Genomic DNA, 55658 nt, shown 5'->3' with positions numbered 1-55658 from the left:
CGCCACGGTGCAGCTCAGCGCCCCCGGCCAGCCCGTGCAGTTTGTGGCACGCCGCAACGCCAGCACCGCCGCGCTCACCATCTTCTGGGCCAACTGGGCCTACGAACCCGCCACCAACCAGCCCAGCAGCCTGTGGGTGCGCCAGGGCGATTTCCTGTGCCAGTCGTTCTATGCCCCTTCGCCCCGGCCGCCCGCAGCCCCCACGCTGCCCCAGCCTGCAGTGGCCAGCACCAGCGCTTTGGGCCCGAACGACGAGTACAACGTGGAGCGCATCGTGCAGCAGACGGACACGTCCCTGCAGGGGCGGTTCTGCCACGCCCGCACGCCTGGGTGAGCACGGGCCGTACCGCTGGGCGCTGGGACCACCGGGCCCATGCGGCAAGCCTGCCCCGCCCGGCAAGGCGCCTACTGGACCTTCTCGTACACCGCTGTATTGCCCGTGCGCGACGAGCGCAGCTTGAGTTGCCGCCGGTCCGCAGTCGGCACCAGCAGCAGCGGCAGCGTCTTGCCGCTCGGAAGCACGAAGGACGCTCGCACCCCCTCGTCCTGCACGCCGTACATGCCCTGCGTGTGCCGGCCCTGGGAGGAGATGTTCACCACCTCGCCGCCCTTGTGAAACTCCAGGAAGTCCTTGGTGCTGCCGTCGGGGTCGAAGGCCAACTCCCAGCGCCCCAGCAGCCATCCCGGGGACTGCTGCGCAAAAGCGCCCGCACCCGACAAGGCCATGCAGGCCAACGCGGCAGCCGCAACGCGGCGAGGAATCCGTTGAAGAAGGTTCATTGCCCTGGCCCGACTCTGTAAAAGCAGCGAATGTACCGGTACATTCACACCGTGCCATCACACCAATGGGGGGCCACAGATGTCCAACAGCCAGTTCGCCTTTCTCCCACGCAGCTCCGTTCCCGACCGCGCGGCGCTGCAGGCTTCGCTGGACCGGCTCGGCTTCGATGTGAAGCTGCACCCGGACTTCACGCGCTTCGACGACTCGGGTTTCCTGCCCTTCACGCTCAGCGGCGACGAAGGCCCGGGCTTCGAGATCCACTACAGCGCAGCGCAGGACGTGGTGGGCGACGACGACGACTTCGCCGCCATGGCCGATGGCCGCGACTACTGCATCACCATGACCTGGGGCGGCCGCATGAAAGACCTGGCCTGCGTGATGATGGTCAGCTGCGCACTGGCCCGGGATTTCGATGCGGTGGTGTCGTATGAGGGCGAAGAGCCCCAGCCGCTGGAGGACATGCTGCACACGGTGCAGGTGGCGCTCAAGGAAGGGGCGAAAGAGAAATAGCCAGGCGGTCCGCCCATCGCAGTTGCAGGTGCGGGCCCGCACCTGCTGCACCTAACCGAACGTCCTCTTGGGCACCTGCCGTGCCAGTTCCGTGAAATGGCCCACGCTGCCCCATGCGGTGCGCGAGCCCACCACGTACAGCCGCGACTTGGCGCGCGAGGCCATGACGTTGAGGATGTTGGGCACGCCGCCCGCCCACTGGCGGGCGCCCTTCTCGCCCGCCATGGGGGCGCCCAGCACGGCGATCACGGCTTCGGCTTCCTTGCCCTGGAAGGTGTGGATGGTGCCCACGCGCTCGTCGAGCCACTTGCGCGCATCGACCCCGAAGAGCTCGAACAGCTGGGGCTCGGCGCGCAGCAGCAGGCGCATCTCCTGCGCCACCACACGGAAGGGGCAGATCACGTAGATGTCGGGGTTCTGCACGCCCGCGCGGGCCAGCTTGCGCAGCATGCGCATGACCACCTGGCCCTCTTCGGCGCTCCACTTGGGGGCGCTGGCCGTGGAGCTGGTGTCGGGGTCGAACCAGGCCGAGGGGCCCAGGATGTCGGCGACATCGCCCACGCTGTCGGGTCCCATGGCCGGCACCATGCGGTTGTCGTAGGCAATGGCGTTGGAGACACCGAACATGGGCTCCTGGAAGCGGCGGCGCACCAGCAGCGGCAGGCCCACGGTGCGCGTGCCCTCAGGCGTGCGGAAACGGGCCTGGAGGGTGCTGGCGCTGTCGGCCAGGGTCTGCACGGAGGCCTGCGGTGCGCACCAGAGGCTGCGGTCCACGCGCTGCTGCAGCGAGATCTGGTTGACCAGGTTCTCGGGAATGGTCACCACGGGCGGAATCTGCAGCGTATCGCCCACGATGACCGCGCGCCGCGCCCGCAGGATCGCGCCCACGGCCGCCTGGGGCGTGGCCTGCCCGGCCTCGTCGACCAGCAGCCAGCCGAACGATGCCGCCGGCAGATCCCCCAGCATGCGGTGGACGGAGGCAAAGGTGGTGGACACCACGGGCACCACCAGGAACAGGCTGGACCACAGGTCCGGCAGCAAATTGCGCCGGGCCGCATCGGGGAAGGTGCCCGACTGCAGGGCCGCCATGAGCACCCCCAGGTTGTGCTCCATTTTGTGCGCGGCCACGGTGACGAAGGCCTTGTGCACGTCGAGCGCGGCGACGAACAGTTTTTCACGCTGCTGGTGGATCTGGTCGTCGAGCCAGGGCACGGCCAGGTTCCAGGCCTCGTGGCCACGGTCGAAGAAGGATTCGTCGACGAAGCGGTCGCCGATGCGGGCATAGGCCTCCCGGAGCTGGGCGCCCAGATTCTCGACCTCCCGCTGCGCTGTCTCGAGCTGGGCATTGGTGAGCCCCAGGTCCTCGGCAAAGCTCTTTTGCCGCTGCGCGGCGGCCTCCAGCTCGGACTGGGCCTGCGCCTCGGCGCGCACGGCCTCGCGGTGCACGCCCTCGCGCACGGAGGCCTCCGACATCCAGCGCCGGAACGCCTCCGAGACAAACACCCGCGCCGAGACACCGGGGCGGGCTGCCTGCAGGGCCTGCAGTTCGCGCTCGGCCGCCACGACGGCCGCGCGGGCCTTGCTCGAACCCTCGATGGCCAGGGCATAAGCCGCCGCCGCCGTGCTCAGGGAGCGGGCGACGGTCTTGTGCCGGGTGTACAGCTGGTTGACTTCATCGCGCAGCCGGGTCAGGCGGGGCGCCAGGGTGCGCGCTTCTTCCAGCCGGGCCAGGATGCCCTCGACCGAGTGCTTGAGGTCGATGAAGGACTTGCGGGCGCGCCTCCATTGCTGCATCGCAGCATCGCCGCTCAGCGGCCGCTCGGCAGCGACGATGCGGGGGGCCACCATGCGCGGCGGCTGGCCTTCGGCCGCGGGCTCCGGCCGCGACACGTCCAGCCCGCGCGCCGCCTTGAGGTAGGTGGAAAAGCCGAAATCCTCGTGCAGCCAGAAGCGCTGGCGAAAATCCCGGCGGTTGCGGCTGTTGCCCAGGGCGGCCGCCATCAGCCCCCAGGGATGGTCGGCCGGGTCGGCGGGGAAGTTCCGCTCCTCGCCGTACAGAAGGGCCCGCGCGGTGGCGGCAAAGTAACGCGGGCCGGGCTCGATGCTGCGGCCGGAAGGCAGTTCGCGGCTGACGTTTTCCACCGCCTTGTTGTTGCTCGATGCGACCAGCACCTCGAAGCCCTTGATCCGCGGATCCAGCCCATGCAGGTGGAGAAATTCGCCATCGCCCACCTGGAACCTCTGGCCCGTGGGGATGAAGGCCTTGTTCGGATCGTCGAACTCCGCCAGCCGGGCCGCGCGGCTCTCCACGCAGTGGGCCACCAGGTCGCGCAGCAAGGTCATCTTGCCAGTGCCGGGCGGGCCATTCACCGCCAGGATGCCCTGCCTGTCGCCCGCAAACTCCGCGCGCGCCGCGTTCACGGCCGCCTGCTGCAGCGTCACCACCGGGTGGCTGCCCCGGCTGGGCCAGCGTGCGGGCGGAAAGCGCGCGGGGGCGATCAGCTCGGCAATGCCGGCCGTGTCCTTGAGCAGGTCGCCTACGGCCGCGGGCTTCAGCACGGACAGGTAACGCAGCAGGGCTTCGGGCGCGGCCCCGCTGTCCACCATGGCACGCGCCCTGGCCAGATCGTCGAGGTAGAACGAGTTGATGGGCGGCGAGTCCGGCGCGCCCTCCAACTTGGGGTGGCGGTACAGCCGCGCCACGAAGCTGGGCGGCAGCACATGGTCGGGGCGCAGGCCCAGGGTGGCGCACAACCAGCCATGGCTGTCGTTGATGGTCTTCAGGTCGAGCGGCAGGGGCCGGCCCTCGCCGTCCACGCGGGCCAGGCGCCGGTGCAGTTGCTCGCGCAGCAGCTTTTCGGCGTCGGGCCAGCGCGCCAGCGCGCCGGCCTTGCCGCGCAACACCGCCGGCACACCCCACGCAAAGCTGGAGATGGACACCGTATCCGGCCCCGCGAGCTGGCCGTCCTGGTCCACGATGGCCATGGCGATCGGCGCCCGGTGCCGCTGGTAGGTGCGCGTCTCTTCGTCCTTGCCGAACGAGGACAGCAGATCGGTCATGCACATTTCCATGCTGACCTCGCCCAACACCACCAGGTAGAACAACCTGAAGGGAGGCTTGTAGGACTGCTCACCGCGCTGCCACGGCAGGGGTTCGCCATCGACCCGGGCGATGGCGGCACGGTCGCCGCCGACCAGGGTTGCCGGATCGGTATAGGCCAGCGGGGCCAGCACCTCGAGCGACAACCAGGCGGACAGGATGGCATGGGCCGAGTCCGGCGCCGCATGCAGGCTCGCGGAAGACGCCGACTCCAGCGCGGCCAGGGCGTCCCGGGCCTCGCCATCACCCGCCTGTGCCTGTGCCTGCACCGCGGCCGGCACGGGCACCGACACCGGCCCGGCGGGTGCTGCGGGCACCGGCTGGCCCGCACGTGCGCCCACCGGCCGGGGCGCCACGGCGGGGAGAGAGAGGGAAAACGGTGCGCGGTCCACGGAAGTCGGCAGCCCGTTCAGCGCAGGCGGCGGGTGTGGACCGGCATGGGCCGGCGGGCGATGTTCCTGATCTGCGGCAATGGCATGGGCGACCTCCCTCGTACCCTGTGTGGCTTCGTGCGGCATGGACAGATCGGCGGTGCCCTCCCCGGCGTCAGGGCGGTTGTCTGGGGGGGAGGGCATGGCTATCCAAAAATGCGCGCAGCCGAGCATGTTACATGCGACTGGGCGCCGCTCCCAGCCCCCCTGCCGAAGCAGGGGTCTGCACCTGGTGCCGCCACACCACAAGAAGGGCCGGCCAGCAGCGCCGCGCAGACGGGTGGCAGGCCCGCATGGTCCATGCCCAACGCCAATTCTTGGTGCTACCGCCGGCCCGGGTGCCTGCCTACAGTCCACCCCATGGACCTTCACACACCCCCTCCCCCGAGCCGCCTGGCACCGCCTGAGGCCGGCGAGACATCCCTCGGCCCGGCGCTGCACCATGCCGACAGCGACGCCGACCTGCTGGCCTGCTGGCCCGTGGTGCAGCAGTTGCGACCCCGGCTGCCGAATGCCGAGGATTTCATCGCACGCGTGCACCGCATGCGCGCCGACCGCTACCGCATCCTGGCCGCATGGCAGGACCGCCACACCGCCGTGGCGCTGGGCGGCTACCGCCTGGCAGAGAACCTGGTCTACGGACGCTATCTGTACGTGGACGACCTGGTCACGCTGGACACGGCGCGCGGCGCACGCTGGGGCCAGGCGCTGATGGACGCCATGGCGCGCATTGGCGAGCAGGAGGGCTGCACCTGCCTGGTGCTGGACACCGGCCTGTCCAATGCGCTGGCCCAGCGCTTTTACTTCCGCCAGGGGCTGCTGACACAGGCCCTGCGCTTCGGCCGCCCGCTGGGAAAGGCTGCCGCATGAGCGCAGGCGCACGCATCCTGCACCTCACCTGCAGCGCACGGGCCGAGGCATCGCAGAGCACGCGCTTCTCCGGCCGCATCGTGGAGCGCCTGCAACCGGCCGAGGTCACCCTGCGCGACCTGGCCCGGGCCCCGCTGCCGCATGTGGACAGCGCCTACGCCCATGCGCTGGCGGGCCGGCCACCGGGGGATCGCGATGCCAGCGCCCTGGACACTCTGGCCCGGTCAGAGCAGTTGATCACTGAACTGAACGCTGCCGATGCCGTCGTGATCGGCCTGCCCATGCACAACTACACGATTCCCTCGTGCCTGAAGGCCTGGATCGACCATGTGTTGCGCATCCACCAGACCTTTGCGCCGTCGCCCGAGGGCAAGCGCGGCCTGCTGCGCGACCGCCCGGTGTACATCGCCGTGGCCTCCGGTGGCTTCTACACCGGCGCACGCACCAACCAGCCCGACTTCGTGACGCCCTACCTGCAGGCGGCGTTCAACACCATGGGCCTGCACACGCTGCACTTCTTTCCCCTGCAGGGCCTGGTCTTCGACCCCGAGCGCGTGGCGCAGGCCTGGAGCGAGGCCACGGCAGCGCTGGATGCCGTGCTGGCCCCCCAGGGCGCCAACGCGTTGCCTGCCTGACCCGCCTTTTTTCTTCCTCTTCTTCCTTCAGGAATCTCCATGACCCAACGCCTTGACCATTCCAAGATCGCCCCCAACGCCGCCAAAGGCTTCTATGCCGCCAGCGCCTATGTATCGCAGTGCGGGCTGCCCACCGTGTTGATCGACCTGGTCTACCTGCGCGTGTCGCAGATCAACGGCTGTGCCTACTGCATCGACATGCATTCGCGCGACCTGCTCAAGCACGGCGTCAGCATCGACAAGCTCGTGCTGGTGCCGGTATGGCGCGAAGCCAGCGCGCTGTTCGACGCCCGCGAGAGCGCCGCGCTGGCCTGGGCCGAGGTGCTGGTGCGCGTGGACCAGACGGGCGCGCCCGACGAAGACTTCGCCGCCGTCTCCCGCGTCTTCAACGAGCGCGAAGTGGTGGACCTGAGCATGGCCATCTGCCTCATGAGCGCCTTCAACCGCCTGGGCGTGGGCATGCGCCTGGTGCCGCAGGCGGCGGCTGCAGTGGCCGCCTGAGCCATCAGGGCCGGCGGTCCCCAACCAAGCCCAACAGCTGCCGGCAGTGCGCTGCGGCCTCGCCCTCGGGCACATTGGCCACGCCCAGCACCAGGCCGGCGTGGTGGGGCTGCGGGTCGGCATACCAGGGCGACAGCGGCACCGGCGCCAGGCCGTGCTGGCGCGCCTGCAGGGCCAGCGCCACATCGTCCAGGCCCGGCGGCAGGCGCAGCAGCACCGCGAGCCCCGCCGCGCGGCAGGTCGCCCCCTCGGCCCGCAGGCTGCCGAGGATGGCATCGCGCCGCCCGGCATAGAGCTGCTTCATGCGGCGCAGGTGGCGCAACAGGTGGCCGCCCTGCAGGAACTGCGCCACCGCGTTCTGCAGCAGCGGCCCGGGCGCCGAGCCGAACAGCGCCGCTGCTTCATCGAAGCGCGCCACCTGGGCGGCCGGCACCACCAGAAAGCCCAGGCGCAGCGACGGGTTGATGGTCTTGCTGAAGGTGCCCATGTGCAGCACACGCCCACCAGCATCTTGCGCAGCCAGCGCCGGCAGGGCCCGGCCGGGCGGCAGCTGCAGCTCGCCCAGGTAATCGTCCTCCAGCACCCAGGCGCCGGCCTGCACAGCCCAGCCGAGCAGGGCCTGCCGGCGCTCCACCGACAGCGCAGCCCCGAGCGGCGCCTGCTGCCCCGGCGTCACCACGGCCAGCGCCGCCCGGGGCGCAACGGCCATGCCGGCCGCCACATCCAGGCCCTGTGCATCCACCGGCACCGGCACGCAGGCCAGGCCCAGGGCCGCCAGCGTGCGGCGCGTGAGCGGGTAGCCAGGGTCTTCGCTCCAGGCCTGGCCGCGCAGGCCCAGGGCCTGCACCGCCAGGGCAATGGCCGCCGTATGCCCGCTGGTGATGTACACCTGCGCCGCGCTGCAGGCCATGCCGCGTGCCACCGCCAGGTAGGCGGCGATGGCCGCGCGCAACAGCGCCTCGCCGCGCGGGTCGGGGTAGCGCAGCGGGGCATGGGCCGATTCCCGGGCGGCGCGGGCCACGGTGCGCTCCCAGACCTTGGCCGGAAAGGCGTCCTGCGCGGGCACGCCCATCTGGAACACGCCGCTCACGCTGCGCGGGTAGTTGGCCACCGGGTCGCGCAGCACGGTGGCCGCAGGGGCCACCGCCCCAGGTGGCGGGGCAGCCACCCCATGGCGCCCCACGAAGGTGCCCGCCGCGCCCAGGGCCACGATGAGCTGTGCATCGATCAATGCCTCGTAGGCCGCACGCACCGTGCCGCGCGCCACGCCCAGCTGCGAGGCCAGGTCGCGCCAGGACGGCAGGCGCGCGCCCGGCGCCAGCCGCCCCTGGGCAATGGCGGCCTGCAAGGCCTTGCGGATCTGCTCGGTGACCGGCTCACGCGCGCTGCGGTCCACCGCCAGGTGCAGGGCAGACGCGGGTGGGGCAGAAACGGGGCGGGACAGGGTCATGGAGCGGGGGCGCGCACGCCAGGCAAGGGCACTGTGGCAACGGCTGGCCGTTGATCATGCCAGCGACCGGGCTTCACCCCAGCCAGTGTGCGCCCTGGGCCCAGCCCAGAAAGACTCGCCCATCCTCGCGCACGGGGCCCGACGCAGCTTGCGCCAGCCCCACCAGGGCGGGACGCAGCCGCACCGCAAAAGCCTGGGGCTGGGCCGCCAGTTGCTCGTGGGCCCAGCGCAAGAAGTCCTCGACCGCTTCACCCTTGCGTCCCAATGGCTCCAACATGGCCAGAAAGAACACCATCTGCCGCCAGGCATAGGCCGCGTTCTTGGTGTGCACCAGGCGGCTGTGCCAGTCCGATGCATGCACCCGCACCTGCAGCCGCTGCAAGGCCCAGGCAAAGCACTCCTGCGCCATGGGCATGAGGTGCGCGGCCATCGGCTGCTGCAGACCCAGCTGCCCCACCAGCACCGCCAGGTTGTGGGTGGTGAGCACCTGCTGCTGCTCGATGATGGTGCCGTTGCGGGCCACGCTGAACCCCTTGCCAGGCGCCGCGCCCGCACGCCGGGTGCAAAGGTCCGAAAACTGCTCCTCCAGGGAAGGCCGCTGCACCTTGCCCGTTTTCAAACGGCCAAGCCAGCTGGAGGTGACCAGCTCGGCATCGAGCTCGATACCGTAGTAGCGCGCATAGATGGTGCCTTGCACCACGCGCCAGGCTTGCAACGCGGCGCTGGCGTACTTGGCAGAAAAGCGGCCCATGAAGATCTCGGCAGCCACCTCCTCGGTCAAGGGCATGTCCCCCAAGCCGGCGGTGCGGGCCAGGGCATCCAGCTCTCGCACCAGCTTGTTGGGCAGGATGGCAAAGGGAAACGCCGTCAGCGACAGCACCACCACCTCGCGCAGTACCTGGAGCGCAGCAGGGTCCGTTGCGCCAGGGGCATCTGCCTTGCGGCGGGAATGCCGGTCAAGTGCCGCCAGCCAGGGCAACTCCTCCAGTTGCACCTGCCGCGCGAGGTTGAGCAGCAGCAGGGAGCGCCGCTGGCGAAACGCCGCATAGATCGCCGCGTAGAGCCGGCCGCAGGCTTCGTCGACCATGCCCTCTGAACGCAGGCGCGCCGTGATCTGCGGCAGCAAGGTGGCCAACACTTCGGCCGAAGTGACGACGCCAAGGCGCACCAGCTCCTGCAGCGTCGCCGCCAGGCAGCGTTGCACCTTCCTGCGCACCGACGCAGACACGAGGGTACCCTCCGGCAGGCCACTGGCCCAGGTCTCTTCCGGCTGCACCGGCAAGAGCACACCGTCCGTGTCTTCCAGGCCCTCATCCGCGGGGTGGGCACGCAGGCGCGCAGCCACCTGCCGGGCGATCTGGCGATGGCTGGGCGCATTGGCGTGGCCCCACTGCAATGCACGCTGGCGCTGGCAGGATTCCGAGGCCGGCACGCCATGGGTGGCCACGTAGCGCGCCAGCACCAGGCGCACACGCCCGGCCTCGCGGCGCGAAAAGCGCTCGGGGGTGCGCAGGCGCTGGGCCAGCAGCACCAGCAGCAAGCCCAGGCTGGTCTTGCTGCGGTGCGGGCGGCTGCACAGCGTGTGCTGCTGCTGCAACTGCTCGAAGCGCTGCAGCAGCGCGTGGGCTCGCACCTCCCACCCCTCGGGGTAGTGCTCTGCGGGCCAGCCGCCATCGATGACAAAGCCACCGGCAGGTGTGCGCTGCCAGCCCCCATCGGCCTGGCGCCGCGCGCGGGGCGGATCGCCCACCACGGTGTCCAGAAAGAGCGCCACCACTTCGTCGTACAGCGGTGTCCAGACGGTGACGGATTCCTTTTGCCGATCCACCCGCGGATTGGCAGGCGTGTCCTGCAGCTGCCTCACCGTCGTGCCCGCGTCCTGCAGATGCACACGCCGGCCTTGGGCAGGCGGCACCGTGGCCACCGGGCGGGGAAAAAAGCGCAGGCGGCTGAAGTACGGCGCCAGCGCATCCACCACCTGGCGCGCCGCATCCCCGTGCCCTTGCCGCAGCAACTGCGCCACGGCGAGCAACGCGCCCTCCTCGGGCACGTCGACGGCATAGCAGCCCGATTGCAGCCATTGTCCAAGGCGTGCCTGGCCCGGCTCGGTGAGGAACCACGCGTTCAGGGCCTCACGCGCACCGGCGTCGGTGGCGGGTTGCATGCCCAACGCCTTCAGCAAGCCATGCTCATGGGGCTGCAACGGTCCGCCGGAAAGCACGGCGCCGGTAACGAAGCCGCCGCGCACCACCTCGGGCGTGGCCCAGGCAGGCATGTCCTTGACAGGGGTGCGCTCGCCTGGCTGCAGGGTGCCCGCGACCTGGCCCAGCAGCGCGGCTGTCCAGCGCTCCACATGCCCCTGGGCCTGCAGCTGGGCTGACGGGTCGGTTTCGCGCTGGGCGCGCGACAAGGCGCGGGCCAGTTGCGCCGTGGCGTAACCGGTACCGACGGCAGGTGGTTCGGCGCCGGGCGGCCCCTGGTGCTCTGGTGTCATTCCGGTGGAGGGTGGTGTGGCGGGATCCGGGGGCTGGAGTCGAACCAGCTCCCTCTCGGTCCGGAGCCAAGCGTTCTGCCGATGAACTACCCCGGAACCATCGGCGGTATGCAATCGCTTGCCTTTTTATCACAGGGCCATGGGCGATCCGGCCCCCCCCAATGTGGCGGAATGCCGACGCTCCCAGGGCGAGAAAGTGGCAAAGCGGCCACAGCCGCCTCACAATCCGCCCACCGCCTGCCGGCCCACAAGGTTCCCTGGCGCTTTTTCATCGGGTATCCGCCTGGTTCCTTTTCTTCTCTTCTTTCCATGAAATCTGTTTCGATGCTGCGCCATGGGGCGCTGATGGCGGCGCTGTTGCTGGCCAATGCGCCCGTCTGGGCCGAAGACACGCTGGCGCGCATTGCCAGCGCCGGCGAGCTGCGCCTGGGGCACCGTGAGAAATCGCTGCCCTTCTCGTACAAGGACGCCACCAGCGGCAAGGTGCAGGGCTACACGGTGGACATCTGCCTGCAGATTTATGAAGAGATCAAGAAGGAGCTCAAGCGCCCGGACCTCAAGCTCAAGTACCTGCTGGTGGACGGCAAGAACCGCATCAGCGACGTGAAGGACAACGTGGTGGACCTGGAGTGCGGCGGCACGGCCAACACGGCGGCGCGGCAAAAGGAGATTTCCTTCAGCCACCACATCTTCGTGGCGTCCTCGGCCTTCCTGGTACGCAAGAACTCGGGCATCAAGACGCTGGACGACCTGCAGAACAAGAAGATCGCCGTGCAGGGCAAGACCACCAACGAAAACCTGCTCAAGGCCAACGAGCGCACCTTCAACCGCAAGTTCGAGTATGTGCCGGTGGAGAGCACCCTGGACGCCGTGAACGCCCTGGCCAAGGGCCAGGCCGATGCGGCCTTTGCCGACGACGCCGGCATCTGGATCCCGCTCACGCGCCTGGGCAAGTCCATGGACGACTACGTCTTCCTGGAAAAGCGCCTTTCGGTGGAGCCCTACAGTATCGGACTGCGCCGCGACGACCCCAAGTTCAAGGAACTGGTGGACCGCGTCACGCGCCGCATGATCCAGGGCGGAGAGATGACGACGCTGTACAAGAAGTGGTTCAGCGCCGAGCAGGGCACGCTGCCGATGAGCATCTTCATGAAGGAAGCCCTGCGCCGGCCCAGCGACATCGGGGTGGAACAGATCGCTTTCTGAGCGGCCTCACGGCTTGATGCAGGTCAAGCCTCCTTTCACTTCCTGACAACCGGCCAAAATTCAGGGCGCGGCGGGCCTGGGTCGCTTTATAGTCGATAGCAATAATTTGTAACTATCGAATGACGAGCACGACAGACGCATCTTTGCCGGACGGTGTGGACGCGGGCGACAGCCCCCACTACCTGCGCGCGCTGACGGACATGGCCGATGAGCGCACGGTGGTGGCTGGCGCGGCCATCTACACCGACAACGGCATCAAGCTGGTGGAAAAGGGCGCACGCATCGACAGCCGCCTGTACGACCGGCTGGTGCAGCACAAGCTGCGAGAACCCATCGACAGCCACCTGTCGGTGGAAAACCCTGTGAACGCGGAAGCCCTGGTGGCCACCGGGCAGGACCTGGCCGAGCAGGATGTCCTGTGCAGCCTGCTCTCCGAGGCCATCGGCTCGGGGGCCCGGCTGCTGGCACCGCTGCGCGCCGTCGCCCTGCCCATGCCGATTGCCTGCAAGCTCACGGTGATGCGCGACAAGCGCCCCGCGCTCTACCTGCACAGCGTGCGCATGATGATGGTGTCGGTGTTCCTGGGCCTCAAGACCGCCGAGCGCGACCTGGGCGCACTGGCGGCCGCGGCCCTGCTGCACGACCTGGGCGTGCTGCACATGGACCCGGCCTGGAACGACCCCGACTTCAAGGTGGTGGGCGTGCAGCGCAAGCACCTGGTGGCCCACCCCATCACCTCCATGCTGATGGTGCGCGACAGCAAGGCCTACCCCCCGGCCGTGGCCGACGCGGTGCTGGAGCACCACGAGCGCATGGACGGCACGGGCTACCCGCGCGGCCTCGCGGGCGCGGGCATCTCGTCCATGGGCCGCATCCTGATGCTGGCCGAGGTGGTGGCCGCCTTCTTCGAAAAGTACAGCGACATGCCGGCACAGCGCCTGTCGCTGGTGCTGCGCCTGAACCACCGCAAGTTCCCCGCCACCCTGGTGGCCCATGTGCTTCCACTGCTGCAGGAAGAGGTGGCGCGCGAGTCGGCCCTGATGCCGCTGGGCAACGACGCCCCGCGCCAGGCCGAGCTGCTGGCCGATGCCTTCATGAAATGGGACGAGCTCAAGGCCTCGCTGCCCCCAGCCATGCTCAAGGCCATGCCCCCCGGCAGCGCCTTCGCGTTCACCGAAGCCCGGCTGATGGCGCTGCAGAAGGCCCTGGTCGAAGCCGGCTCGCACCCGCAGCACCAGGCCGACCTGATGGCCCAGCTGCAGGGCGATGCCGTGGGCCTGGCCGAAGTGGCCCTGGTGGGGCGCGAGGCGATCTTCCAGCTGCAAAGCGTGCTCAACGCCTGCCACCGCCGCTGGCCCGAACTGGGCAAGCGCGCCACGCCGGGCGATGCGGCCGTGGCCAACTGGTGCGACTGGGCGAACGAGCGGCTGTAGGCGGTATCAAAAGCATAGCTGCCCGTCCTTTGTGACAGGCTGCTGACTGCCCGGCGGCCAAATCCCGCCCGCCACCGGGCGGAGCCCCAGGCATGGGACAATCGCCCCCCATGACACCGCAGCAGTACGTACAACAAAAAGCCGTCGCCTCCGGAAGCAGCTTCTATTACGCCTTCCTGTTCCTGCCGGCGCCACGGCGCGCGGCCATCACGGCCTTCTATGCGTTCTGCCGGGAGGTGGACGACGTGGTTGACGAGGTGAGCGACCCGGGCGTGGCGCGCACCAAGCTGGCCTGGTGGCAGGCCGAGGTGGCCAAGGCCTATGCCGGCCAGCCCACCCACCCCGTGATGCAGGCGCTGATGCCGCTCGCGGCCGACTACGGCATCGAGCAGCGCCACCTGCAGGCTGTGATCGATGGCTGCCAGATGGACCTGGAGCAGACGCGCTACCTGGATTTTGCCGGCCTTACCCAGTACTGCCACCTGGTGGCGGGCATCGTGGGCGAGGTCACGGCGCGCATCTTCGGCCAGACGGACGAGCGCACCACGCAGTACGCCCACACCCTGGGCCGCGCCTTCCAGCTGACCAACATCATCCGCGACGTGGGCGAGGACGCCATGATGGGCCGCATCTACCTGCCCGTGGCCGAACTGCAGCAGTTCGACGTGAAGGCGCACGAGATCTTGAAGCGCCAGTATTCGGACCGCTTCACCGCGCTGATGAAGTTCCAGGCCGAACGCGCCCACCGCACCTACGACGAGGCCCTGGCCCTGCTGCCCGACGCCGACCGCCGCGCGCAAAAGCCCGGGCTGATGATGGCCAGCATCTACCGCACCCTGCTGCGCGAGATCGAGCGCGACAACTTCCAGGTGCTGCACCAGCGCATCCGCCTGACGCCGCTGCGCAAGTTCTGGCTGGCCTGGAAGGTGCAGGCACTGGGCCGCATGTAGTCCCCCCACGGAAAGCCGCCATGAACCGCCACGCCCCCACCCGCACCCACCTGGCCGGCGCCGCCCTGCTGGCATTCGCCCTGGGCGCCTGCGCGCTGCCCCTCCCCGCGCAGGCCTTCTGGGGCCTGCTCGGCAAGGCCGCCAGCGGTGCTGGCAAGGCGGCGGGCGGTACCGCGGGCAAGGCGGCAGGGGCTGCGGGTGCGGCCGGGGCCGCTGGTGCTGCCGGCGAAGCGGCCACCGCTGCGGGCACGGCCGGAAAAGCCGCCGCCGCAGGTGCCGGGGCCGCCACGCTGGCCGATGACGCGGCCCGTGCCGGCGGCAAGGCGGCCGGCACAGCCGACGCCGCTGGCGGCGCAGCGCACGGGTTCAGCGCCGTCAATGCCGCGCTGCCGCCCGAGGTGGCCGTGTACCTGGCCAAGCCCGCTGCCAGCCTCACGGGCAGCGACACGGCCGCCATGATGGGCCTGTACCAGCGCATGGTGGCGCAAGCGGGCAAGACCGGCGATTTCAGCGTGATCGAGCGCATGCCCCAGGTGCACGGCGCCAGGACGCTGCCGCAGCCTGCCCCGCCCGTGCCCGTGCCCGTGCCGGTCAAGGCCGGTGCCACGGCGCAGCCAGCGCCTGCCGCAACCCCGCTCTCCCCATCGGCCGCCGCCGAGATGAGCCTGGCCGGGCTGCGCCTGCTGGCGCATGCCGCATCGGCCGGCCACCGCGCGGCGCAGAAGGAATTGCGCGAGCGCTGCGCCGACCCCGCCGTGCTGCGCACCGCGCCCGCCGACGTGCAGGCCGCCTGCAAGGCCGCGGCGACCAGCTCCACGGCCGCCCCCGCCAAGCCCCGGCCCGCGGCCACATGAAGGTCGCGGTCATCGGCGCCGGCTGGGCCGGCATGGCCGCAGCCATCGCCCACGCACAGGCGGGCCATGCCGTCACCGTGCTGGAGTCCGCGCGCACCGTGGGCGGCCGTGCCCGCGCCGTACAGGCCAGCTTGCCCGACGGCACGGCGGCCACGCTGGACAACGGCCAGCACATCCTCATCGGTGCCTACACCGAAAGCCTGCGCCTGATGCGCCTGGTGGGTGTGGACGCCGAGACAGCACTGCTGCGCCTGCCCCTGACGCTGCAGTTCCCCGACGGCACGGGCCTGGCCCTGCCCGACCTGGCTCCGCCCTTCGACGCCGTGCTGGGCATTGCGCGCGCACGCGGCTGGGGCTGGCGCGACAAGCTGGCCCTGCTGCGTGCGGCCAGCGGCTGGCAGTTGGGCGGCTTCCGCTGCGCGCCCACGACCTCGGTCGCGCAGCTGTGCACCGGTCTGCCGCAGCGGCTGGTGGCCGAGTTCATCGACCCGCTGTGCGTATCGGCCCTGAACACCCCGGCCCACGAAGCCAGCGGCCAGGTCTTCCTGCGCGTGCTGCAGGACAGCCTGTTCAGCGGCCGGGGCGGATCGAACCTGCTGCTGCCGCGCGTGAACCTGGGCGCCTTGTTCCCCGAGGCGGCGGCACGCTGGCTGGCCGCGCAACACCAGGGCACTGTGCACACCGGCCAGCGCGTGCAAGGCATCGCGCAGCAGGCCGACGGGCGCTGGGAATTGCAGGGCACAGACTTCCCCGGCCTCTATGACCACATCACCCTGGCCTGCCCGCCCTGGGAGGCCAGCCGCCTCGTCGCAGCAGCCACGGGGGTGCCGGCTGCGCACGATGCCGCGCGCCAGCAGTGGTGCAGCGCGGCTGACAATCTGCGCTTTGAAGCCATCACCACGGTATACGCCCACGGCCCTGGCGTACGCCTGCCGCAGCCCATGGTGGCACTGCGCAACAGCGCCGAACTCCCTGCCCAGTTCGTGTTCGACCGCGGGCAGCTCGACGGCCTGCACGGCGTGCTGGCCTTCGTGGTGAGTGCCAGCACCGGCGAGCGCTCCGTGGTCACGGACCAGGTGCTGCGCCAGGCCGGCGAGCAACTGGGCCTGCCCGGCCTGCAGGCGCTGCAGACCGTGGTGGAAAAGCGCGCCACCTTTGCCTGCACACCCGCCCTCGTGCGCCCCGGCATGCAGGTGGCCCCCGGCCTGGTGGCCTGTGGCGACTATGTGGACGGCCCCTACCCCGCCACGCTGGAAGGCGCCGTGCTCTGCGGCACGGCCGCAGCGGCACTGGCCGCCAACCCAGGGTAAACCCCGAGCATTCAAGCACCCCAAACGCTGAGGATGGGGGCCGACTGACAGCATTCCGAAAGCAGGCCCGCGCCACCATTGGCGCAGGCCATTATTTCCTTTCGAGCCGCTTCTGACGGAGACAACCCATGCATGCATTCCTTCCCCCCCACGACCCCGCTTTTTCTTCGCTGAACGCACGCCGCCGCCAGTTGCTGTCCGCCGGCGGCGCCGCCGCCCTCGCGGGCCTGATGCCCGGCATGGCCCAGGCGCAGGCCGCCTGGCCCTCCAAGTCCGTGCGTTTCGTCGTGCCCTTTGCCCCCGGCGGCAGCTCGGAGATCGTGGCGCGTTCCACCGCGGCCGAGCTGACCAAGACCCTGGGCCAGAGCGTGTTCGTGGACAACAAGCCCGGCGCGGCCGGCAACATCGCCATGTCGGAAGTGGCGCGTGCGGAAGACCAGCACACCCTGATCCTGGGCCACATCGGCACGCTGGCGGTGAACCCCTTCATCTTCGACAAGCTGCCCTACGACCCGAACAAGGACTTCAAGCCCGTGAGCCTGCTGGCCAAGGTGCCCAGCCTGTACGTGGTGCACCCCGATGTGCCGGCCAAGAACCTGCGCGAGTTCATCGCCTACGTGAAGAGCAAGCCCGGCAAGTTGAGCTACGGCTCGGCCGGCAACGGCAGTGCAGGGCATCTGGCCTTCGAATACCTGAAGATGACGGCCGACGTGTTCATGCTGCACGTGCCCTACCGCGGCACCGGCCCGATGCTGACCGACCTGCTCTCAGGCCGCGTGGATGCCTCGGCCGTGGGCGCGGCGGCCATCCTGCCCTTCATCAAGTCGGGCAAGGTGCGCTGCATCGCCACCGGCTCGGCCAAGCGCCTGCCCCAGTTGCCCGACGTGGGCACCGTGGCCGAGCAGGGCTTCCCGGGCTTCGAGATGACGCAGTGGTACGGCATGCTGGCCCCGGCCAACCTGGCGCCCGCCCACCTGGACAAGCTGGCCGCCGAGACCGCCAAGGCCGTCAAGTCGCAAGGCTCGCTGGAGCGCCTGAACGCCGACGCGGCCGAGGCCATCGGCGACACGCCCGCGCAGTTCGCGCAGTTCATCGCGGCCGAGCAGGCGCGCTGGAAAAAGGTGCTGCTGCGCGCGAAAGTGAAGCCGGATTGACCCTTTCGGGCACGGGGGCGGGATAGCATCCAGCCCACCACCATGCGCATCCTCCTGGCCGAAGACGAACACACTCTGGGCACCTGGCTGAGCCGCGCGCTGGAGCACGCCGGCATCCAGGTCGAATGGGTGACCGACGGCCGCCTGGCCGACCGCGCGCTGCAGCAGCGCGACCACGACGCCCTGGTGCTCGACCTGGGCCTGCCCGGCCTGGACGGCCACGCCGTGCTGCAGCGCTTGCGCGAGCGCGACCAGCGCCTGCCGGCACTGATCCTGACCGCGCGCGACTCGCTCGACGAGCGCGTGCGCTCACTCAACGCCGGGGCCGACGACTTCCTGGCCAAGCCCTTCGAGCTGGCCGAGCTGGAGGCCCGCCTGCACGCCCTGGTGCGCCGCGCGCGCGGCACCGAGCACCCGCGCCTGGCCTGCGGGCCGCTGGTGTACGACGGGGCGCGCAAGCAGTTCGTGCTGCACGGCGAGCCGCTGGCCCTGTCGCCGCGGGAGCAGGCAGTGCTCAGGGTGCTGGTGCAGCGCAGCGGGGAGCCGTTTTCCAAGCAGCAGATTCTGGACCGGGTGTTTTCGGATGAGGAGGATGTGCATCCTGAGGCGGTTGAGGTGTTTGTGCATCGGCTTCGCAAGAGGTTGGATGGGAGTGGGGTGAGGATCACTACCTTGCGGGGGTTGGGGTATGCGCTGGAGCAGGAGTGATGGCTTCTGCTCGTTGGCTATGGTTGCTGCATGCTTTGCTTGAGGGCGGAGGCCGGGTCTCGGCCCGGCGGCCGAGGTACTTGTTCTTTGCTTCGCCAAAGAAAAGTACCCAAAAGAAAGGCGACCCCGCTGCCCGTGTCCCCCTCGCCTGCGGCGAGGGGGCAGCCTGCGATGCTCGGTCCTGGGGTGTGCCGCAGAACTCGCTGCGTTCTTCGAACTCCGCTCAAACAGCTGCGGCAAGCATGACAACGAGGCGCGTGTCCTTCGGCACGCGCTCACCCCAGGCCCTGCGCTTCTCGGCACGGTCAGAAGGGGGTGGATACCGACACGGGCCATTGCTTCGCTCGGCCTGTGGTCCTTCGCTGCGCTCGGCTCGCCAGGGCGATTGCGCCAGTTGCGTCGGCAGCGCGCAGCGCGTAACCGACACCCGGCGCAGCTGCGAAAGCAGCAGCCGGGTGGTACCCGCTCCCCCCCCCTTCTGGCTGCGCCGAGAAGCGCAGGAGCTGGGGTGGGTGCGTGTGCCGAAGGACACACGCACTTCGTCGTCTAGCTTGCCGCAGCTGTTTGAGCGGAGTTCGCAGAACGCAGCGAGTTCTGCGGCACCACCCCAGATCCGAGCATCGCAGGTTGCCCCCATCGCCCTCCGGGCGATGGGGGACGCTGACAGCGGGGTCGCCTTTTCTTTGGTGACTTTCTTTTGGCGAAGCAAAAGAAAGTTACTGCGCCGCCGGGCGCACATCCCGGCTCCCGCCCACCGCAAAGGTACAGAGCAACCACTCGCAGAGCCATCCTCCAAACCATCCAGGGGCAACTGAGATGGCGCCCACAACACCGCCCCGCACAGGCCCCGGCAGCCCCTGGACCAGACTGCGCCGCACCAGCCTCTGGCGCCTCCTGGCCCTCCTCCTCCTCCCCACCCTCACCCTGGTCACCAGCGTAGAACTGTGGATGACAAGGCACGACGCCCTCGAAGCCGCCAACGCCGCCTACGACCGCTCCCTCCTGGGAGCCCTCAAATCCATAGACGCCAACATCTCCACCGCCTCCGGCGGCCTGTCCGCCGAACTCCCCTACACCATGCTCGAATTCTTCGAGCTCACCGCCAGCGGCCACGTGTACTTCCGCGTCGCGTCTTCCGATGGCCTGGTGGAGCTGGGCAACGCCGACCTGCCCCTGCCCCCAGGCCCCCTGGAGCCGGGCGTGCCGCGCTTCTACGATGCGGAGTATTTCGGTGAATCGGTGCGGCTGGCCGCCTACCGGCGCACCGTCGATATCGCCGACCGCGCCATACCGGCCACCACCGAGGGACAGCCCGGCAGCGTGCTCGTGCAGGTGGCCGAGAGCACCCAGTCGCGCCAGGAGTTCACGCGCCGCTTCGTGCAGCGTGCGGCCCTGCGCGATGGCCTGGTGCTGGCCCTCATGGTGCTGGGCGCTGCGGCCACGCTGGCCATTGCGTTGCGCCCGCTGTCGCGCCTGGCGCGCGGCGTGCAGGAGCGCAGCCCCGACGACATGACGCCCATTGCCGACACCGACCTGCCCGCCGACATCCGCCCGCTGGTGGCCGCCGTCAACGAACAGATGGCGCGCACCCAGGCCCTGGTGGCGCAGCAGCGGCAGTTTCTGGACGATGCCTCGCACCAGCTGCGCACGCACCTGACCACGCTGCAGATGCAGATCGACTACGCACGCCGCGAACCCGACCCCATGCAGGTGCAGGACGCCCTGGCCGCCATCGGCGGCGAGATCGCGCGCGCCACGCGCAGCACGCAGCAGCTGCTGGCCCTGGGGCGCAGCGACACCGCCGCCGTGGAGTACGCCCCTTTCGATCTGGCCGCCCTGCTGCGCAGCGTGGCGCTGGAGCTGCTGCCCCAGGCGCGCGCCAAGCAGATCGACTTCGGCATCCACACCCCCAACGCCGCCACCGCACCCGAGTTCATGGCCGTGGCCGACAGCGGCCTGCTGCGCGAGGCCGTCACCAACCTTGCGGCCAACGCCATTGCCTACACGCCCGCGCACGGCACCATCACCCTGTCGGCCGCGGGCGATGCCCTGGGCTGGAGCGTGAACGTGGAGGACAACGGCCCCGGCATGGCGCCCGAGGAGCGGGCCGCGCTGGGCCAGCGCTACCGGCGTGGCTCGCAGGCGGCGGCCGGGGGCTCGGGCCTGGGGCTGGCGATTGCGCGCTCCATCGCCGAGCGGCACCGGGGCGCACTGCGGCTGGAGGCGCGGCCCGGCGGCCCAGGTCTGCTGGCGATATTCTGGTGGCCCAAGCCATGACGATCCCCATGCACGTCCTCAGCGACCCGCTCTCGCGCCGCCATGCCCTGGCGGCCCTGCTCGGCAGCCTGGCCACCGGTGCGCGGGCCACATTACAGGCCGATGCCAGCACCGCCCCCGGTGAGTGCATCGCCCCCTCCAAACCCGGCGGCGGCTTCGGGCTGACCTGCGGGCTTGCGGCCGACGCCATACAGGCCGTGCGCCCGGGCCGCACACCCTTGCCCACGCGCTTTCTGCCGGGCGGCATCGGCGCCGTGGCCTTCGACCAGGTGGCCACAGGGCGGCTGGGCGGGCCGGGCACGCTGGTGGCATTCTCCAGCGGCTCGCTGCTCAACATTGCGCAGGGCCGCTTCGGCCCCCACCCGGTGACTGCCGTGCGCTTCATCGCCACGCTGGGCACGGACTACGGCGTGATCGCCGTGCACCGCGATGCCCGCTGGCAGAACCTGGCGCAGGTGACTGCGGCACTGCAGCGCGACTCGGCGCGCGTGGTCTTCGGCGCGGGCGGCACCATCGGCAGCCAGGACTGGATCAAGGCCGCGCAGCTGGTGCGCGCGGCCGGGCAGGACCACCGCAAGATGCGCTTTGTCGCCTTCGAGGGCGGGGGCGAGGCACTCAAGGCCCTGAAGGGCGGGCACCTGGACATCTTCACCGGTGATGCCGCCGAGGCCCTGCAGGCGGCAGCCCAGGGCCTGCCCCTGCGCATCCTGGCCGTGCTCGCACCCGAGCGCCTGCAGGGCCAGCTCGCCGGCCTGCCCACGGCACGCGAGCAGGGCATCGCCCTCACCTGGCCCACGGTGCGCGGCCTGTACATGGCGGCCAACACCCCCGAAGCCGCCGTGCGCGCCTGGACCAGCGCCTTCGAGCAGGCCCTGGCCGCACCGGGCTATGCGGCCCTGTGCAGCCGCTACGGCCTGTACCCCTTTGCCCGCACGGGCGCGGCGCTCGACGACTTCGTGCAGCGCAGCCTGCAGGACTACCGGCGCATGGCGCAGGACCTGGGGTTGCGCACCTGGCCGCGTTGATCCCTGGTCGCACTGGCAACCCGTTCCTATTCATCCTCCGCCTGGCCATCGTCGCGCAGCCGGCGATCCAGCTTGCCGCGCAGCGACTCGGTGTCTTTCAGGAACTGGTCGACGGGCACGGCGGGGGCCACGCGCAGGCCTGGCGGGAACAGGCTGCTCATGTACAGCTTGTTCGACAGGCGCATGTTGTTGAGCCACTGCGCACCCAGCCACGACGGCAGTCCCAATGCAACCAGCGCAGCCAGCGTCCAGGCCAGACCCACGCGGCGGCGCGGCAGCACCGTGGACAGGTGGGCATACAAGGCCACCGCCAGCAGCAGCGCCACCAGCACATTGGCAAACCGCGAAAAGGATTCCAGCGAGAAACTGAACGCCGCGAAGTTCGCCACCAAGTGCACCGCATCCACCGCCAAGGCGGCTGTGCAGGCGATGCGCACATGGCGCCAGAACCGAAGCTGGCCGCCGAACACTTTGCTGGCCACCGCCCATGCGCCCGACCAGACGCCCAGGCTGGCCAGCAGGCCAAGCAACAGGCCAGGAACCGACTTCAGGTACTGCGACGCGTCCCGGGCCTCCAGCCACGCCGATCCCAAGGCCGCCGCCAGCACCAGCACCATGAGCGCTGCCGTGGTGGCCACCATGCTCCACGGAAACTGGGGCAGCGCCTGTTCTTCGGCGATGGGGGCATCGGCCAGGCGCAGCGCGATGTGGGTGTGGCCCAGGTCAATGGGCGTGCCGCCTGGCCAGTCGAAGCGCTCGCCCTGGGCGTAGTGCTTGCGCTGCAGGCGCGCGCCATTGCGGGTGTGCAGGACCTCCACCTGGACCGTGCGCGGTGCGTCTTCCAGGCGGCCGATGCGCAGGTGCGCGGGCGCGACGAACGGATCGTCCAGCACCAGGTCACAGTCCAGGCCCCGGCCCACCGTCACGGGCCAGCGGGTGATGGGGGCACGTGCCAGCAGCGCGCCGTGGCGGTCAAAGGCTTCGATAAGGCCGAGGGTGGGCATCATGGCGCGGCCTCCCAGCGAAACGCCTTGAGGTAGTGGCTGGCCAGCTTCATGCCGTTGTCAAAAGCGATGCCCTGCACATCCAGGCGGCCCAGGATGCCTTGCGTGGGCTGGTTGACCGAGGCCGTCAGCACGGTCATGTTGTACAGGCCGGGCAGTTTGCGGTAGGCCGACATGCAGACCACCGCCCGCAGCGGCAGGCTGCCGGCGTCGACAAAACGCTCGCTGCATTCAACGGCCGTCTGGTGGCGGTTGCCACGCGTCTGGAAGCGCTCGTTGGCAAAGCTTTGCGAGAACACCCGGGCAAACCGCGCCGCGCCCAAGGTGGGGGCGTTGTAGGCCTCATAGCCCAGGCGCACGGTGCCGGTGCTGTAGTCGCCGGCCACGACATCGCTGTCGGCCTGGCACTGCGTGCGTTCCAGGTTCAAACCCGGGAAGTTCGGGTCGCGCCCCGATCCCCAGCACCGCGCCAGCGCGTCATCGGGTACCGGCACCCGGTAGTTGCCGTGGCGTTGCTCACGAAACGGATCTTTCAGAAACCGCTCGGTCAGCACCTGCTGGTGCCCTGTCAATTGCCTCGTCAACTCCGCGTACGCGGGCTGCGTGATGGGCTCAGCGCTGGCCGCGCGCTGCACCAGCGCCTCTGCAAACTCGGCGGGGATCAGGAAGCTGACCTGCTCGCCATCGAGCCGCTTGGCCACGTTGACGCCCAGCACCCGCCCCGAATCGTCCACCGAGGGGCCACCGCTCATGCCGGGGTTGAGCGTGCCGCCAAAGAAGATCCGCGGGTAGAAGCTGCGCCGCACCAGGCCGTTGTAGGTGCCCTCCGTGACGGCAAAGCCGATGTCCAGCGGGTTGCCCAGCGAGTAGATGCGCTCGCCCTGTGCCAGGGGCTCTGCGGCGGGCCGAAAGCCCAGCACCGGCGCCGCTGCGGTGCGGGCCTTGGCGCGCAGCACCGCCAGGTCGCGCTGCACATCGAACGCCAGCAGCTCGACCTCGCCCTCCTGCCCCTCCATCGTGACGTACACGCCGCGGTAACGCTCGGGCTCCAGCGCCAGCTGGCTGGCCACATGGAAGTTGGTGACGATCAGGCCATCCGCAGAGACAAAAAACCCCGAGCCGATCGACGCCTGGGTGTCGGCATTGCGCAGCAGCGTGCGGATCTGCACCAGCTTGTCGCGCGACAGCTCATAGATGCGCCGGGCATCGCGGGACAGGGGTGCCGCGGGCGCAGCACCCGCACCGGTTACCGCCGCTGTCGCCGATGCAGCCGCACGGCTGTCCACCGGTTCGCCCCCCGCTGCAGCGGGCGGCATCGCTTGGGATGCCGGTGCCGCAGGCAATGCCGCGCCGGTGGCACGAATGGCGGGCGTACTGGCGGTGGCAGCCACGGCCTTGGGAGCCGTCGCAGGTTGGGGGGCATTCTGGGCGTAGGCCACCGCACAGGCCAGCACCAGAAGGGGCGCTGCGGCAAGCCGCAGCGGACGGGTCAGAAGGAAAGGCATCGCGGTATTCTATGAACGGTCTGCACCGCACCCACGCCATAGGGGCAGCTCACCCGCACCACGCACCCCATCACGCAAATCAGCCATGCCAGACACCCAGGCCTGGCCTGGGGCACGGCAGAGCGCGAGCAGTGGCGCCCGCCCCAGGTAGGCCGCTTATTGACTATCCTTACAAGGTACTCCCCAACGCGCCCAGCAACCTGGCGCTCACCTCGGCGGCATCGGGCGCGTCGAACTGCATGTTGTGCTGGTCCGTCAGCGGGCCGTGGCCCGGCTCCATGCCTCCCGCAGCGTCGTAGCCCATGGCCTTGAACTTCCAGGTCCCACCCACCTTTTTGAGCGAGCCCACATGTGCGCCATTGGCCGTGTGCACGGCCACCACGGTGGCGTTGACGGGCGACAACTGCAAGGGGCCCGCCACAGGGCCGGGAGGCACGTGGAGGAAGGTGGGTTTAAAGGTAGGCGGCTGGGGTGGACTCAGGGACATGGGGGTGTTTGTATCGCAAAACGCATGCATCCCACCTGCCACCCGGAATACCGCCCATCTGGGGCCGCGCACCTGGCCACGCTGATCAACGACCTGTTGGTTGACACTGAGGGCTCCTGCAATCCCCCATTTGTGTGAACTACTGCGCACTTACCAAAGCGTAAAAATCTGCAACCACCCACCAAAACGCCGATGCATGTGGATACTGGCGTCTCCACAAAAAACCGGTGCAACGAGGAGGGAGGCCAGGGGCCTACAGGCCATTGGCTTGAATGCTCGTGATGCACCAGACCGCCATGAAAAACTGGATCGCCACCCTGTGCCTGGCTGCCGGTGCTGCAGCCACAGCACCCATGGCCTGGGCCGCCACCTTCGAGATTCCCGACGCAGGTGTCTCGTTCAAGGCGCCCGAAGGATTCACCGAACTGACGAGCGAAGAAATCGGCGCCAAGTACGCCTCGGGGCGCGCACCGACCTTTGTGGCCGGCAATGCCCAGCGCACCACCACCATTGCCCTGGAACTCAAGCCCCAGGCCCTGACCAAGGACAAGCTGCCCCAGGTCAAGGCCTCCTTCGAAACCCTGTTCGACCGCGTCATCCCGCGCATCGACTGGAAGCAGAAGAAGCTCATCGACATGCAGGGCCAGCAGTGGATCTACCTGGAGATGACCTCGCGCGCCAGCGAGGCCGACATCTACAACATCATGCTGGTCACCCCCCACCGGGGCCGGATGCTGGTGCTCAACCTCAACTCCACCAAGGGCGACTTTCCGGCGGTGGAGAAAGAGCTGAGAAAGAGCCTGGAGACGATTGCGGTCGCGGGGGAATAGGGCCTGAGCGCATGTAGCAACCAGCACAGGCGGGCATTTCTCCTACCCGCAAGCACCCCGCCTGCCTGCACAGTCGAGCGTCTACCCATCCGCACCCGCCGGCCAACGCCGGGCACAGGCAGGAGACCGACATGAGCACGAGCGCAGGATCCGCGTTGAAACCCGCGGCCCAACTGGCCGAGAAGGCCAGGACCCCCTTCCCCGGCGCATCCGCCGAGTACGAAGCCGCGCGCAAGGCCCTGCTGGCCGAGGAGATCGAGTTCCGCCGCCACATGACGCGCCTGGTCGCGCAGCGCCAGGCCCTGCCGCCCGGCCCGGTCATCGCCAAGAACTACCGCTTCAAGGACGAACAGGGCTTCGAGGTGGGCCTGGCCGACCTGTTCGGCGACAAGCACACCCTGGTGACGTACTTCTGGATGTACGGCCCGCAGCGCGAACGCCCCTGCCCCATGTGCACCAACTGGCTCGGCGCGGTCGAAGGCAATGCCGCCGACATCCAGCAGCGCGTGGCCCTCAAGATCCTGGGCCGCTCGCCCGTGGAGCGCCAGTACGCCTTCGCGCAGGAACGCGGCTGGCGCGACCTCAACTTCGTGCAGACCATCGGCGACGACTATGCCAAGGACCTGGGCATCCTCATGGACGATGGCAGCGAGTACCCGGCGCTGGTGGTGTTCCAGCGCGATGGCGACGGCCAGGTACGGCTGTTCTGGGCCAGCGAGATGACCAAGGACATGGCCGACCCGGGGCAGGATCCTCGCGATGCGCCGGACATTGCGTCGCTGTGGTCCATCCTTGATCTGACGCCGGGAGGGCGGCCTGCGGATTGGTACCCGAAGCTGAAGTACTGAATTGCCACAGCATGGCAGAACCCACCTCTATCGGCCGCCAAGCCGCCTGGGCCAATGTTTAGCGCAATGCCAAAGCCCAGGCGATTTCTCCGTCACGCAAGCAAAATAGATCCATGACAAACGCTTGCGCAGCCTTTACGTCGCACAGAGCATCCACATAGAAGGTCGTCAGTCCATCGGGATTCCCGTCATGTCTCATCAAGAGCAAGGGCCCCAAGGAAGGCGCATCTAGCAGGGCGCCAGTGAACCAGTCCAGATCGTCTTGAGCGCGAAACAATTGCAAGGGCTGCCGCCGATGCAATTCGTCCATTGTCAGCTTGCTTGCGAGCACCGCACAGCAATCGCCGCTGGGCCAACGAGGCGGCTTTACGGTGTTCATGTCCTGTTCTTGGCAGACTGCGAGCAGGTCATTGTTGGCTTCCGTGACCCGGTGCGTCGACGACCTTGCGGATGGCGTCAAGCCGCGTCCCATCGTCTTCGATCAACTTGATGACCTCCCCGGCAGCGTCACGCTCACCACACACCCATTCCCGGTACAGAATCCACAAGCCTTCCCTGGCCCTGTCCCGGCAGACTTCTTCTACGCACCTGTTGCCCAGCGCAATTTCACTGTCGTGCGCTGAACCCGACACAATCTGGAAGAGCAATTCGAGCACACCAAGCCTCACGTGCCGAGGGCTCTCTTCAGCGAGCAACGCCGCCATCAAAACAGACACCACCGGCTCTGCGGCCTGGTAAAGCTGTCCCTGGACCACCACCTGGTTCTCCAGCCTCCAATAAGCTTGGGTCGCCAGTTCCGGGGTGGGTGCATGCAGCAGGTCCATCAAGGCATGGGGCACCTGTTCTGCTGTACCGCCTGCCTGCCGCAGCGTGCTCCATGGGATTCTGAGGATTTCCATCTCAGCCAAGCGGAGCCCGTGGAATGCCTCCCAGGCTGCCGCGCGTTCAAGCGCATCATGCAAGGGTTCCGCAGCCCTTACGACGTCGACCCAGGCGGGATGGTTCGACACCTGGATCTTGGCTTCTCCCAGCGACAGGCTGAATTGCTTTCGCACCGCCTTGATGGTTTCCACGATGGTGTGACCTTCCGCATGCATCCTGGCGATCAGGTCTGCTTGTCTCATGGACATCCTGGGCTCTCGTTTCTTCGGCCCTCAGCCCTGCCCAGCATCAATGGATTTGGGCACTGGCCCCGCCAGCGCCTTGCGCTCCCGCCACGCCTGCTGCACAAACGGATCCGTCACCGCATAGGTGCCATGCCCCTTGCGCACGATGAGGTTGGCATCGCGCAGTTCTTCCGACACGCGCTGCACCTGGTCGGCCGTGACCTCGCGGCCCACGGTGGCGGTGTACTCGGCCAGGGCCTCGGTGGTGAACAGGCCGCTGGCGTCGCCCTCCACGCGTGCCACGCGGTCGAAGATGGCGCCGGCCAGCACACCCAGGTCTTCGAGCTTGCGCAGCTCCACATCGGCCGCCGCGCCCTTGAGCGTCGCGGCGATCACGGGGAGCAGGCGGTCGGCCTCGGCCGGGTCTTCGCGCTGCAGCTGGCGCAGCGCGCGTATCAGTTCTTCGGGCCGGCGGCCCAGCAGGTTGAAGGCGGCAGTCGCCACGGGCAGGCTGGGCAGCACGGGGGCGCCCTCCTCGGCAATGCCCTGCAGCACGTAGGCCACGTAGTCGCCATCGAGCGTGGGGTATTCGACCGAGGTGGCACCGGCAAAGGCATGCTTGCCCTGCAGTGTCATGCCCACCACCTGCGCGCGGTGCGAGCCTGTGCCGATGAAAAGAAAATGCCCCGGCGTGTCCGGCCGCGGATTGATGGCATCGCGCGCGGCCTTGATGGCCAGCAGCATCTGCGCGCCATCGTCGCCCGCCAGGGCCTGCTGCACCTCGTCGACGATCAGGACCAGGTCGGTGCGGGCCAGCTCGATCACCTCGGTCAGCGCCTCGGCCAGCGTGACCCCGCCCTTGGCGCCCACGTCGTTCAGCTGAAAACCGAACTTGAAGCCCGCCGCCCCCACGTCAATCCCCTTGAGCCGCGCCAGGCGGCCCAGCACGCCCGAGCCCGGCGACTGCAGGTCGGCCAGCGCGCGGCGGATGGCCGCGTGCACCAGGGTGGCCGGGTCGGCCTTGGTGTCGGCCCACAGGTCGACATAGATGACGATGGCGCCCTTGGCCTCCAGCGCGGGGATCAGGTCCTGGCGCAAAAAGGTGGTCTTGCCCGTGCGGCGCAGGCCCGACAGGAAGAGCCCCGAGCGCAGCCCCTGATCAAGCAGGCCGGGCTCCAGCAGCTGTTTGGCCATCTGTTCGGCCAGTGCGGGGCGGTGGAAGAGGTCCATTTGGGCAATTTTAGTCAAAATCAATAATTAGTACAAATGACTAAATCACCCTAAAAACCAATCCGAGGACCTACACCGGGGCAACAACCCGCCACACCGGCAACTCCGCCCCCACCACCGGCTCGGCCACGATGCCATTGGCAATCACGCCATCGTCGCTCTCGGCCTCGCAGGCCACCACGGCGATGGCGCCGTAGCGCTGGCTGGTGGTCACCACACACCAGCCCTCGGGCAGGGCCCGCTGGGTGCGCTGGTGGCTGGCCATCCAGTGGGTGCTGGCCTGGGCTTCGAGGATGGCGGGGCCGGGCTCGGCCACGGGCTGCTGCATCACGGGCACTTCCACCTCCAGCTGCGTACCGGCTGCCACGGGCGTGGCCTGCAGGCCATGGCCCTGCAGCCAGTCGGCCACGGCCTGGGGCATGGCGTAGGCCCAGGGGCGCTGCACCGTGGCCGTGGGCACGAAGTGGGCGTAGTGCGGCACCTGCACGCTCACAGGGTCGCCGGTCAGGGTGTAGGGCTCGCGCGTGAGCACTTCCACCGTGGTGCCGGGGACCGCCTCCAGTGCGTAGCGGATGGCGATTTGCTGTGGCGGCTCGGCACAGGCGGCAAGCAGGTCGACGATCTCCTGGCCGTTGGCGGCGGCATAGACCAGGGCCTCGCGCAGCACGGCGTAGGTGACCTCCACGCGCTCCTGGTAGCTGATGTACGAATACGCCTCCAGCAGCACGTCGAGCCGGTTGGTCAGCCCGCGGTAGTTGCAGCCGAAGCGCGGGTGGTGGGTGTAGGTGATCCAGCCCTGGCCCTGGCCACCCTCGTCGCGCACGAAGTTGCCGTACCAGAAGGTGTCCAGGCCCTCGGTGCGCTTCACCGCGGCCTGCACGGCCGGCATCATGCGCTCGCGCATGTAGGCCACGGGTTCGGCACGGCCCGTGTGCTCGGTGTGGGGGATGTCGTAGGTCAGCGCAAAGCGGTGGATGGAGCCATTGGTGGCATGGCAGTCCAGCGTGAGGTGCGGGTTCCAGGGCTGGCACACGCGCTGCTGCAAGAGGCGCATCTCGGGCGCCTGCTGGCGCATGTAGTCGCGGTTGAGGTTCACGCCTGCGGCATTGGTGCGCGTGCCCACCAGGGTGGGGCCGTCCTGCCCGCGCAGGTGGGCGATGTCCAGCGGGCGGTTGTCGGCGCTCATGCGGTCGTTGCCGTCGGGGTTGAACAGCGGTACCACGAGCAGGATGCAGCGCGCCAGCAGCTCGTCGCCATGCTCGCCGCACAGCAGGTTGCGCACCAGCATGAGCACGCCCTCCTTGCCTTCGACCTCGCCGGCATGGATGCCGCACAGCATCAGCACCACGGGCAGGCCGCTGGCCTGCGCGGCCTCGGGCGTGTGGTGGCCTTGGGCCGACAGCACCAGCAGTGGCAAGGCACGCCCCTCGGGCGAGCTGCCGAAGTCGGTGATGTGCAGGCGCGGGTCGCCCAGCGCCGCCAGGCCCTGGACATAGGCCATCACATCGGCGTGGGTGGAGGTCTCGGTGTAGCCGCTGGTTTCGGCACGGGTGAGCAATGGGGTGGTCGTGGGTAAGGACATGGGGCGGATCTTAGAACCTGTTCGCCCCACCGCACCATCACCACTTTGTCGCAAACGGTCTCACCGCTCCAGCCACCATTGGATCAGCACCTTGGCGATGAAGCCGATGAAGCCCACCCCCAGCCCCAGGAACAGCACAAAAGTGCCGAAGCGCCCGGCCTTGGACTCCCAGGCCAACTGGCCAATGATGAACAGCATGTAGACGATGAAGGCGCCCACGCCCCAGGTGAGGAAAAAGCCCGAGAGCTGCGCCTCGGTAAAGCCGAAGATCATGGCCGCCGCCCCACCCCACCCGCACCACCACCGCGCTCCGGCAGGCCCGAGGCATCGACCAGGTCGCGGTAGGCATGCCAGCTCGCATGGCCCAGCATGGGCAGCACGGCGATCAGCCCGAGCAGCAGCGAAGCCAGGCCCAGCAAGGTGAAGCCCAGGATCAGCGCCGCCCACAGCGCCATCGGCAAGGGGTTGGCCAGCACCGCCTGCCAGCTCGTGAGCACCGCCTGGCGCAGCGTGGCGCGGCGGTCCAGCAGCAGCGGCATGGCCACCACGCTGGAGGCGAAGATGGGCGCGGCCAGCAGGCTGCCCAGCGCCAGCCACAGCGCGAACAACCGGCCATCGGGCGCAAGCACCACATGGTGCATGAAGTCGAGCGGAGTGCGCACGGGCAGCGGCGCCAGCAAGGTGATGAGCGCCGCCGAAGTGAGCACCCAGCCCGTGGCCGCCAGCGCCAGCAGCGCGCCGAACTGCACCAGGCACCAGTAATCGTGGTCGCCCCACTTGGCGGGGTGGCTGTGCTGCCAGTCGAGCCAGGTGCGGCGCACCAGGGCCGCATTGGCGGGCTCGCCACGCTCCAGCGCACGGCTCAGCGCATACAGGCTGGTGGCCAGCATCGGCGCCACCACCAGAAAGCCTGACAGGGCTCCCACCAGCAGTCCGAAATGGTGGTGCGCCACGGCCAGCAGCAGGCCGCCGAACAGCGCCACCGCCAGGCCGTGCGCAAAGCTCAGCCCGCCGGTGCGCACCATGTCGCGCCAGGCCAGGGCCAGCCAGGCCAGGGGCTGCATCGGCCCGATGGTGCGCACGGGCGGCAGGGTGGGAGGGGGCTTGGGGCGCATGGTGGCCCAAGTCTCGCGCGCCGCTGTGCTGCGCGCCTTGATCTACGGCAAGAAAATGCCGCAGCAGCCAATGCTCAGCGGCGGGGCTGTACCAACGCCTCGGGGATGGCCTGGAGCAGCTCACGGATGGCCGTGAGGTTGGCCACCGTGGCGTGCGGCGGCGTTCCATGCTTGTCGTGGGCCCAAGGGTGCTCGGGCGTGTTGAGCCAAATGGCCTGCATGCCGGCGGCCAGCGCCCCCTGCACGTCCAGCGCGGCATCGTCGCCCACATGCAGCACCTCGTGCGGCTGCACCTGCGCGGCACTGGCCGCAGCGTGAAAGATGCGCACATCGGGCTTGGCAATGCCCAGCACCGTGGCGCTGAGGCTGGCCTTGAAATAGTGGCCGATGCCGATGCGGTGCACGTCGGCATTGCCGTTGGACAGGGCCACCACCGGGTAGCGCGCGGCCAGAAAGGCCAGCGTGTCGTGCGCATCGGCAAACAGCTCCACGCGCTGGCGCTCGGCAAAGAACAGGTCAAACGCGGGCTCGGCCAGGTCGGGCTCATCACCGGCCTGCGTGAGCGCCAGGCGGATGGACTCGCGGCGCAGCGCGCTCAGGTCGTGCATCAGGTCGGGCCTGAGCTCCACCATCTGGTTGCGGATGGCGCGCAGCGACTCGGTGCTCGAGAACAGCGCGGCCGTGGCGGGCGCATGGTCGGTCAGCCACTGCAGCAGCACGGCCTCGGCCCGGGCGATGGTGGGCCAGATCGGCCACAGCGTGTCGTCCAGGTCGATGGTGATGGCGCGGATGCGCGAGGTGTCCAGAGAAAGGGGGGCAGGAGCAGACATGGCAGGGCACACAGGGAATTGGTGGCCGGGGAGCCCGGCCTGCAGCCAGTCGGCCGGCTGCCGCCAAGGATACCGCAGCAGCCCGGCCGCAGCGTCAGGCGGGTTTCTTGGCGGCGACTAGCGCCACGGACGAGCCCCGCACCACCAGCCGGCCCGGCAGCAGCCGCTCGCGCGCAGGGGCCTGCAGCCCCTGCATGCGCTCGATGAGGCACTGCGCCGCGCAGCGGCCGATGTCGCCCGTGGGCTGGGCCACCGTGGTGAGGCCCGGGCCGATCAGGGGGGCCCATTCGGGGTCGTCGAAACCCACAAAGCCGATGTCGGCGCCAAAGGACCAGCCAAGCCGCGCCATGGCCGCCGCCACCCGCAAGGTGACCACGGAATTGCCGGAGACCACGGCACCGCGTGCCCCCTTCGCCCGCTTCTTTCCCAGCGCGCGCAGCGCGGCATCCAGCACCTCGTCCGACGCATCCCGCAATTCCACCACCCGGCCTTGCACGCCCGGCCCGTGCGACGCCACACACTGCGAGAACGCGGCCGCCCGCTCCAGGCGCGAGCTCACGCCGGCCAGCGGCTGGGTGAGGTAGAGCAGCTCGCTCCAGCCCCCGTCGATCAGGTGCGTGCAGGCCGTATGCATGGCCGCGCGGTTGTCCAGCGACACGAAGTCGGCCTCCAGGCCCGCATGCCGGCGGTCCACCAGCACCGCCGGCCGGCCATGCAGCGAGCCCAGATCGGACTGGCCGTCTTCCGGCCCCTGGGTGTTGAGGATGAAGCCGTCCACCTGGTAGCTCGCCAGGGCATCGATGGCGCTGCGCTCGCGCTCGCGGTCATTGCCCAGGTTGAACAGCATCACCAGGTAGCCGGCCTCCTGGCAGGCCTCCTCGGCCCCGCGCAGCACGGCCACCGAGAACGGGTTGGTGATGTCGGCCACCACCAGGCCGATCAGGCGCGAGCGCCCATGGCTGAGCGCCTGCGCCATGGGGCTAGGCACATAGCCGAGCTGGGCAATGGCGGCTTCCACCCGGGACGCGATGTCGGGGCTGAGCAGGCGCTCGCGGTGGTTGAAAAAGCGCGAGACCGTCGCCTTGGACACACCGGCCGCGGCCGCCACGTCGGCAATGGTGGGCCGATCACGGCTGGCCGTATCGGCAGGGACGGCGGCGGGCGCCTTGGCGGTGGGTGCGCGCGGCTTGCTGCGACTGCTGCTCATGCGCCGATTGTCCGGTACACCGCAGGGGGCGTTTCGCCGGCCAGCGCCTGCAGCAGGTTGGTCACCGCCAGCCGGGCCATGGCGTGGCGCGTTCCATGCGTGGCCGAGCCGATGTGCGGCAGCGGCGTCACACGCGGGTGCGTGCGCAGGGGCGAGGCCAACGGCAGCGGCTCGGTGGCAAACACGTCGAGCCCCGCGGCACGCAGCGTGCCGTGGTCGAGTGCGGCGAGCAGGTGGTCCTCGACCACCGTGGCGCCGCGCCCGGCATTGACGAAGATGGCGCCCGGCTTCATGGCCGAAAAGGCCCGCGCATCCACCAGGCCGCGCGTGCTGTCCGACAGCGGCAGCAGTGCCACCACGATGTCCGCACGCGCCAGCAGGTTACCGAACGGCACATGCTCGGCCCGGCCCAGCAGCGTGGGTGCCTGCACCGCCAGGTCCACTGCGCGGCGCGCGTGGTACAGCACGGGCATGCCAAAGCCCAACGCCGCGCGGCGTGCCACGGCCTGGCCGATGCGGCCAAAGCCCAGCAGGCCCAGGGTCTTGCCATGCACATCGTGGCCGAACAGCTCTTCGCCGATGTTGCCGCTCCACCGGCCCTCGCGCACCATCTGCGACAGCTCCACCACCCGGCGGCAGGTGGCCAGGATCAACGCGAACACGGTGTCTGCCACGGTCTCGTCGAGCACGCCCGGCGTGTGGCACAGCACGATGCCGCGGGCCTGCAGGACCTGCAGGTCGTAGTTGTCCACCCCCACCGAGATGCTGGAGATGGCCTGCAGCTGCGGCGCATGCGCCAGCAGCTCGGCGGTGATGGGAAAGCTCGCGCCGATCAGTCCATGGGCTCCGGCCAGCGCGGCATCGAAGGCCGCGCGCTGCGCTGGCTTGCGCGGGTCGGCCACGGTCACTTCATGCACTGCCTGCAGGCGGGCCAACTGGTCCGGCGGCAGGTCGCGGAACACCAGCACCTGCTTGCGGGTCGTCATAGGCCGGCCTGCTCCAGCTCTGCGCGCGTGGGCAATCCTTCCGTGTCACCCAGCACCTGCACTGCGCGCGCGCCGATCCAGGCGCCGCGGCGCACTGCTTCGGGCACGCTGCGGCCGGCCAGCAGGGCGCTGACCACACCCACGGCAAAGCCATCGCCCGCGCCCACGGTGTCCACCACCTCGGCCACGGGAAATCCGGCCACATGGCCGGTGCCTGCCACGTCGCTGTCGAAGTACGCGCCCTGCGCACCGAGCTTCACGACCACCAGTTTGGCGCCCCGCTCCCGGTAAAACCTGGCCACGCCCTCCGGCGTGGTCTCGCCCGTGAGGAACACGCCCTCTTCCATGCCCGGCAGCACCCAGTCGGCAGAGCGCGAAAGTTCGTTGATCCAGTGCCGCATCACCTCGGGCGAGGACCACAGCGTGGGCCGCAGGTTGGGGTCGAACGAGATCGTGCGGCCCGCGGCGCGCATCACCTCCAGCGTGCGCAGTGCCGCCTGCAGGCTGGTCTCGGAAATGGCCGCGAACACGCCTGTGGCATGCAGGTGGCGCGCACTGCGCAGCCAGGGCTCGTCCACATCGGCCGGGCCCATCTGGGACGCGGCCGAGCCCTTGCGGTGGTATTCCACCTTGGGGTCGCGCCCATCGGTCACGCGCTCCTTGAACTGGAAACCCGTGCGCTGCGTGGCATCGCAGGTCACGTGCGAGCAGTCGATGCCCTCGGCCTGCATGGTGGCCAGCAGCGATCGGCCCATGGAATCGGTGCCGAGGCGGCTGGCCCAGCCCACCTTCAGGCCCAGGCGCGCCAGGCCGATGGCGACATTGGTCTCGGCCCCGGCCGTGCGCTTGTGGAAACCCGTGGCATGCTCCAGCGGCCCGGGCTCGTTGGCCACCAGCAGCAGCATGGCCTCGCCGAACAGCGCCACGTCAAAGGCGGTTTCTGGTGCTGCGCTGCTCATGCCTGCCTCCGTGCATCTCGGATCACGGCCAGTTGCGCGCGCGTCACCGCCACCAGATCGTCACCAATCAGCGGGTACTCGATGGCATGCGGCACATCGGCAGGCAAGGCCCGCAGAATGGCGCGCCAGGGCGCCACCGAATCGGCGAGCGGCACCGCCACCCACTTGCCTGGCAGGCGCTGCACGCCCTTGCAATGCACATAGCGCACACGGTGCGCCAGGGCCTGCGCGGCCTGCAGCGGGCATTCTCCCTGCCAGTGCCAGTTGCCCATGTCGAAGGTCATGCCCAGGTCCAGCCCGGCACGCTCCTGTGCGTCAAAAAAGGCCTGCATCGCCGCCAGCGTGCCGGCCGTGGCGGTCTGGTCGTTCTCGATCACCAGCTCGACCGGCCCGCCCACCAGCAGCTCCCTGAGCCGCGCCAGCGAGCCCTGCGATGCCGTGCCAAAGCCGCCGATGGCCATCTTCAGCCGTGGCGCACCCAGCACGCGGGCCGCCGACATGCCGCGCGCCAGGGCAGCTTCGTCGAGCGCGCCGTCCGCCGTCCACAGCCCCTCGGGGCTGGAGAACACCGCCGCCCGGCCCGCCAGTGCGGCCAGCTCGTTCACGGGGTCACGCAGCATCTCGCCGCGCACCTCGACGCCATCGGCGCCGGCCTCGCGACTCAGTTCGGTGCACCACAGCTGACCATGGCGCCCCACTTCGGCCGCGCCGAAGGAAGACAAGGAAATCAGGAGCTTCATGCGTTGTGGGATGTGAGGATCTGGCCCAGGAACTGGCGCGTTTTCTCGTGCTGCGGGTTGCCGAAGAACTCGGCCGGCGGCGCCTGCTCCAGGATCTTCCCGTCGGCCATGAAGATCACGCGGTCTGCCACGCTGCGGGCAAAGCCCATCTCGTGGGTCACGCACAGCATGGTCATGCCGTCCTCGGCCAGGGCTATCATGGTGTCCAGCACCTCCTTGACCATTTCGGGGTCCAGGGCCGAGGTGGGTTCGTCGAACAGCATCACCTTGGGGGCCATGCACAGGGCGCGCGCAATCGCCACGCGCTGCTGCTGCCCGCCCGACAGCTGGCTCGGGTGCTTGTGCGCCTGCTCGGGAATGCGCACGCGCGTGAGGTACTTCATCGCCACCTCTTCGGCCTCGGCCCGGCCCATGCCGCGCGAGCGCATGGGCGCCAGCGTGCAGTTCTCCAGAATGGTCAGGTGCGGGAACAGGTTGAACTGCTGGAACACCATGCCCACCTCGGCGCGCACGGCGTCCACGTTCTTGCCGCCGGCCGTGAGGTCGATGCCATCCACCTCGATGCGGCCCTTTTGCACCGCCTCCAGCCGGTTGATGCAGCGGATCAGGGTGGACTTGCCCGAGCCCGAGGGGCCGCAGATCACGATGCGCTCGCCGGCGCGCACCGACAGGTCGATGTCGGTCAGCACCTGAAAACTGTCATACCACTTGTTGACCCCCTCCATGCGGATGATCGGCGGTGTGCCGGGGGTGCTCGTGACTGCGTCCGTCATGGGAATGAATCTCCGGGGTCCTAGTAGGTAGAGCGGATAACAAAGCTCAGCGAAGCGGTTCTGGCTAGGCGCTGCGTCGCAGGCAGTACGGTTAGTACGACAAGACGCAGCAACGACGCCAGAAGAGTTTTGTTAGCCGCTCTCACTGCAGCTTGGGCAGGTCGGTTTCCAGCCACTTGCGGTACAGCTTGTTCAGCTCGCCATTGGCCGTGTTGCGCGCGACGAACTCGTCCATGGACTTGTGCAGCTCTTCCTGGCCCGGGCGCATGGCGATGCCCATGGCCTGCTGCAGCAGGTTGAACTTGTTCTCGAAGGTGTTGGCCGGCACGCGCTTGGCGATCTGGGCCGCCACGGTGACCGAGCAGCCGATGGCATCGACCTGGCCCGAGATCAGTGCCTGCATGGCCGAGGCATCGTCGTCGAAGCGGCGGATCTCCGTGCCCTCGGGTGCGGCCTTGGTCACAGCCACATCCTGCGTGCTGGCGCGGGCCACGCCCACGCGCACGCCCTTGAGGTCGGCCGCGCTCTTGATGGTGCTGCCCGTCTTGCCGTACAGCACGATGGTGGCGGCCGCGTAGGGCTGCGAGAACTGCACCTGTTTGGCGCGCTCGGGCGTGATGGCCAGCGACGCCACCAGCACGTCCACCTTGTTGGTCAGCAGAAAGGGAATGCGGTTGGGGCCGGTGACGGGCACGAGGTTGACCTTGACGCCCAGGTCCTTGGCCAGCAGCTTGGCCACGTCGGCGTCGTAGCCGTCGGGCTGGTTCTGCGCGTTGGTCGTGCCGTAGGGCGGAAAGTCCACCAGCATGCCGATGGTGATCTCGCCCTTTTTCTTGAGGTCGGCCACGCTCTGCGCGGACGCCAGCGGCGCAAAGGCGGTGAGCAGGGCGCCCAGGCCCAGGGCCGCCAGGGCAGCGGTGGTGGTGCGGCGATAGAGCGAGAAAGTCATGGCATGTCTCCTGTGGGTTGGTGTGGGATGCGCGCTCGACGAAGAAAGGGAGGCCATCACCGCGCCAGCGCCCGGGCGCGCTTGCGCTCCATGCGCGCGGCCAGCAGCGACAGCGGCCAGCAGATGATGAAATACAGCGCCGCCACGGTGCTGAACACCTGCAGGGGCTGGAAGGTGGCGTTGTTGATGATCTGGCCGGCGCGCGTGATCTCGGTGAAGCCGATGATGGCGGCCAGCGAGGTGCCCTTGATGATCTGCACCACATAGCCCACGGTGGGCGGCAGCGCGATCTTGAAGGCCTGGGGCAGCACCACGAAGCGCATGCGCGATACGTAGTTGAGGTTGAGCGCCTGCGCCGCCTCCCACTGCCCGCGCGGGATGGCCTCGATGCAGCCGCGCCAGATCTCGCCCAGAAAAGCAGCGCTGTTGAGCACCAGCGCAATGCCTGCGGCCAGCCAGGGGTTGATATCCAGGCCCAGCACCGGCGCGCCAAAGAAGATCAGGAACAGCTGCAACAACAGCGGCGTTCCCTGGAACACCTGGATGAACAGGCTGGAACACCAGCGCGCGGCGGCGTTCTCCGACGTGCGCGCCAGCGCCACCAGCAGGCCCAGCAGCGAGCCGCCCACGAAGGCCATGGCCGACAGCGCCAGCGTCCACTGCGCGGCCTGCACGATGAACCAGAACTCGGAAACTCCAAAGGTGCGCATGGTGGACTGTCCTCAGCGGCGGTCGGGGTAGTGCAGCGTGCGCCGGTAGATCAGCTTGAACAGCGCAGAGAACGACACGGCCAGCGCCAGGTAGATGGCGGCCACCACGATGTAGATCTCGAAGCTGCGGAAGGTCTGCGACTGCAGGTTGGCCGCCACCGAGGTCAGATCGTCGGCCGAGATCACCGACACCACGGCGGAGCTGAGCATCAGCAAGATGAACTGGCTGGTGAGCGCCGGGTAGATGGCCTTGAGCGCGGGCTTGAGCACGATGAAGCGAAAGATGTCCCAGGGCTTGAGGTTAAGCGCCCTGCCCGCCTCGATCTGCCCCTTGGGTATGGACTCGATGCCCGCGCGCACGATCTCGGCCGCATAGGCGCCCAGGTTCACCACCATGGCTGTCAGCGCCGCCGTGTAGGGCGACCAGCGCAGGCCGATGGCCGGCAAAGCAAAGAAAAAGAAGAACAGCTGGACGATGAACGGCGTGTTGCGGATCAGCTCGATGTAGGCATTGATGCAAAAGCGCAGCCAGGCTGGCCCCGAGGTCTTGCCCCAGGCGCAGGCAATGGCCACCACCAGTCCCAGCACCGTGGCGGTGAGCGAGAGCTGCACGGTGATCCAGGTGCCCTTGAGCAGCAGGGGCCAGGCGGCAAAAACGGATTCGAACTGGAATTGGTAGTTCACGGCGCCAGTCTATGAAACCGGTTTCAGACGCACACGAGGGGTTTCCCGGAGATCGCCCAAAGCCTTTCGGAGCTAGGCGGGAGTGCCTGGGCCACAATGCCGCATGCGTTTCCAAACCGAACCCCCTTTCAACCACGGCCAGCCCGAACGCACCGCCATCCTGCTGTGCAACCTGGGCACGCCTGACGAGGCCACGGCCCCGGCCGTGCGCCGTTACCTGGGGCAGTTCCTGTCGGACCACCGCGTGGTGGAGATCCCCAAGCCCGTGTGGCTGCCCATCCTGCACGGCATCATCCTGCGCACGCGCCCCAGGCAATCGGCCGCCAAGTACGCCAGCATCTGGACCCAAGACGGTTCGCCCCTGGCACTGTGGACAGCCAAACAGGCCACGCTGCTGCGCGGCTGGCTCGGCGAGGCCGGCCACCAGGTGGCGGTGCGCCATGCCATGCGCTACGGCAACCCGTCCATCGCCAGCCAGCTCGATGCCTTGAAGGCCGATGGCGCCACGCGCATCCTCATCCTGCCGCTGTACCCGCAGTACTCGGGCACCACCACGGCCAGCGTGTTCGACGCGGTCTACGCCTGGGCCGCGCGCACGCGCCATGTGCCCGAGCTGCGCTTCGTGAACCGCTACCACGACCACCCGGGCTACATCGACGCCCTGGCACGCAGCATCGAAGCGCACTGGAAGGCCAACGGCCAGCCCGACAAGCTGGTGATGAGCTTCCACGGCGTACCCGAACGCACGCGCACCCTGGGCGACCCCTACTTCTGCGAAAGCATGAAGACCGGCCGCCTGCTGGCCGAGCGCCTGGGCCTGCGCGACGAGCGCTATGTGCTCACCTTCCAGTCGCGCTTTGGCAAGGCCAAGTGGCTCGAGCCCTACACCCAGCCCACGGTCGAGGCCCTGGGCAAGGCCGGCACGCGCCGGGTGGACGTGGTCTGCCCCGGCTTCACCAGCGACTGCCTCGAAACGCTCGAAGAGATCAACATGGAGGTGCGCGAGGCCTTTTTGCATGCAGGCGGCCAGGAGTTCCACTACATCCCCTGCCTGAACGACAGCAGCCACTGGATCACCGCGCTGAGCCGCATCGCCCAGCAGCACCTGGCAGGCTGGCCCACCGAGCTGGACGGCACGGCCGCCCAGGCCGATGCGCGCGCGCGCGCGCTGGCCGGTGGTGCGCCCAAGGGCCCCGTGCCGCCAGGCCGCTGACGCGCGCCCACACCACCTTACGTCCCTCACGACTCCCCTGCCCCGTTTGTCCGAATTGCCGTCCCCTATGCCCGCCTCCGCCCGCGCCCTGCCTGCCCACCAACTGCGGCTCACCATCGACCCCGCCACGCTGGGTTTTGCCAGCACGGCCGAACTCACGGGCCAGCCCCTGCCCTGGATCGGCCAGGAGCGCGCCGAAGCCGCCGCACGCTTTGGCCTGGCCATGCAGCAGCCCGACTACCACCTCTTCGTGCTGGGCGACGTGGGCAGCGGCCGCGCCTCGCTGCTGCACCAGGCCATGCAGGCCGAGGCCGCACGCCGCCCCGTGCCGCCGGACCTGTGCTACCTGCACGACTTCGATGCACCCGAGCGCCCACGCGTCCTGCGCCTGCCCGCCGGCCAGGGCCGGCTGCTGCGCCAGGCCCTGCTGGACATGGGCACGCGGCTGGAGGCCGAAGTGCCCCAGCACCTGGCCAACCCCGCCTTTTTGGCCGATGCGGCGCGCGTGGAGCAGCGCTGGCAGGCGCAGGAGAACGACGCCCTGGCCGCACTCGACGCCTTTGCGCTGGCGCGCCAGCTGCGCCTGGTGCGCACCAACGGGCAGATGGCCGTCACCCCGCTGGGCCCGCGCGGCCAGCCGCTCAATGAGGCCGAAGCGCGCGTGCTACCGCCCGAGCGCCGCGCCGCCATCGCCCGTGACGAGGACGCCCTGCGCGCCGAGATCGACCGCTTCGCCCAGGCCATGCGCCCGCTGGAGCGCGAGCGCGATCACGCCCTGGCCGCGCTGCGCCGCGCAGTCGTGCAGCCCCTGGTGCAACAGACGCTGCAGGGCGCGCGCCAGATCGCGCCACAGGCCACGCGCCTGACCCAATGGCTGGACCAGGTGGAACGCACCCTGCTGGACAGCATCGACCTGCTGGAGCCCTACTACGGCGAGAACGAGGCCGATGCCGAGGCCGACCGCAAGGACGACCTGGACGACCTGCTCGCGCGCTGCCGTGTGAACCTGGCCGTGGACAACGGCGGGCGCAGCGGCGCCCCCGTGATCGTGGAAGACAACCCGCAGCAGCGCACGCTGATGGGCAGCATCGACCATGGCGCCAATGCCGACGATGCCGACCCGGGGCAGGCCGACGTCTCGGCCATCCACGCGGGCAGCCTGCTGCGCGCGCATGGCGGCTTCATCCTGCTGCACCTGCAGGACCTGGCCGCCGAAGAGGGCCTGTGGCCGCGCGTGCGCCGCTTCCTGCGCAGCCGCCGGCTGCAGATCAGCGACGACGCCGGCAACGGCGGCCCTGGCGGCGGGGGCGGCGCCCCGGCCGGCCTGCAGCCCGAGCCGGTGGACGTGGACGTGAAGATCGTGCTCGTCGGCTCGGTGGAAGAGTACTACGCCCTGCAGGACAACGACCCTGAGGCCGCGCGGCGCTTCCGCGTGAAGGTGGACTTTGCCGACCGCTTTCTCGCCACGCCTGCCACGCACCGCGCCACCGCGCTCTTCGTGGCCCAGTGCTGCGCACAGCGCGGCCTGCCGCACTTCGGCCCCGAGGCCGTGGCCTTGCTCATTGAGCAGAGCCACCGCGAGGCCGACGACCAGGGCCGCCAGAGTGCCCGCTTCGCGCAGGCCGAGGCCCTGGTGATCGAAGCTGCAGCCCAATGCAGCATGCGCAGCCCTGCCGGTGCCTTGGTGCAGGCTGCCGACGTGCAGGCCGCCCTGGCCGCGCAGCGCCTGCGCCACAACCAGACCGAAGAAGAGCTGCACCAGACCTTGGCCGAGGGTGAATGCCTCATCACCCTGCACGGCGAAGTGGTGGGCCAGGTCAACGCCCTGTCGCAGATCGACCTCACGGACTACCGCTTCGGTTTTCCGGTGCGCATCACGGCGCGCAGCTTCGCGGGGCAGGAAGGGCTGCTCAACATTGACCGCGAGGTCCACATGTCCGGCCCCATCCACGACAAGGGCGTGCTCATCCTGCACGGCTACCTCACGGCGCTGTTCAGCCATGTGGCGCCGCTGGCGCTCAATGCCTCCATCGTGTTCGAGCAGGAGTACAGCGGCGTGGAAGGCGACTCCGCCTCGTGCGCCGAACTCTATGCCCTGCTGTCCAGCCTGTCGGGCCTGCCATTGCGCCAAGGCATCGCGGTGACCGGCGCGCTCAACCAGCATGGCGAGGTGCTGCCCGTGGGCGGCATCAACGAAAAGATCGAGGGCTGGTTCCAGGCCTGCTCCACCGCAGGCCTGGACGGCACGCAGGGCGTGCTCATCCCCGCGCGCAACCGGCGCCACCTGATGCTGGCGCGCCCCATCCTCGATGCGGTGGAGCGCGGCCTGTTCCATGTCTACACGGCAGAGCATGTGGCCGAGGGCATCGCCCTGCTCACAGGACAGGCGTCGGGCATGGCTGGCGCCACGGACGACGTGGCCGACACGGTCCTTGGCCGCGCGGAGCAGACCCTGCGCGCCTACCGGCGTGCCTGCCAGAGCGCGGGGCATACGCGCGCGGGGCGCTCGGGCAGAGGCCGCAGGCGCGGCTGAAGGCAGCGCCCGCAAAGGCGCCTGCTTCCCAGAGACCTGTCGCCGGACAGTCTCCAATGTGACGATTTGTGACCGCCTGCCCGTGTTTTCCCGCAAACCCCGGGCCGGCCTGCGCTGGATACTGGCCCTGCCGTTGATGGAGCCGTGCGCGCGCATGCATGCTGTCTGGTTGGTTGCTTGCCTGCTTGTTCGTTGGCTGGTCGTTTGCTGCACAGCAGGCCCGTCGAGGCACATACCGACAAGACCGACAGGAGACAACGCCGCATGCCCATCCACCACAGCGCGCCGCTGGCGCGCCCCCCCTCCCCTGCGCCCACGCGCCGCCATGTGCTGTGCTGCGCGGCAGCCGCCACCACCGTGACCCTGCCCGGCTGGGCCCTCGCCCAGCAGGCCGAGCCCTGGCGCATTGGCCAGACAGCGGCCCTCACGGGGCCGCTGGCCTTCCCCTTCGTGGAGATGAACAAGGGCATTGCCGCGGCATTCCAGGAGGTCAACGAACGCGGCGGCATCGACGGGCGGCGCCTGCAGTTCACCAGTGCCGACGACGGTGGCGACCCGGCCAAGGCCGGCGCCAACGCCAAGAAGCTGGTGGAGGAGGACAAAGTCTTCGCCCTGCTGTCCTGCGGTGGCACCACCAGCGTGATGGGCGCCCTGCCCGTGGCCATGGCGGCCAGGGTGCCGGTGATCGCGCCGGGCACGGGCTCGGACGCACTGCGCCCCTTCAACCCGCTGGTGTTCCATGCGCGCGCGAGCTATGCGCAGGAACTCAACAAGATCGTGCAGCAGCTCGGCTCCACCGGCTTCACCAAGTGCGCGGTGGCCTACATCGACAACCCCTTCGGCAAGGCCACGCTGGCGGCCTTCGACGCGGCGGCCAAGGTGCACAACAACAAGGACTGGAAGGCCTTTTTGCTGCCCGAGACCGAGGAGGGCGTGGCGCGCACGGTGGACGAGATCACCGCCTGGCAGCCCACGGCCTTGATCTCCCTGGCCGTAGGGGCCGTGGGCATACCGTTCTACAAGGCGCTGCGCCAGCGCGTGAAGGCGCCCGCGTTCTCGATCTCCTTCCTGGGCTCGCGGCCGCTGCTGGCGGCGCTCGGTGAGTCGGCGCGCGGCATCACCGTGGCGCAGGTGGCGCCCAACCCCGACAACATCGCCAAGCCCATCGTCAAGGCCTACCGCGATGCGCTCAAGGCCCACGCGGCCGGTGCCGAACCAGGCTATTCATCGCTGGAGGGCTACCTGAGCGCGCGCCTGATGATCGAGGCCCTGCGCCGTGCAGGCCGCACGGCCACGCGCGAGAAACTCGCCGAGGCCCTGCACACCATGCGCCCCTACGACATGGGCGGTTTCGAGCTGCGCTACGGGCCGCAGGACCACAACGGCACGGACTTCGTCGAGCTGTCGTATTTCAACGGCGAGCGCTTTCGGCGCTGAAGCCTCAGGCGCCGCTGGCCACTTGCGGCGCCCGCCAGGCATTCAACTGGTCCAGGTACGAGCCCGGGATCTGCTGCACTTCACCCTCGGGCCCGAGCACGCCGATGCGCGCGCCGTCCACGACCACCTGCAGGCCCGCAGGCACGGCAAAGAACTTCACCAGGTCCGGGCGGTCCACGCCGAGCTGGTAGAGCGAGGTCTTGGCAAAGCGCGCCGGGTCCTGGGCGCCGGCCTCGTCCTCGAGGTCGGTGAGCCACCAACCCGAGTCCATGGCATCGGCCGGGGCGCTGCGCGTGAGGAGCACGCGGTGCGCCTCGCGGTAATCCCGGTGCACCACCACGCTCTGGCGCAGCGAAGGAAAATCGGGCTCCCAGCCCTGGGGAGACGACAGGCTGCGCACGGTGTCCTGCTGGCTGCGCAGGTGCACCAGCGTGGCATCGACCCCATCGACAAAGCACACCGGCACGGCCTGCATGTCGGGCTCCAGCACGCGCAGCACACCGCCCGGCCCCTCCTCCTGCAGCATCGTGAACATCCAGCCGATCTGCAGGCTCTCGCCACTGCGAAAGCGCACGCCCTGCGCCACCCGCTCTTCGAAGAACTGCAGCAGCCAGGCGATGTCCTCGGCCGGCACCGCCGGGCGGGAGACGCGCAGCTGGAACTCGGGATGGCCATGCCGGCTGCAAGCGGTGGTGCGGTGGACCTGGGGCGCATCCGGCGCCGATGGAGACGACGGCTTGCGGGTGAAGGCGGAGAACAAGGAACGCAAGGGCATGGTCTTGCAAGCGACGGGGGGAAGGCGGCCAGTCTAGCCGGCCGACGGCGCCTACGGCCCACCGCGTAGGACATCGCCGCTTGTTGGCCCGCCAGCAGCCCGCTTTGCCACGCGCATGGTTAGGATGAAGCCACCCACCCTTCCACCCCCTCTCTGAATTGACCTCTATGCGCGCGATCGGTCTGCCCTGGCCTCCCAATCTCCAGATTGCCGGATCGACCTACCTGGTCAGGCCGCTGGCGATGGCCGCCCCGGCCAACGTGCCGGACCGGGTCTTCATCTTCGAGGAAGACGGCTCGCCCGTGCTCACGGTGCGCCGTGAATGGGCCAGCTACCCCGAAGCGCTCTACACCGCAGAGCAGAAGCTCCGGGAATTTCTTGCCCCCTCACCGATCGACGTGTTCGGCACCCCCTGAAGTGAACACCCCCTGAGTCGCTTCGCGCCTTCCCCTCTCTCTCCTCGCTGCGCGAGTAGGGAGGGGGACGCTCCCGGTGCACGCAAGCGAAGCGCCGCCTGTGTGGCAAGGCGGCCCTTGCACGGGAGCACTGGCCTGGGCCGCGCCAGTTTCATGCGTCGCGGGAGACGCGATGGCGGTATGGACAACTGATAACTGCCGCGCGGATCAAGACCCGGGGCCCTCGGGCACGGGCTCCCGCTCTATGCCGCGCGACAGGCAGCATTGCTGCAGCTCACTGGTGGCCAGCATGCCCTGCTGCAGCGGGTAGGTCACCCGCACCACCAGGCATTCGCTCTCGGGTGCCGACAGGATCTCTCCCGAGCGCCCCATGCCCAGCGCCGTCCAAAGCTGCAGAGCGCCAATGGCATCGGTACTGGGGTGGGCGAACCGTCCATGGGAAACCTTGCGAGCGCGGATGAACTTGAAGGTTTCGGAGCGGGTACGCATGGGCAATGGGGGCGGCAGAGAGGGTGTCGGCTGGTAGAAGCCTTCGCATCTTGTACCGCAAGCACCCAGGCCCGTGTAGGCCAACGCCGCAAGCTGCGCGGCGTGCAGGCCCACCGGCAGCCCGCCCGTACCCGCTCAGGTTCTCAAGGCCATTGCAACCGTGTCGGTGCCCGGTACTGCGAACGCAGTGGCGCGCTGGCCGAGGGCCCGCCCGCCGTGCGCACCAGGGCCGGCGCCTCGGCGCCGGGGTCCTGCACGCCGTGCACGAAGAAGCGGTCCACCAGCGCATAGTGCTCGGGCACGTTGAGCGCGGGCGCATGGCCGCAGCCGGGCACCTCGACCACGCGGGCCTGGCCGCGCGCGCCGGGGCCGCGGGTCAGCATCTCGATGGTGGTCTCGCGCAGCACCAGGTCGGAGTCTTCGCCGCGCAGACACAGCACGGGGATGTCGAGCGCGTCGTAGTGGTCCCAGATCAGGTAGTCGTTGGCATGGTGGGTGAACTGCTGCACCATGGCCGGGTCGTAGTGCGGCGTCACGCGGCCATCGGGCAGGCGGCGCGTGCTGGTCTCGGTCAGGCGGCGCCATTGCGCATCGCTGAGCCAGCCATAGGGCTGGTAGACCTGGCGGAAGAAGGTCTCGAGTTCGGCCACGGTGTCGAAGGCCGGGGGGCTGCCCGCGTAGGCCTTGATGCGCCCCAGGGCCTCGTCGGCCAGGCGCGGCGCGTTGTCGTTGAGCAGCAGGCTGCGGATGCGGCCCTTGAGCTCGGGCTCGAACAGGCCCGAGGCGCAGACCGTGCCGATGGCACCGCCCATGGAGGTGCCCACCCAGTGTGCCTGCGCAATGCCCAAGGCATCGAACAGGTCGGCCACGATGCGCGCGTAAAAGCGCAGCTGGTACTCCTCGGCCGGCTTGCGCGCCCACTGGCTCAGGCCCCGGCCAATGGTATCGGGGCAGATCACGCGGTAGCGTGGCGCCAGGTGGGCGGCCAGCTCGTCCATGTCGCGCCCGGTGCGGGCCAGGCCATGCCAGGCCACCACCACGGGGGCATCGGACGCGCCCCATTCGGTGTAGTGGATTTCATAGCCGGCGCAGGTGGCATAGCGCGATAACGGGGTCATGGTGGACAACCTTGTGAGTCAGGTGGAAAGGGAGGGCGGCATGGCGGCGTGCCGGGTCACTTCATGAGGCGCCCGTTGGCGCCGATGACGGTGACCTCGACATACCGCGAGCCGACACGGTTGGTAGGGGAATAGCCCAGGCTGATACCGCCCAGGTCGTAGTTGTTCATCGATTCGAGGGCCTTGACCACCCTGGCGCGCGTGGGCCCGGGGCCGGCGCGGCGCAGCGCCTCGACCAGCACCTTGGCGCCCAGGAACTGCTCGAAGCTGGTGTAGTTGACCTCGGCCTCGGGCGCGTACTTCTTGAGCAGGGTCTGGTACTCGCGCACCACGGGCAATTGCGGGCGGAAGGGGTAGGGCACCACCTGGCTGATGCCCAGGCCGTGCGCGTTCTTCAGGCCCGCGAGCTTCACGAGTTCGGTAGGGTCCACCACCGAGATGTTGTACAGCTGTGCGCCGCCGCCCTGCTCGCGGTAGCGCTGGATGAAGGCGGCCGCGGGCTTGTTGATGGCGATCATGATCACGGCATGCACGTCGGCCGCCTTGATGGCCTTGACGGCATCGTCCACCTTGTCGGTGTTGCGCTCGTAACCGGCCGAGACGACGAGCTTGAGGTTGCGCCTTGCCAGCGCCGCCTCCACGCCCGCCAGACCGGCCTTGCCGAAGCCATCGTCCTGGTACATCACGGCCACGCGGTTCATGCCCAGCGTGGTGAGCTGCTGCACCATGTGCTCGGCCTCGTCGCCATAGCCCGCGCGCACGTGGAAGATCCATGGGTTGAACGGGCTGCGCAGCGACTCGCCCCCCGTGTAGGGCGCCACCAGGGCCGCCCCACCCTGCTCCAGCACCCCATCGGCCAGCAGCTGGGTGATGTTGGCCGTGCCGGCAAAGCCGTAGAGCGCCACCACCTCGGGCCGGGCCAGCATCTCGCGCGTGAGGCGCACGGTGTCGGGCACCTTGTAGCCGTCGTCCACCACCCACTGGCGGATGGTGGCGCCGTGCACGCCCCCCTGGGCGTTGATGGCGTCGAAATAGACCTTGCCGCCCAGCACCATCTGCGCGCCCGTGCTGGCCAGCACGCCCGACAGCGGTGCCACCTGGCCCACCACCAGCTCGGCGCCGCGCAGCTGCGCCGCCGCCGGCAGCGCCAACAGCCCCATCACCCCCAGCATCGCGAGCGCCGCGCCCATGCGGCGGCCCCATGTGATCCATGTGTTCATGTCCGTCCTTTGTGCCGCCGGGGCGCGGCAAGGCGCCCGGCGGCTTTGTTGTGGTGGGTCGTCGTTCTTCTTATTCGGGGATGGCAATGGCTCCGGCTGCCGTCACGGCGATGGCGTTGCCCGCGGCAGGCACATCGGCCAGCGGCGGAACGTTGGCGGCGGTGATGGCCGGCGCGCTGCCCGGCGTGCCGCCGCGCGGCACGGTGCGCACCACCTGGCTGGCGGGCAGCGCCTTGCCGCTGGCCAGGTTCTCGTACACGGCGTCGAGCGCGCGGTTCAGGTACACATGCAGCGGCACATAGCGCGTGTCGTAGCCAGGCAGCACCGTGGGCAGGCCGATGAAGCTGTCGAAGTGCTGGGCATTGGCCACCTCCACATAGCTGAGCTTGCTGGCCGCGCCCTCCACGCGCTTGTTGAGCGCGGTGTAGGGGCGCGAGGTGTGGCTCACGGGCAAGAGCGCATCGGCCCGGCCATGCACGATGATGGCCGGCTTGCCGCGCAGGTTGCCAGTGCGGCGCGTTTCATCGACACCGGCCTGCAGCTTGCGCGCTGCGGCATCGCTGCCGGTGACCAGGTCGCGCAGGCACACCGCGCCCTCGGTGTTCCAGTCGAACGCACCGCTGTCGGCCAGCGACAGGAAGTCGCGCGCCGGCCCCTGCTTCGCACGGTTGTTGATGAGCTGCACACCACCGGCCGGTGGCACACCATTGCCCGTGGCGAACATGCCGGCCAGGGCCGCTGGAGGAACCAGCGGCGTGACGGCACCGGCCGTCGTGGCGCCCGCGTAGCTGAAGCCGCACAGGTGGTCCTGCACGCTGGCGCGCGAGAGCGAGTTGGCAAAGGTCACGGCCACCGCAGGCGCCACCTCGAAGGCCGCGAGAGAGGCATGCAGGTCATTGGACTCGGGCTCCCAGCCGTAGGCGCGCAGCTTCTGCAGCGATTCTTCGGCCTGCCCTGCCGTGGTATCGGCCGTGAGCAGCCCACGCGCACGCAGCGCCGCGCAGCGCCCGGGCGCGATGGGCAGGGCCGCACCCGCAAAGCCCGCGGCAAAGGCCGCCGCATAGGGGCTGGTGCTGACCGAGGGCGCCAGCGACGCGCAGGCCTGGTACAGGTTGGCCTGGGTGGTGTAGTCGATCAGCGGGCGGCCCGTGACGGCGATGGCGGTGCCGCCGCGCTGCACGGTGACACCGGGGTTGGCAGGCAGCTCCACCGCGGGCTCGGACACGGCCACGCCGCTGATCAGGCCCTGGGTATCGAGCTCGGCGGCCGCAATCGCCGCGCCGCCGCCGTTGGAGATGCTGGAGGCAATGACAATGGCATTGCCCGGGGTGATCGTGCGGATGCGCTGGCCCGAGCTGGTGAGCGCGCCATAGCGCTCGTTGAGCACGTAGTAGCCGAACTCCACCGCCTGCAGCGTGGTCGTGCCCCAGTCCTTCTCGGCGTTCTGGCCCGAGTGGGCATGCTTGAACGCGAAGCGGTTGGGCGTGGCGGCGTTGAAGGCCGCGAGCTGCGCGGGCGTGAGGTTGGCGTTGAAGGCCGCATTCTTGCCGGCTGCGGCCGCCGTGGTGCGCGTGCCGTCGATCAGCGGCACGGTGTCGTTCTGCAGGTCGTGCGGGGCGGCGCCCGTGCCCTTGTCCGAGTAGGCCACGGCGCAGCCGCGCTTGAGGCCCCACTCCCCGGTGGAGATGCCGCCATACACGCCGCGCGAACCCGATGCGGTGGCCGTGATCATGCAGGGCCGCGCGGGGTTGAAGCTGTCGGGCACCTGCACCATCAGGGTCACGTTCTGGCGGCCGCTGCCGTCGTCGGCATAGGCGATGTACTCGGTGCCGGGCACCTTGCCCTCGCCCGTGGTCACGCGGCCCTGGGCGTCCACATTGGGGCCGTAGAGCGTGCCGTAGCCGCCAGCTGCCGTCATGTCGAGCATGGCGCGGTAGTTGTTGTAGATGGCGGCGCGGCGCAGCTCGGCGCCCGTGGGCCGGGTCGCATCGGCATAGGCCGGCGGCGTGGCCGAGGCCAGGCCGCTCGCGCCCAGGCCGGCCGTGAGCAGGTCGTTGCCGGTGCCGTCGTAGCGGGTCTCGGTGATGGGGCCCAGGTAGGCCGGGCGCACATTGGTACCGCCGCCCGAGCCGCTGTCACCGCCCCCGCCGCCACAGGCGGCGAGCACGGCGGCGCACACGGCCAGCATCGCGGTTCTTTGCGTCGTCTTTGCTTTCAGGCTTGTCATTGCGTTTTGTCTCCGAGTTGTGTTGTTCTGAACTTCTGGAACGCAGCTTTACCCTGGCCGGCTTGCAGGCCCGGCCCTCACGCCACCTTGCGCGCTGCTGCCGCGCGCAGGCGCCCCACCACCCCGGTGGGGAAGTAATAGACCGAGAGGACGAACAGCACGCCCAGCCACAGCAGCCAGCGGTCGGGCGAGAGCAGCGCCGACAGCCAGGGCAGGCCCGAGGTGGCCTCGCTGCCCAGGCGCAGCAGGTCCTGCAGATAGCTTTGCGCCACCAGGAACAGCACGGCACCGATGGCCGAGCCGTAGATGGTGCCCATGCCGCCGATGACGACGATGAGCAGGCAGTCCATCATGATCTCGAAGCTGAGCGAGGTGTCCGGCCCGTTGTAGCGCAGCCAGAGCGCGAGCATGGCGCCCGCGCAGCAGGCGAACAGAGCCGAGAGCACGCTCGACGTGGTGCGGTACACCACCACGCGGTAGCCGATGGCCTCGGCGCGGAACTCGTTCTCGCGAATCGCCTGCAACACGCGGCCAAACGGCGAGTTCACGATGCGCAGCAGCGCCAGCACCAGGCCCACGGCCACCACGAAGAGCAGGTAGTAGCAGATCAGCCGCCCGTCGAGCGTGACACCCAGGAAGGGCTCGTCGAAAGGCTCGAAACTCGGCGACAGGATCTCGGGCACCTTGAAGGTCAGGCCGTCCTCGCCGCCCGTGATGTCCGACAGCTGCGAGGCCAGGGTCTGGAACGCCGCCGCCACGGCCAGCGTGATCATGGCGAAGAAGATGGCGCGCACGCGCAGCGAGAACAGCCCCACCGCAAGCGACAGCAGCAGCGAGAGCACCAGGGCCCCGGCCAGGCCCACAGCCAGCGCCGACCAGGTGGGCCCCATGCGCGTGGTGGCCACCGCGATGCCATACGCCCCGATGCCGAAGAACATGGTGTGCGCAAAGCTCACGATGCCGGTGTAGCCCAGCAGCAGGTCGAAACTCGCGACCAGCACCACGAAGATCAGCACCTTGGCTGCCACGGACAGCGCCTTGACGCCAGGGAACAGGAAAGGCGCGAACGCCAGGCCCAGGAAGATGGCCACGAGGATCACCGCCAGCACCTTGCTGCGCGGGTAGTCACCGGAGAGAAGTCGGTTCAGCATGTCAGTCGGCTCCTCATCAGCGGTTGGCCACGGGATAGACGCCCTGCGGACGCCACAAAAGAATGGCCACCATCAACGCGATGTTGGAGAACAGCGCCACCTTGGGCACCAGGAAGCCGGTGTAGTTGGCCATCAGCCCCACCAGCAGCGCGCCGATGAGGGCACCGCCTGTGGAGCCCAGGCCGCCGATGATGATCACGATGAAGATCAGCACATTGACCTGCGCGCCCATCTGCGGCACCACGTTCTGCTGGTACAGGCCCCACATCACGCCGCCCAGGCCGGCCAGGGCCGAGCCCACGACGAACACGCCCACGAACAACCGGCGGATGCGGTAGCCCAGCGACTCGACCATCTCGCGGTCCTGCACGCCGGCGCGGATGAGCAGGCCCACCTTGGTGCGCGACAGCGTCCATGCCAGCACGCCGAAGACCAGCAGGCCCACGGCCACCGCCACCAGGCGGTACTTCTCGATGGCGGCATCGCCCACGAGCAGCGAGCCGCGCATGCCCTCGGGCAGCGGCAGCGGGATCTGCTGCGGGCCCCAGATGACCTTGATCAGCTCTTCGCCGATGATCATGCCGCCCATGGTGATGAGGATCTGCTTCAGGTGCTGGCCGTACACGGGCCGCACGATGAAGCGCTCGAACGCCAGGCCCACGGCACCCGCCACGGCCATGGCCACCAGCATGGCCGGCAGCACGGCCACCAGGTTGCGCCACAGCTGGGCCGAACCGGTCCAGTCGCCCATGGCGCCCAGCACGCTGGTGGCAACGAAGGCGCCGAGCGCGATGAACACGCCGTGGCCGAAGTTGAGCACGTCCATCAGGCCGAAGACGAGCGTGAGGCCCGAGGCGATGATGAAGATGATCATGCCCATGGCCAGGCCCGCCACCGTGAGCGTGAGCCAGGTGCTGGGCGAGCCGATGAAGGGCAGCACCAGCAGCGCGAGCGCGGGCACCAGGGCCAGCGGCTTCCAGTCGAAATCGCGCAGCAGGCTCTTGCCGGCTGCCGCGGTGGATGTGGTTGCGGTGGTGGTGTTCATAGTGCCAGCCCCAGCAGCGATCGCTGCAATGCCTCGTCCTGCGCCAATGCGGCCATGCTGCCCGCATGCACCACCTTGCCGTTGTCCATCACGGCCACGGTGTCGCCGAGCCGCTTGGCGAAATTGATGTTCTGCTCCACGAGCAGGATGGTCACGCCGCTCTTCTTGAGCTGGTCGAAGGCGTCGATCATGTTGTTGATGATGGCCGGCGCCAGGCCCTTGCTGGGCTCGTCCACGATCAGCAGGTCACGCGGCTCCACGATGGCGCGGCTCACCGCCACCATCTGCTTTTGCCCGCCCGACAACTTGCCGGCCGGGTGGTTCCAGAACTTCTCCACCGCAGGGAAGAGCTTGAAGATCCATTCGAGCCGCGTGCTGTCCATCTGCGCGGCGTTCTTGGCGCCGCGTGCGGCCAGCAGCATGTTCTCCTTGACCGTGAGGTCGGCGAAGATGCCCATGTTCTCGGGCACATAGGCGATGTTCATGCCTGCGATCTGCGGCGTGTTCAGCGCCGTGATGTCCTTGCCACCGAAATGGATGGTGCCTTGCGAGGCATGCCACAGGCCCATGATGGTGCGCAGCGTGGTGGTCTTGCCCGCGCCGTTGCGGCCCAGCAGCATGGTGAGCTGGCCCTTGGGGACGGCCAAGTCCACGCCGTGCAGGATGTGGTACGCGCCGATGTGGGTGTGCACGCCCTGGAGTTCGAGCAGGTTGTTGGTGGTGCCGGTGGTCATGCGGTGGCCTCCTTGGTCACGCCCAGGTAGGCTTCCTGCACCACGGGCGAGGCGATCACCTCGGCGGGCACGCCATCAGCCACCAGGGTGCCGTTGGTGAGCACGATGATGCGGTCGGCCAGCTCGCGCACCACGTCCATCTTGTGCTCCACCAGCAGGATGATCTTGGTCTTGTCCTTCTTCAGCTCGCGGATCAGGTTCAGGATCACGGGCGCCTCGTCGTGGCTCATGCCGGCCGTGGGCTCGTCGAACATGTAGACCTGCGGCTCCAGCGCCATGAGCAGCGCCACTTCGAGCTTGCGCTGGTCGCCGTGCGGCAGGCTGGCCACGGGCGTGTCCTGCCGCTCCAGCATGGCCACGGCCTGCAGGATGGCGCGGGCGCGCTCCGTCAGCGCGCGGTGGTCGCTCCAGATGCTCCACAGGTTCAGGCCGCGGCGGTGCTTGCCCTCCTGCGTGGCCTGCACGGCCAGGCGCACGTTCTCCAGCACGCTGAGGTTGGGAAACAGGTTGGTGAGCTGGAAGGCACGGCCCAGGCCCGCATGCGTGCGCGCCGAGACCGACTGGCCCGTGAGGTCCTGCCCGCCCAGGGTGACGCTGCCTGCGCTGGCGCGCAGCTGCCCCGAGATGAGGTTGAAGTAGGTGGTCTTGCCCGCGCCGTTGGGGCCCACGATGGCGGTCAACGTGCCCGGCTCGAAGGAGCAGGTCACGGCGTTGACCGCCACGTGGCCGCCGAAGCGGATGGTCAAGTCCTTGGTGGCCAAGGTGCTCATGGGTGGTGCGTCGCTTTCACGGGTGTCGTCTTTCAGGGGTACCGGGCGCCCTGCCCTGTTTCCAGGCGGGGCCCCGGCGTTCAGCGCATTGTCATGGGCAGGTGCCGATGACGTAATAGTTCGGGCTCGTCTGCTTCAAAGTGGTGGTCACGAACACGTTCCACAGGCCCATGTTCTGGTTGGAGCCCTTGGCATAGGCATAGCCGCCGGTCTGCGTGGCGCGGCCGGCCTGCACATGCGCATAGTTGGTGGCCGTGGTGCAGGTGGCGCCGCCGCCGGGTGCGGCCAGCGTGGTGCCCGAGGCCGCGGCCGAGGTGGCGCCCTCGGCCCCGTTGGCGTCGGCGGCACGCACCGTCCAGCTGTAGCTGGTGGATGCAGCCAGACCGGTGTCGGTGTAGCTCGTGCCGCTCACCGGCAGGGCGTTGACCTTGTTGGTGTTGCGGTACACGTTGTAGCTGGCCGCGCCCGAAACGGCGCCCCAGCCGACCACCATGGAGCTGGCCGTGGCGCCCGAGGTGTTCACGCCCGTGGGGGCTGGCAGCGCGGGATTCGTGGGCGGGTTGGTCGTTCCGCCACCGCTGCTGATCTGGTCCACCATGGCCTTGATGGCCACCATCTGCGGGCCCGACTTCTTGGCGTAGTTGGCATTGTCATAGCCCCACCAGTCAAAGCAGCTGTTGGTGGCCGCCGTGCTGGTCTGGGGGTAGAGCATCACGATGTTGTTCGTGTCGGCCCAGCGGTTGTAGCCGGTGTTGCGCACGTACTGCTGCTGCACATCGCTGATGTTCTGCTTGCAGCCGTGCAGCACCACGTGCAGGCGGCAGGTGGCGCTGCCGCCGGCCTGGCAGGCCTGCGGGATGTAGGCCCAGCCGGTGGTCGCCATGCCGTGGTTGGTGATGAACTGGCTCTGGTTGAACTCGATGTAGTTGCCGGTGGGCAGCGTGGCGTTGTTGCGCGCGTTCAGCGTGCCGTACAGGTGCTGCAGCATGGCGCCAGCCAGGTCGAAATTGCAGTCGCTGACGTAGGGCGCGCCCTTGGTGGAGCAGCCGTTGCCGTAGTCATCGGTGACCATGGCGTGCTCGGCCGCGATGTCCTTCTTGTAGACCACGTTGGCGGCCGGCACGAAGCTGTTGTAGTAGGTGCGCAGCGCATCCATCACGCCGGGCTTGACCACGCTGTCCAGCGTGCCCGAAAACAGGTAGACCTTGGAAGCCTGCAGATTGGCTACCGGGTCGATGAGCCCCTGGCTGGCCCAGGTGTTGGTGGTACTCACCAGCGTGCTGGTGGGAATGCCCG

Annotated in this window: 52 protein-coding genes and 1 tRNA gene (2 of these 53 only partly in view); 20 read left to right on the top strand and 33 right to left on the bottom strand. The window is 69.1% G+C overall.

Going from position 1 to position 55658, the window contains the following annotated elements; genetic code table 11:
* A protein-coding gene (locus HNP48_RS22935) for a hypothetical protein (protein ID WP_184861448.1) crosses the window boundary here: on the top strand, positions 1 to 334 show its 3' portion. Its footprint begins 269 nt before the window's first position; only the last 334 of its 603 coding nucleotides appear in the window; its start codon lies off the left edge, out of view; the stop codon is at positions 332 to 334.
* A gap of 71 nt (positions 335 to 405) precedes the next feature.
* On the opposite strand, the gene HNP48_RS22930 is transcribed toward HNP48_RS22935, so the two are convergent.
* The gene (locus HNP48_RS22930; protein WP_184861446.1) at positions 406 to 780 is read right to left on the bottom strand and encodes a hypothetical protein; all 375 of its coding nucleotides are present in this window, start codon (positions 778 to 780) and stop codon (positions 406 to 408) included.
* A gap of 79 nt (positions 781 to 859) precedes the next feature.
* Between HNP48_RS22930 and HNP48_RS22925 the strand changes: the two genes are divergently transcribed.
* Positions 860 to 1291 carry a hypothetical protein gene (locus HNP48_RS22925; RefSeq protein ID WP_184861444.1) on the top strand — a complete coding sequence of 144 codons (432 nt, stop codon included), beginning with the start codon at positions 860 to 862 and terminating at the stop codon, positions 1289 to 1291.
* A 51-nt stretch (positions 1292 to 1342) separates the two neighbouring features.
* On the opposite strand, the gene HNP48_RS22920 is transcribed toward HNP48_RS22925, so the two are convergent.
* The gene (locus HNP48_RS22920) at positions 1343 to 4966 is read right to left on the bottom strand and encodes a DEAD/DEAH box helicase (protein WP_184861442.1); all 3624 of its coding nucleotides are present in this window, start codon (positions 4964 to 4966) and stop codon (positions 1343 to 1345) included.
* A 216-nt stretch (positions 4967 to 5182) separates the two neighbouring features.
* On the opposite strand from HNP48_RS22920, the gene HNP48_RS22915 reads away from it, so the two are divergent.
* The 3 genes from HNP48_RS22915 to HNP48_RS22905 are packed head-to-tail and all read left to right on the top strand — an operon-like array spanning position 5183 to position 6828.
* Positions 5183 to 5692 (top strand): N-acetyltransferase, encoded by a 510-nt coding sequence (locus HNP48_RS22915; protein ID WP_184861440.1) that lies wholly within the window; start codon positions 5183 to 5185, stop codon positions 5690 to 5692.
* Positions 5689 to 6327 carry an FMN-dependent NADH-azoreductase gene (locus tag HNP48_RS22910; RefSeq protein ID WP_184861438.1) on the top strand — a complete coding sequence of 213 codons (639 nt, stop codon included), beginning with the start codon at positions 5689 to 5691 and terminating at the stop codon, positions 6325 to 6327. The genes HNP48_RS22915 and HNP48_RS22910 overlap by 4 nt, the downstream gene beginning before the upstream one ends.
* A gap of 39 nt (positions 6328 to 6366) precedes the next feature.
* On the top strand, positions 6367 to 6828 hold the full coding sequence (locus HNP48_RS22905; RefSeq protein ID WP_184861436.1) for a carboxymuconolactone decarboxylase family protein: 462 nt from the start codon (positions 6367 to 6369) through the stop codon (positions 6826 to 6828).
* Between the two features lie 4 nt (positions 6829 to 6832).
* On the opposite strand, the gene HNP48_RS22900 is transcribed toward HNP48_RS22905, so the two are convergent.
* The 3 genes from HNP48_RS22900 to HNP48_RS22890 form a co-directional block, all read right to left on the bottom strand.
* Positions 6833 to 8278, bottom strand: coding sequence for a PLP-dependent aminotransferase family protein (locus HNP48_RS22900; protein ID WP_184861434.1), 1446 nt, complete (start codon positions 8276 to 8278; stop codon positions 6833 to 6835).
* A gap of 73 nt (positions 8279 to 8351) precedes the next feature.
* The gene (locus HNP48_RS22895) at positions 8352 to 10772 is read right to left on the bottom strand and encodes a hypothetical protein (protein ID WP_184861432.1); all 2421 of its coding nucleotides are present in this window, start codon (positions 10770 to 10772) and stop codon (positions 8352 to 8354) included.
* Between the two features lie 24 nt (positions 10773 to 10796).
* A tRNA-Arg gene (locus tag HNP48_RS22890) sits at positions 10797 to 10868 on the bottom strand.
* Between the two features lie 213 nt (positions 10869 to 11081).
* Between HNP48_RS22890 and HNP48_RS22885 the strand changes: the two genes are divergently transcribed.
* The 9 genes from HNP48_RS22885 (at position 11082) to HNP48_RS22845 (ending at position 21689) form a co-directional block, all read left to right on the top strand.
* Positions 11082 to 11978: an amino acid ABC transporter substrate-binding protein gene (locus tag HNP48_RS22885; protein ID WP_260420345.1), complete on the top strand. Its 897-nt coding sequence runs from the start codon at positions 11082 to 11084 to the stop codon at positions 11976 to 11978.
* Positions 11979 to 12097: 119 nt separating this feature from the next.
* Complete coding sequence (locus HNP48_RS22880; protein WP_260420344.1) at positions 12098 to 13411, top strand: HD-GYP domain-containing protein; 1314 nt, start codon at positions 12098 to 12100, stop codon at positions 13409 to 13411.
* 110 nt (positions 13412 to 13521) lie between these two features.
* Complete coding sequence (hpnD, locus tag HNP48_RS22875) at positions 13522 to 14361, top strand: presqualene diphosphate synthase HpnD (RefSeq protein WP_184861665.1); 840 nt, start codon at positions 13522 to 13524, stop codon at positions 14359 to 14361.
* Between the two features lie 20 nt (positions 14362 to 14381).
* Positions 14382 to 15215: a hypothetical protein gene (locus HNP48_RS22870; RefSeq protein ID WP_184861430.1), complete on the top strand. Its 834-nt coding sequence runs from the start codon at positions 14382 to 14384 to the stop codon at positions 15213 to 15215.
* Complete coding sequence (hpnE, locus tag HNP48_RS22865) at positions 15212 to 16525, top strand: hydroxysqualene dehydroxylase HpnE (RefSeq protein ID WP_184861428.1); 1314 nt, start codon at positions 15212 to 15214, stop codon at positions 16523 to 16525. Before HNP48_RS22870 ends, hpnE begins: the two co-directional genes overlap by 4 nt.
* A 128-nt stretch (positions 16526 to 16653) precedes the next feature.
* Positions 16654 to 17679, top strand: coding sequence for a tripartite tricarboxylate transporter substrate binding protein (locus tag HNP48_RS22860; protein WP_184861426.1), 1026 nt, complete (start codon positions 16654 to 16656; stop codon positions 17677 to 17679).
* 42 nt (positions 17680 to 17721) lie between these two features.
* Complete coding sequence (locus HNP48_RS22855; protein ID WP_184861424.1) at positions 17722 to 18387, top strand: response regulator; 666 nt, start codon at positions 17722 to 17724, stop codon at positions 18385 to 18387.
* Between the two features lie 816 nt (positions 18388 to 19203).
* Positions 19204 to 20664, top strand: a complete 1461-nt coding sequence (locus HNP48_RS22850) for a sensor histidine kinase (protein WP_184861422.1) — start codon at positions 19204 to 19206, stop codon at positions 20662 to 20664.
* Positions 20665 to 20672: 8 nt separating this feature from the next.
* Positions 20673 to 21689: a tripartite tricarboxylate transporter substrate-binding protein gene (locus HNP48_RS22845; protein ID WP_260420343.1), complete on the top strand. Its 1017-nt coding sequence runs from the start codon at positions 20673 to 20675 to the stop codon at positions 21687 to 21689.
* A 26-nt stretch (positions 21690 to 21715) separates the two neighbouring features.
* Here HNP48_RS22845 and HNP48_RS22840 read toward each other — a convergent pair whose 3' ends face one another.
* The 3 genes from HNP48_RS22840 to HNP48_RS22830 all read right to left on the bottom strand — a co-directional run bounded on the left by HNP48_RS22840 (position 21716) and on the right by HNP48_RS22830 (position 24607).
* A complete protein-coding gene (locus HNP48_RS22840) occupies positions 21716 to 22696 on the bottom strand; it encodes an FHA domain-containing protein (protein ID WP_184861418.1) in 981 nt (326 codons plus the stop codon).
* Positions 22693 to 24198 (bottom strand): serine protease, encoded by a 1506-nt coding sequence (locus HNP48_RS22835; protein ID WP_184861415.1) that lies wholly within the window; start codon positions 24196 to 24198, stop codon positions 22693 to 22695. The genes HNP48_RS22840 and HNP48_RS22835 overlap by 4 nt, the downstream gene beginning before the upstream one ends.
* 169 nt (positions 24199 to 24367) lie before the next feature.
* On the bottom strand, positions 24368 to 24607 hold the full coding sequence (locus HNP48_RS22830) for a hypothetical protein (RefSeq protein ID WP_260420342.1): 240 nt from the start codon (positions 24605 to 24607) through the stop codon (positions 24368 to 24370).
* A gap of 374 nt (positions 24608 to 24981) precedes the next feature.
* Between HNP48_RS22830 and HNP48_RS22825 the strand changes: the two genes are divergently transcribed.
* Both HNP48_RS22825 and HNP48_RS22820 read left to right on the top strand, forming a co-directional pair.
* Positions 24982 to 25515 (top strand): hypothetical protein, encoded by a 534-nt coding sequence (locus tag HNP48_RS22825; RefSeq protein WP_184861411.1) that lies wholly within the window; start codon positions 24982 to 24984, stop codon positions 25513 to 25515.
* Between the two features lie 131 nt (positions 25516 to 25646).
* Complete coding sequence (locus HNP48_RS22820; protein WP_184861409.1) at positions 25647 to 26363, top strand: DUF899 family protein; 717 nt, start codon at positions 25647 to 25649, stop codon at positions 26361 to 26363.
* Positions 26364 to 26421: 58 nt separating this feature from the next.
* Here HNP48_RS22820 and HNP48_RS22815 read toward each other — a convergent pair whose 3' ends face one another.
* The 15 genes from HNP48_RS22815 to HNP48_RS22745 form a co-directional block, all read right to left on the bottom strand.
* Positions 26422 to 26742 carry a hypothetical protein gene (locus HNP48_RS22815; protein ID WP_184861407.1) on the bottom strand — a complete coding sequence of 107 codons (321 nt, stop codon included), beginning with the start codon at positions 26740 to 26742 and terminating at the stop codon, positions 26422 to 26424.
* Between the two features lie 28 nt (positions 26743 to 26770).
* A complete protein-coding gene (locus HNP48_RS22810) occupies positions 26771 to 27487 on the bottom strand; it encodes a hypothetical protein (RefSeq protein WP_184861405.1) in 717 nt (238 codons plus the stop codon).
* A 30-nt stretch (positions 27488 to 27517) separates the two neighbouring features.
* Positions 27518 to 28699 carry an ATP-binding protein gene (locus HNP48_RS22805; protein WP_184861403.1) on the bottom strand — a complete coding sequence of 394 codons (1182 nt, stop codon included), beginning with the start codon at positions 28697 to 28699 and terminating at the stop codon, positions 27518 to 27520.
* A 70-nt stretch (positions 28700 to 28769) separates the two neighbouring features.
* A complete protein-coding gene (locus tag HNP48_RS22800; RefSeq protein ID WP_184861401.1) occupies positions 28770 to 30281 on the bottom strand; it encodes a M14 family metallopeptidase in 1512 nt (503 codons plus the stop codon).
* Between the two features lie 60 nt (positions 30282 to 30341).
* Complete coding sequence (locus HNP48_RS22795) at positions 30342 to 30554, bottom strand: DUF2788 domain-containing protein (RefSeq protein ID WP_184861399.1); 213 nt, start codon at positions 30552 to 30554, stop codon at positions 30342 to 30344.
* Positions 30551 to 31396 carry a DUF2189 domain-containing protein gene (locus HNP48_RS22790; protein WP_184861397.1) on the bottom strand — a complete coding sequence of 282 codons (846 nt, stop codon included), beginning with the start codon at positions 31394 to 31396 and terminating at the stop codon, positions 30551 to 30553. The genes HNP48_RS22795 and HNP48_RS22790 overlap by 4 nt, the downstream gene beginning before the upstream one ends.
* 74 nt (positions 31397 to 31470) lie before the next feature.
* Positions 31471 to 32226: an HAD-IA family hydrolase gene (locus tag HNP48_RS22785; RefSeq protein ID WP_184861395.1), complete on the bottom strand. Its 756-nt coding sequence runs from the start codon at positions 32224 to 32226 to the stop codon at positions 31471 to 31473.
* A gap of 94 nt (positions 32227 to 32320) precedes the next feature.
* Positions 32321 to 33433, bottom strand: a complete 1113-nt coding sequence (locus HNP48_RS22780) for a LacI family DNA-binding transcriptional regulator (protein WP_221480314.1) — start codon at positions 33431 to 33433, stop codon at positions 32321 to 32323.
* Positions 33430 to 34419 (bottom strand): D-glycerate dehydrogenase, encoded by a 990-nt coding sequence (locus HNP48_RS22775; RefSeq protein WP_184861393.1) that lies wholly within the window; start codon positions 34417 to 34419, stop codon positions 33430 to 33432. The genes HNP48_RS22780 and HNP48_RS22775 overlap by 4 nt, the downstream gene beginning before the upstream one ends.
* Positions 34416 to 35378: a sugar kinase gene (locus HNP48_RS22770; RefSeq protein ID WP_184861391.1), complete on the bottom strand. Its 963-nt coding sequence runs from the start codon at positions 35376 to 35378 to the stop codon at positions 34416 to 34418. Before HNP48_RS22770 ends, HNP48_RS22775 begins: the two co-directional genes overlap by 4 nt.
* Positions 35375 to 36118 (bottom strand): sugar phosphate isomerase/epimerase, encoded by a 744-nt coding sequence (locus HNP48_RS22765; RefSeq protein ID WP_184861390.1) that lies wholly within the window; start codon positions 36116 to 36118, stop codon positions 35375 to 35377. Before HNP48_RS22765 ends, HNP48_RS22770 begins: the two co-directional genes overlap by 4 nt.
* Positions 36115 to 36891: an amino acid ABC transporter ATP-binding protein gene (locus HNP48_RS22760; RefSeq protein ID WP_184861389.1), complete on the bottom strand. Its 777-nt coding sequence runs from the start codon at positions 36889 to 36891 to the stop codon at positions 36115 to 36117. Before HNP48_RS22760 ends, HNP48_RS22765 begins: the two co-directional genes overlap by 4 nt.
* Positions 36892 to 37033: 142 nt before the next feature.
* Positions 37034 to 37840 (bottom strand): transporter substrate-binding domain-containing protein, encoded by an 807-nt coding sequence (locus HNP48_RS22755; protein WP_184861388.1) that lies wholly within the window; start codon positions 37838 to 37840, stop codon positions 37034 to 37036.
* A gap of 56 nt (positions 37841 to 37896) precedes the next feature.
* Positions 37897 to 38550 carry an amino acid ABC transporter permease gene (locus HNP48_RS22750; RefSeq protein ID WP_184861387.1) on the bottom strand — a complete coding sequence of 218 codons (654 nt, stop codon included), beginning with the start codon at positions 38548 to 38550 and terminating at the stop codon, positions 37897 to 37899.
* Between the two features lie 12 nt (positions 38551 to 38562).
* On the bottom strand, positions 38563 to 39234 hold the full coding sequence (locus tag HNP48_RS22745) for an amino acid ABC transporter permease (protein WP_184861386.1): 672 nt from the start codon (positions 39232 to 39234) through the stop codon (positions 38563 to 38565).
* Between the two features lie 103 nt (positions 39235 to 39337).
* Here HNP48_RS22745 and hemH point away from each other — a divergent pair, with 103 nt between their 5' ends.
* The 3 genes from hemH to HNP48_RS22730 all read left to right on the top strand — a co-directional run bounded on the left by hemH (position 39338) and on the right by HNP48_RS22730 (position 44417).
* Complete coding sequence (hemH, locus tag HNP48_RS22740) at positions 39338 to 40447, top strand: ferrochelatase (protein WP_184861385.1); 1110 nt, start codon at positions 39338 to 39340, stop codon at positions 40445 to 40447.
* 67 nt (positions 40448 to 40514) lie between these two features.
* Positions 40515 to 42980: an ATP-binding protein gene (locus tag HNP48_RS22735; RefSeq protein WP_184861383.1), complete on the top strand. Its 2466-nt coding sequence runs from the start codon at positions 40515 to 40517 to the stop codon at positions 42978 to 42980.
* Positions 42981 to 43244: 264 nt separating this feature from the next.
* A complete protein-coding gene (locus HNP48_RS22730; protein WP_184861380.1) occupies positions 43245 to 44417 on the top strand; it encodes an ABC transporter substrate-binding protein in 1173 nt (390 codons plus the stop codon).
* 4 nt (positions 44418 to 44421) lie between these two features.
* On the opposite strand, the gene HNP48_RS22725 is transcribed toward HNP48_RS22730, so the two are convergent.
* On the bottom strand, positions 44422 to 45192 hold the full coding sequence (locus tag HNP48_RS22725; RefSeq protein ID WP_184861378.1) for a hypothetical protein: 771 nt from the start codon (positions 45190 to 45192) through the stop codon (positions 44422 to 44424).
* A 167-nt stretch (positions 45193 to 45359) separates the two neighbouring features.
* Here HNP48_RS22725 and HNP48_RS22720 point away from each other — a divergent pair, with 167 nt between their 5' ends.
* Positions 45360 to 45608, top strand: a complete 249-nt coding sequence (locus HNP48_RS22720) for a hypothetical protein (RefSeq protein ID WP_184861661.1) — start codon at positions 45360 to 45362, stop codon at positions 45606 to 45608.
* A gap of 207 nt (positions 45609 to 45815) precedes the next feature.
* Here the strand turns inward: HNP48_RS22720 and HNP48_RS22715 are convergent, their stop codons facing one another.
* The 9 genes from HNP48_RS22715 to HNP48_RS22675 all read right to left on the bottom strand — a co-directional run.
* Complete coding sequence (locus HNP48_RS22715) at positions 45816 to 46097, bottom strand: hypothetical protein (protein ID WP_184861376.1); 282 nt, start codon at positions 46095 to 46097, stop codon at positions 45816 to 45818.
* A gap of 143 nt (positions 46098 to 46240) precedes the next feature.
* Positions 46241 to 47215, bottom strand: coding sequence for an alpha/beta fold hydrolase (locus HNP48_RS22710; protein ID WP_184861374.1), 975 nt, complete (start codon positions 47213 to 47215; stop codon positions 46241 to 46243).
* Between the two features lie 56 nt (positions 47216 to 47271).
* Positions 47272 to 48435, bottom strand: a complete 1164-nt coding sequence (locus HNP48_RS22705; protein WP_184861372.1) for an ABC transporter substrate-binding protein — start codon at positions 48433 to 48435, stop codon at positions 47272 to 47274.
* Positions 48436 to 48505: 70 nt separating this feature from the next.
* On the bottom strand, positions 48506 to 50662 hold the full coding sequence (locus HNP48_RS22700; protein ID WP_184861370.1) for a D-(-)-3-hydroxybutyrate oligomer hydrolase: 2157 nt from the start codon (positions 50660 to 50662) through the stop codon (positions 48506 to 48508).
* Between the two features lie 77 nt (positions 50663 to 50739).
* Entirely contained in the window at positions 50740 to 51813 is a 1074-nt protein-coding gene (locus HNP48_RS22695) for a branched-chain amino acid ABC transporter permease (RefSeq protein ID WP_184861368.1), read from the bottom strand.
* Between the two features lie 16 nt (positions 51814 to 51829).
* On the bottom strand, positions 51830 to 52858 hold the full coding sequence (locus HNP48_RS22690; protein ID WP_184861366.1) for a branched-chain amino acid ABC transporter permease: 1029 nt from the start codon (positions 52856 to 52858) through the stop codon (positions 51830 to 51832).
* The gene (locus tag HNP48_RS22685) at positions 52855 to 53592 is read right to left on the bottom strand and encodes an ABC transporter ATP-binding protein (RefSeq protein ID WP_184861364.1); all 738 of its coding nucleotides are present in this window, start codon (positions 53590 to 53592) and stop codon (positions 52855 to 52857) included. Before HNP48_RS22685 ends, HNP48_RS22690 begins: the two co-directional genes overlap by 4 nt.
* Positions 53589 to 54362 carry an ABC transporter ATP-binding protein gene (locus HNP48_RS22680; protein WP_184861362.1) on the bottom strand — a complete coding sequence of 258 codons (774 nt, stop codon included), beginning with the start codon at positions 54360 to 54362 and terminating at the stop codon, positions 53589 to 53591. The genes HNP48_RS22685 and HNP48_RS22680 overlap by 4 nt, the downstream gene beginning before the upstream one ends.
* A gap of 91 nt (positions 54363 to 54453) precedes the next feature.
* Positions 54454 to 55658, bottom strand: partial view of a fibronectin type III domain-containing protein gene (locus HNP48_RS22675; RefSeq protein ID WP_184861360.1) — the 3' portion only. Its footprint extends 277 nt past the window's final position; the window shows 1205 of its 1482 coding nt (coding positions 278-1482); its start codon lies off the right edge, out of view — the gene reads right to left on this strand; the stop codon is at positions 54454 to 54456.

Origin of the sequence: Acidovorax soli (assembly GCF_014207955.1) — a bacterium.
GTDB classification, from domain to species: Bacteria; Pseudomonadota; Gammaproteobacteria; order Burkholderiales; family Burkholderiaceae_C; genus Acidovorax; species Acidovorax soli_A.
This window is presented reverse-complemented; position numbering and strand designations above follow the sequence as displayed.

Coding starts and splice junctions, on each gene's coding strand:
- HNP48_RS22930 (WP_184861446.1), bottom strand. CDS start 780: ATGAACCTTCTTCAACGGATTCCTCGCCGCGTTGCGGCTGCCGCGTTG.
- HNP48_RS22925 (WP_184861444.1), top strand. CDS start 860: ATGTCCAACAGCCAGTTCGCCTTTCTCCCACGCAGCTCCGTTCCCGAC.
- HNP48_RS22920 (WP_184861442.1), bottom strand. CDS start 4,966: ATGCCCTCCCCCCCAGACAACCGCCCTGACGCCGGGGAGGGCACCGCC.
- HNP48_RS22915 (WP_184861440.1), top strand. CDS start 5,183: ATGGACCTTCACACACCCCCTCCCCCGAGCCGCCTGGCACCGCCTGAG.
- HNP48_RS22910 (WP_184861438.1), top strand. CDS start 5,689: ATGAGCGCAGGCGCACGCATCCTGCACCTCACCTGCAGCGCACGGGCC.
- HNP48_RS22905 (WP_184861436.1), top strand. CDS start 6,367: ATGACCCAACGCCTTGACCATTCCAAGATCGCCCCCAACGCCGCCAAA.
- HNP48_RS22900 (WP_184861434.1), bottom strand. CDS start 8,278: ATGACCCTGTCCCGCCCCGTTTCTGCCCCACCCGCGTCTGCCCTGCAC.
- HNP48_RS22895 (WP_184861432.1), bottom strand. CDS start 10,772: ATGACACCAGAGCACCAGGGGCCGCCCGGCGCCGAACCACCTGCCGTC.
- HNP48_RS22885 (WP_260420345.1), top strand. CDS start 11,082: ATGAAATCTGTTTCGATGCTGCGCCATGGGGCGCTGATGGCGGCGCTG.
- HNP48_RS22880 (WP_260420344.1), top strand. CDS start 12,098: ATGACGAGCACGACAGACGCATCTTTGCCGGACGGTGTGGACGCGGGC.
- hpnD (WP_184861665.1), top strand. CDS start 13,522: ATGACACCGCAGCAGTACGTACAACAAAAAGCCGTCGCCTCCGGAAGC.
- HNP48_RS22870 (WP_184861430.1), top strand. CDS start 14,382: ATGAACCGCCACGCCCCCACCCGCACCCACCTGGCCGGCGCCGCCCTG.
- hpnE (WP_184861428.1), top strand. CDS start 15,212: ATGAAGGTCGCGGTCATCGGCGCCGGCTGGGCCGGCATGGCCGCAGCC.
- HNP48_RS22860 (WP_184861426.1), top strand. CDS start 16,654: ATGCATGCATTCCTTCCCCCCCACGACCCCGCTTTTTCTTCGCTGAAC.
- HNP48_RS22855 (WP_184861424.1), top strand. CDS start 17,722: ATGCGCATCCTCCTGGCCGAAGACGAACACACTCTGGGCACCTGGCTG.
- HNP48_RS22850 (WP_184861422.1), top strand. CDS start 19,204: ATGGCGCCCACAACACCGCCCCGCACAGGCCCCGGCAGCCCCTGGACC.
- HNP48_RS22845 (WP_260420343.1), top strand. CDS start 20,673: ATGCACGTCCTCAGCGACCCGCTCTCGCGCCGCCATGCCCTGGCGGCC.
- HNP48_RS22840 (WP_184861418.1), bottom strand. CDS start 22,696: ATGATGCCCACCCTCGGCCTTATCGAAGCCTTTGACCGCCACGGCGCG.
- HNP48_RS22835 (WP_184861415.1), bottom strand. CDS start 24,198: ATGCCTTTCCTTCTGACCCGTCCGCTGCGGCTTGCCGCAGCGCCCCTT.
- HNP48_RS22825 (WP_184861411.1), top strand. CDS start 24,982: ATGAAAAACTGGATCGCCACCCTGTGCCTGGCTGCCGGTGCTGCAGCC.
- HNP48_RS22820 (WP_184861409.1), top strand. CDS start 25,647: ATGAGCACGAGCGCAGGATCCGCGTTGAAACCCGCGGCCCAACTGGCC.
- HNP48_RS22815 (WP_184861407.1), bottom strand. CDS start 26,742: ATGAACACCGTAAAGCCGCCTCGTTGGCCCAGCGGCGATTGCTGTGCG.
- HNP48_RS22810 (WP_184861405.1), bottom strand. CDS start 27,487: ATGAGACAAGCAGACCTGATCGCCAGGATGCATGCGGAAGGTCACACC.
- HNP48_RS22805 (WP_184861403.1), bottom strand. CDS start 28,699: ATGGACCTCTTCCACCGCCCCGCACTGGCCGAACAGATGGCCAAACAG.
- HNP48_RS22800 (WP_184861401.1), bottom strand. CDS start 30,281: ATGTCCTTACCCACGACCACCCCATTGCTCACCCGTGCCGAAACCAGC.
- HNP48_RS22795 (WP_184861399.1), bottom strand. CDS start 30,554: ATGATCTTCGGCTTTACCGAGGCGCAGCTCTCGGGCTTTTTCCTCACC.
- HNP48_RS22790 (WP_184861397.1), bottom strand. CDS start 31,396: ATGCGCCCCAAGCCCCCTCCCACCCTGCCGCCCGTGCGCACCATCGGG.
- HNP48_RS22785 (WP_184861395.1), bottom strand. CDS start 32,226: ATGTCTGCTCCTGCCCCCCTTTCTCTGGACACCTCGCGCATCCGCGCC.
- HNP48_RS22780 (WP_221480314.1), bottom strand. CDS start 33,433: ATGAGCAGCAGTCGCAGCAAGCCGCGCGCACCCACCGCCAAGGCGCCC.
- HNP48_RS22775 (WP_184861393.1), bottom strand. CDS start 34,419: ATGACGACCCGCAAGCAGGTGCTGGTGTTCCGCGACCTGCCGCCGGAC.
- HNP48_RS22770 (WP_184861391.1), bottom strand. CDS start 35,378: ATGAGCAGCGCAGCACCAGAAACCGCCTTTGACGTGGCGCTGTTCGGC.
- HNP48_RS22765 (WP_184861390.1), bottom strand. CDS start 36,118: ATGAAGCTCCTGATTTCCTTGTCTTCCTTCGGCGCGGCCGAAGTGGGG.
- HNP48_RS22760 (WP_184861389.1), bottom strand. CDS start 36,891: ATGACGGACGCAGTCACGAGCACCCCCGGCACACCGCCGATCATCCGC.
- HNP48_RS22755 (WP_184861388.1), bottom strand. CDS start 37,840: ATGACTTTCTCGCTCTATCGCCGCACCACCACCGCTGCCCTGGCGGCC.
- HNP48_RS22750 (WP_184861387.1), bottom strand. CDS start 38,550: ATGCGCACCTTTGGAGTTTCCGAGTTCTGGTTCATCGTGCAGGCCGCG.
- hemH (WP_184861385.1), top strand. CDS start 39,338: ATGCGTTTCCAAACCGAACCCCCTTTCAACCACGGCCAGCCCGAACGC.
- HNP48_RS22735 (WP_184861383.1), top strand. CDS start 40,515: ATGCCCGCCTCCGCCCGCGCCCTGCCTGCCCACCAACTGCGGCTCACC.
- HNP48_RS22730 (WP_184861380.1), top strand. CDS start 43,245: ATGCCCATCCACCACAGCGCGCCGCTGGCGCGCCCCCCCTCCCCTGCG.
- HNP48_RS22725 (WP_184861378.1), bottom strand. CDS start 45,192: ATGCCCTTGCGTTCCTTGTTCTCCGCCTTCACCCGCAAGCCGTCGTCT.
- HNP48_RS22720 (WP_184861661.1), top strand. CDS start 45,360: ATGCGCGCGATCGGTCTGCCCTGGCCTCCCAATCTCCAGATTGCCGGA.
- HNP48_RS22715 (WP_184861376.1), bottom strand. CDS start 46,097: ATGCGTACCCGCTCCGAAACCTTCAAGTTCATCCGCGCTCGCAAGGTT.
- HNP48_RS22710 (WP_184861374.1), bottom strand. CDS start 47,215: ATGACCCCGTTATCGCGCTATGCCACCTGCGCCGGCTATGAAATCCAC.
- HNP48_RS22705 (WP_184861372.1), bottom strand. CDS start 48,435: ATGAACACATGGATCACATGGGGCCGCCGCATGGGCGCGGCGCTCGCG.
- HNP48_RS22700 (WP_184861370.1), bottom strand. CDS start 50,662: ATGACAAGCCTGAAAGCAAAGACGACGCAAAGAACCGCGATGCTGGCC.
- HNP48_RS22695 (WP_184861368.1), bottom strand. CDS start 51,813: ATGCTGAACCGACTTCTCTCCGGTGACTACCCGCGCAGCAAGGTGCTG.
- HNP48_RS22690 (WP_184861366.1), bottom strand. CDS start 52,858: ATGAACACCACCACCGCAACCACATCCACCGCGGCAGCCGGCAAGAGC.
- HNP48_RS22685 (WP_184861364.1), bottom strand. CDS start 53,592: ATGACCACCGGCACCACCAACAACCTGCTCGAACTCCAGGGCGTGCAC.
- HNP48_RS22680 (WP_184861362.1), bottom strand. CDS start 54,362: ATGAGCACCTTGGCCACCAAGGACTTGACCATCCGCTTCGGCGGCCAC.